40 protein-coding genes and 1 tRNA gene (2 of these 41 running past the window's edge) are annotated in these 57671 nt (G+C 72.5%); 11 read left to right on the forward strand and 30 right to left on the reverse strand.

Annotation, left to right across the window (positions count from 1 at the left end; translation table 11 throughout):
* The 4 genes from JJJ15_RS05805 to JJJ15_RS05820 all read left to right on the forward strand — a co-directional run.
* Positions 1-687, forward strand: partial view of a serpin family protein gene (locus JJJ15_RS05805; protein WP_200511752.1) — the 3' portion only. 636 nt of this gene lie to the left of the window's left edge; 687 of the gene's 1323 nt are visible here — the last part of the coding sequence; its start codon lies off the left edge, out of view; it ends in the stop codon at positions 685-687.
* Positions 688-925: 238 nt separating this feature from the next.
* Entirely contained in the window at positions 926-1480 is a 555-nt protein-coding gene (locus tag JJJ15_RS05810; RefSeq protein WP_200511753.1) for a GNAT family N-acetyltransferase, read from the forward strand.
* Between the two features lie 362 nt (positions 1481-1842).
* A complete protein-coding gene (locus JJJ15_RS05815; RefSeq protein WP_106109862.1) occupies positions 1843-2478 on the forward strand; it encodes a TetR/AcrR family transcriptional regulator in 636 nt (211 codons plus the stop codon).
* On the forward strand, positions 2475-3824 hold the full coding sequence (locus JJJ15_RS05820; protein ID WP_200511754.1) for an acyltransferase: 1350 nt from the start codon (positions 2475-2477) through the stop codon (positions 3822-3824). The genes JJJ15_RS05815 and JJJ15_RS05820 overlap by 4 nt, the downstream gene beginning before the upstream one ends.
* 132 nt (positions 3825-3956) lie before the next feature.
* Here the strand turns inward: JJJ15_RS05820 and JJJ15_RS05825 are convergent, their stop codons facing one another.
* The 11 genes from JJJ15_RS05825 to metG form a co-directional block, all read right to left on the reverse strand.
* On the reverse strand, positions 3957-4787 hold the full coding sequence (locus JJJ15_RS05825) for a hypothetical protein (protein ID WP_200511755.1): 831 nt from the start codon (positions 4785-4787) through the stop codon (positions 3957-3959).
* Entirely contained in the window at positions 4784-6106 is a 1323-nt protein-coding gene (locus tag JJJ15_RS05830) for a hypothetical protein (protein WP_200511756.1), read from the reverse strand. The genes JJJ15_RS05825 and JJJ15_RS05830 overlap by 4 nt, the downstream gene beginning before the upstream one ends.
* A gap of 41 nt (positions 6107-6147) precedes the next feature.
* Positions 6148-7110 (reverse strand): glycosyltransferase, encoded by a 963-nt coding sequence (locus JJJ15_RS05835; RefSeq protein ID WP_200511758.1) that lies wholly within the window; start codon positions 7108-7110, stop codon positions 6148-6150.
* Positions 7111-7115: 5 nt separating this feature from the next.
* The gene (locus JJJ15_RS05840; RefSeq protein WP_200511759.1) at positions 7116-7886 is read right to left on the reverse strand and encodes a polyprenol monophosphomannose synthase; all 771 of its coding nucleotides are present in this window, start codon (positions 7884-7886) and stop codon (positions 7116-7118) included.
* A 192-nt stretch (positions 7887-8078) separates the two neighbouring features.
* The gene (locus tag JJJ15_RS05845) at positions 8079-10223 is read right to left on the reverse strand and encodes an ABC-F family ATP-binding cassette domain-containing protein (RefSeq protein WP_200511760.1); all 2145 of its coding nucleotides are present in this window, start codon (positions 10221-10223) and stop codon (positions 8079-8081) included.
* Positions 10223-11332: a 4-(cytidine 5'-diphospho)-2-C-methyl-D-erythritol kinase gene (locus JJJ15_RS05850; RefSeq protein WP_200511761.1), complete on the reverse strand. Its 1110-nt coding sequence runs from the start codon at positions 11330-11332 to the stop codon at positions 10223-10225. The genes JJJ15_RS05845 and JJJ15_RS05850 overlap by 1 nt, the downstream gene beginning before the upstream one ends.
* Complete coding sequence (rsmA, locus tag JJJ15_RS05855) at positions 11329-12402, reverse strand: 16S rRNA (adenine(1518)-N(6)/adenine(1519)-N(6))-dimethyltransferase RsmA (protein ID WP_200511762.1); 1074 nt, start codon at positions 12400-12402, stop codon at positions 11329-11331. The genes JJJ15_RS05850 and rsmA overlap by 4 nt, the downstream gene beginning before the upstream one ends.
* 52 nt (positions 12403-12454) lie before the next feature.
* Positions 12455-13468 (reverse strand): G5 domain-containing protein, encoded by a 1014-nt coding sequence (locus JJJ15_RS05860; RefSeq protein WP_246742182.1) that lies wholly within the window; start codon positions 13466-13468, stop codon positions 12455-12457.
* A 397-nt stretch (positions 13469-13865) separates the two neighbouring features.
* Positions 13866-14648, reverse strand: coding sequence for a G5 domain-containing protein (locus JJJ15_RS05865; RefSeq protein ID WP_314719940.1), 783 nt, complete (start codon positions 14646-14648; stop codon positions 13866-13868).
* A gap of 508 nt (positions 14649-15156) precedes the next feature.
* On the reverse strand, positions 15157-16083 hold the full coding sequence (locus JJJ15_RS05870; RefSeq protein WP_200511764.1) for a TatD family hydrolase: 927 nt from the start codon (positions 16081-16083) through the stop codon (positions 15157-15159).
* Between the two features lie 250 nt (positions 16084-16333).
* On the reverse strand, positions 16334-18181 hold the full coding sequence (gene metG, locus JJJ15_RS05875; RefSeq protein WP_200511765.1) for a methionine--tRNA ligase: 1848 nt from the start codon (positions 18179-18181) through the stop codon (positions 16334-16336).
* Positions 18182-18553: 372 nt separating this feature from the next.
* Between metG and JJJ15_RS05880 the strand changes: the two genes are divergently transcribed.
* Entirely contained in the window at positions 18554-19177 is a 624-nt protein-coding gene (locus JJJ15_RS05880; RefSeq protein WP_129591533.1) for a hypothetical protein, read from the forward strand.
* Positions 19178-19374: 197 nt separating this feature from the next.
* Here the strand turns inward: JJJ15_RS05880 and JJJ15_RS05885 are convergent, their stop codons facing one another.
* On the reverse strand, positions 19375-19965 hold the full coding sequence (locus JJJ15_RS05885; protein WP_246742183.1) for an isochorismatase family protein: 591 nt from the start codon (positions 19963-19965) through the stop codon (positions 19375-19377).
* An 813-nt stretch (positions 19966-20778) separates the two neighbouring features.
* Between JJJ15_RS05885 and rsmI the strand changes: the two genes are divergently transcribed.
* Complete coding sequence (rsmI, locus tag JJJ15_RS05890; protein ID WP_106109876.1) at positions 20779-21783, forward strand: 16S rRNA (cytidine(1402)-2'-O)-methyltransferase; 1005 nt, start codon at positions 20779-20781, stop codon at positions 21781-21783.
* 2084 nt (positions 21784-23867) lie between these two features.
* Positions 23868-26183 (forward strand): phospholipid carrier-dependent glycosyltransferase, encoded by a 2316-nt coding sequence (locus JJJ15_RS05895; RefSeq protein WP_348641495.1) that lies wholly within the window; start codon positions 23868-23870, stop codon positions 26181-26183.
* A gap of 153 nt (positions 26184-26336) precedes the next feature.
* Here JJJ15_RS05895 and JJJ15_RS05900 read toward each other — a convergent pair.
* Positions 26337-26409 (reverse strand) — tRNA-Thr (locus tag JJJ15_RS05900).
* A gap of 467 nt (positions 26410-26876) precedes the next feature.
* On the opposite strand from JJJ15_RS05900, the gene JJJ15_RS05905 reads away from it, so the two are divergent.
* Entirely contained in the window at positions 26877-27923 is a 1047-nt protein-coding gene (locus JJJ15_RS05905) for an asparaginase (RefSeq protein ID WP_200511766.1), read from the forward strand.
* A 4-nt stretch (positions 27924-27927) separates the two neighbouring features.
* Here the strand turns inward: JJJ15_RS05905 and JJJ15_RS05910 are convergent, their stop codons facing one another.
* The 5 genes from JJJ15_RS05910 to JJJ15_RS05930 form a co-directional block, all read right to left on the reverse strand.
* Positions 27928-29571 carry an alpha/beta hydrolase gene (locus JJJ15_RS05910; RefSeq protein ID WP_246742184.1) on the reverse strand — a complete coding sequence of 548 codons (1644 nt, stop codon included), beginning with the start codon at positions 29569-29571 and terminating at the stop codon, positions 27928-27930.
* Between the two features lie 870 nt (positions 29572-30441).
* Positions 30442-31560 (reverse strand): DNA polymerase III subunit delta', encoded by a 1119-nt coding sequence (locus JJJ15_RS05915; protein WP_246742240.1) that lies wholly within the window; start codon positions 31558-31560, stop codon positions 30442-30444.
* 485 nt (positions 31561-32045) lie between these two features.
* Positions 32046-32900 (reverse strand): dTMP kinase, encoded by an 855-nt coding sequence (gene tmk / locus JJJ15_RS05920; RefSeq protein ID WP_200511768.1) that lies wholly within the window; start codon positions 32898-32900, stop codon positions 32046-32048.
* Positions 32897-33724: a hemagglutinin gene (locus tag JJJ15_RS05925; protein WP_246742185.1), complete on the reverse strand. Its 828-nt coding sequence runs from the start codon at positions 33722-33724 to the stop codon at positions 32897-32899. Before JJJ15_RS05925 ends, tmk begins: the two co-directional genes overlap by 4 nt.
* Before the next feature lie 758 nt (positions 33725-34482).
* The gene (locus JJJ15_RS05930) at positions 34483-35001 is read right to left on the reverse strand and encodes a SprT-like domain-containing protein (RefSeq protein ID WP_200511769.1); all 519 of its coding nucleotides are present in this window, start codon (positions 34999-35001) and stop codon (positions 34483-34485) included.
* Between the two features lie 842 nt (positions 35002-35843).
* On the opposite strand from JJJ15_RS05930, the gene JJJ15_RS05935 reads away from it, so the two are divergent.
* Positions 35844-36167: a heavy metal-binding domain-containing protein gene (locus JJJ15_RS05935; protein WP_106109881.1), complete on the forward strand. Its 324-nt coding sequence runs from the start codon at positions 35844-35846 to the stop codon at positions 36165-36167.
* A 536-nt stretch (positions 36168-36703) separates the two neighbouring features.
* Here the strand turns inward: JJJ15_RS05935 and JJJ15_RS05940 are convergent.
* From JJJ15_RS05940 to JJJ15_RS05960, 5 genes are all read right to left on the reverse strand, one after another.
* Entirely contained in the window at positions 36704-38224 is a 1521-nt protein-coding gene (locus tag JJJ15_RS05940) for an MFS transporter (RefSeq protein ID WP_348641496.1), read from the reverse strand.
* A 646-nt stretch (positions 38225-38870) separates the two neighbouring features.
* A complete protein-coding gene (locus JJJ15_RS05945; protein ID WP_200511770.1) occupies positions 38871-39680 on the reverse strand; it encodes a 2-C-methyl-D-erythritol 4-phosphate cytidylyltransferase in 810 nt (269 codons plus the stop codon).
* Positions 39681-40042: 362 nt separating this feature from the next.
* The gene (locus JJJ15_RS05950) at positions 40043-40537 is read right to left on the reverse strand and encodes a CarD family transcriptional regulator (protein ID WP_106109883.1); all 495 of its coding nucleotides are present in this window, start codon (positions 40535-40537) and stop codon (positions 40043-40045) included.
* Positions 40538-40642: 105 nt separating this feature from the next.
* Positions 40643-41359 carry a response regulator transcription factor gene (locus tag JJJ15_RS05955; RefSeq protein WP_200511772.1) on the reverse strand — a complete coding sequence of 239 codons (717 nt, stop codon included), beginning with the start codon at positions 41357-41359 and terminating at the stop codon, positions 40643-40645.
* On the reverse strand, positions 41356-42651 hold the full coding sequence (locus JJJ15_RS05960) for an ATP-binding protein (RefSeq protein ID WP_200511773.1): 1296 nt from the start codon (positions 42649-42651) through the stop codon (positions 41356-41358). Before JJJ15_RS05960 ends, JJJ15_RS05955 begins: the two co-directional genes overlap by 4 nt.
* A gap of 398 nt (positions 42652-43049) precedes the next feature.
* Here JJJ15_RS05960 and phoU point away from each other — a divergent pair, with 398 nt between their 5' ends.
* On the forward strand, positions 43050-43694 hold the full coding sequence (gene phoU / locus JJJ15_RS05965; protein WP_106109886.1) for a phosphate signaling complex protein PhoU: 645 nt from the start codon (positions 43050-43052) through the stop codon (positions 43692-43694).
* 178 nt (positions 43695-43872) lie between these two features.
* Here the strand turns inward: phoU and JJJ15_RS05970 are convergent, their stop codons facing one another.
* Positions 43873-44814, reverse strand: a complete 942-nt coding sequence (locus tag JJJ15_RS05970) for a glycosyltransferase family A protein (RefSeq protein ID WP_200511775.1) — start codon at positions 44812-44814, stop codon at positions 43873-43875.
* Between the two features lie 142 nt (positions 44815-44956).
* Positions 44957-45931, reverse strand: coding sequence for a class I SAM-dependent methyltransferase (locus JJJ15_RS05975; RefSeq protein ID WP_200511776.1), 975 nt, complete (start codon positions 45929-45931; stop codon positions 44957-44959).
* Positions 45932-46194: 263 nt separating this feature from the next.
* Between JJJ15_RS05975 and JJJ15_RS05980 the strand changes: the two genes are divergently transcribed.
* On the forward strand, positions 46195-47688 hold the full coding sequence (locus JJJ15_RS05980; protein ID WP_200511777.1) for a glutamine synthetase family protein: 1494 nt from the start codon (positions 46195-46197) through the stop codon (positions 47686-47688).
* A gap of 509 nt (positions 47689-48197) precedes the next feature.
* On the opposite strand, the gene JJJ15_RS05985 is transcribed toward JJJ15_RS05980, so the two are convergent.
* The 5 genes from JJJ15_RS05985 to JJJ15_RS06005 all read right to left on the reverse strand — a co-directional run.
* Positions 48198-49271, reverse strand: a complete 1074-nt coding sequence (locus JJJ15_RS05985) for an acyltransferase (protein ID WP_200511778.1) — start codon at positions 49269-49271, stop codon at positions 48198-48200.
* Positions 49264-50232, reverse strand: a complete 969-nt coding sequence (locus tag JJJ15_RS05990; RefSeq protein ID WP_106109890.1) for a glycosyltransferase family 2 protein — start codon at positions 50230-50232, stop codon at positions 49264-49266. The genes JJJ15_RS05985 and JJJ15_RS05990 overlap by 8 nt, the downstream gene beginning before the upstream one ends.
* 608 nt (positions 50233-50840) lie before the next feature.
* Complete coding sequence (locus JJJ15_RS05995; protein WP_200511779.1) at positions 50841-51473, reverse strand: LppP/LprE family lipoprotein; 633 nt, start codon at positions 51471-51473, stop codon at positions 50841-50843.
* A gap of 895 nt (positions 51474-52368) precedes the next feature.
* Positions 52369-56316: a transcription-repair coupling factor gene (mfd, locus tag JJJ15_RS06000; protein WP_200511780.1), complete on the reverse strand. Its 3948-nt coding sequence runs from the start codon at positions 56314-56316 to the stop codon at positions 52369-52371.
* A gap of 615 nt (positions 56317-56931) precedes the next feature.
* Positions 56932-57671 carry the 3' portion of a purine-nucleoside phosphorylase gene (locus JJJ15_RS06005; RefSeq protein WP_200511781.1) on the reverse strand. Its footprint extends 130 nt past the window's final position, so 740 of the gene's 870 nt are visible here — the last part of the coding sequence; the start codon falls outside the window, past its right edge; its stop codon occupies positions 56932-56934.

The raw sequence follows: 57671 nt of genomic DNA on the forward strand, positions 1-57671 counted from the left end.
GGCATCCAGGTCACCAGCGACACCGCCCTGGTCCTCCAGAACGCCCTGCTCTTCGCCGCCCAGTGGGACACGCCCTTCAAGGCCGAGGACACCAGGGAGGGCACCTTCACCCGGGCCGACGGCTCCACCACCCAGACCAAGTTCATGCACGGCACCCGCACCATCCCCTACGCCTACGGCCAGGGCTGGGCCGCCGTACGCCTGGGCTACCAGGGCGGGGAGCTCGACGGGCAGGGCCTGGCCATGGACGTCGTCCTGCCCAACCAGGGCACCAGCCCCGCCGACCTGCCCCCCGCCACCTGGGCCCAGGCCTCCGCCGCCCTGGACCAGGCCGCGGCAGGCCCGGACCAGAACGAGGTCAAGATCGTCCTGCCCAAGCTCGACCTGACCTCCGGGCCCGTCGAGCTCCTGGAGATGCTCAAGGCGCTGGGCCTGGACACCTCCAGCCTGGACGGGATCGCCCTCGGGCTGTCCATTAGCCAGGTGGTCCAGCAGGTGCGCCTCCTGGTGGACGAGGAGGGCACCGTCGCCGCCGCCCTGACGGAGGTGGGCCTCACGGCCGGGGCCGCCCCCGACCAGAGCAAGCCCATTGACTTCGTCGTGGACCACCCCTACGTGCTGCGCCTGCGCGACCTGGCCACCGGGACCACCCTGGTCCAGGCCGCCATTATGGGCCCCACCGCCTAGGGGCACCGGGGTAGCCCCTGTCTGGCCTCCGCGCTCACCAAGCTCTACAGCCACCACCTAAGGACCGGGGTAGGGGGTAGCCCGACCGGCGGGCGCACTCCCCTGCGTCGAGCCCCCACAGGGCCGGGTGCCGCGCACGTGGCCTGATCCCCGGGCGCCACGCCCGCGCCTCCGCCCCACCGCCCAGGGCGGGGATGTGGAACAGTAGGTGCGTTCGTCCCCATCCGAAAGGCACGTCATGAGCGTTGAGCTGGTCACCTCCTCCACCCCCGAGCTCGTCGAGGCAATGGAGCGCCTCATCCCGCAGCTCTCCCGCACCGCCCCGGCCCTGACCGCGCAGCAGTGCGCGGACCTGGTGGCCCAGCCCGGCGTCTTCCTCTTCGTCTTCAGGCCCGACGCCGACGCACCGACAGGGGCCGCCAGCCAGGCTGGCTCAGACGGGCAGGAGGCCGCTGGCCAGGCCAGCCCGGGCGCCCAGGGGGCCGGGGCCAGGGCCGGGGCCGGGACTGCTCCCGGGGCAGCCGCGCCGATCCTGGGCATGCTCACCCTGGCGACCTTCACCATCCCCACGGGCCTGCGCGCCTGGGTCGAGGACGTGGTCGTGGACGGCCAGGCCCGCGGCCGAGGCGCCGGGCAGGCCCTGGTGGAGGCCGCCGTCGCCCACGCCACGAGTATTGGCGCCCGTACCGTGGACCTCACCAGCCGTCCCAGCCGTGAGGCCGCCAACCGCCTCTACCGCCGGGCGGGCTTCGAACTGCGCGAGACGAACGTCTACCGCTACAAGCAGTCCTAACACCTCCTGCGGCGCGCGAACATGTGGGACGTACCTTAGTTATAGGGAACGTACCTTAGCCGCGGGGGACGTACCTTAGTTATAGGGGACGTACCTTAGTTGTGGGGGACGTACCCTAAAGATACGTCTCCTGCGACTGAGGTACGTCCGCGGACAAGACCACGCTCCTGGTCCAGCTGCCCGTACGTCCCCCGTGGTTAAGGTACGTCCGCGCCATTGCGCCACTCCTGGGCTGGGTCCCGTATCCGCGTCAGCGTACGTCCCCGGTGAACCACGCTGCGGGCAGCCGGGTGGGCAGACAGGCCGCGACGCCGGTGCCCCCGGTCGGCTGAAGGACGCCGTAGGACGGCACAATGGTTCCCATGGCGAGCAAGCGGACCAGGATGAGCGCGGGAGAGCGGCGCGAGCAGCTCATTGCCGTGGCACGGGGGCTCTTCGCGGAGAAGGGCTTTGACGCCACCAGCATCGAGGAGGTCGCCTCCCGGGCCAAGGTCTCCAAGCCGGTGGTCTACGAGCACTTCGGAGGCAAGGAAGGGCTCTACGCCGTCATTGTGGACCGTGAGCTGACCTGCATCTACGCCGCGATCACCGGCGCCCTGGAGTCCGACGCCTCCCCGTCGGTCATCCTGGAGCACGCCGCCCTGGCCCTGCTGACCTACATCGAGGACCACACCGAGGGCTTCCGCATCCTCTCCAGTGAGAACGACCGCTCCAGCGGCACCTACTCCACGCTGCTGGCGGACCTGGCGGTGCAGGTCTCGGGCATACTCGCCACCCACTTCAAGGCCCACCAGCTCGACCCCCGCACCGCGCCCCTGTACGCCCAGATGCTCGTGGGGATCGTGGCCCTGCCCTCCCAGTGGTGGCTGGAGAACCGCAGGCTGAGCAAGGAAGAGGTGGCCGCGCACATGGTGAACCTGGCCTGGAACGGCCTGCGCGGGATCCTGCCCAGACCGGTGCTGCGCACCCGCGGCACGGACCCGGGAGACCAGGGATGAGCCAGCCGCGGCACGCCGGCCCCGAGCGCGTCGGAGGACGGGTGCCGTGGATCGACGTCGCCCGGGGCGCCGCCATGCTCATGATCGTCATCGGCCACGCCTACCTGCCCTGGGACGGGCACCCCACGGCCTTCACCTTTATCTACGCCTTCCACGTCCCCGCCTTCTTCCTCCTGTCCGGGCTGGTCCACCGCACCCGAGGACGCTCCCTGACCGCGTGGCTGCGGGGCCGTGTACGCACCATCCTGGTGCCCTACCTCACCTGGGCGCTGGTGAGCGTGGTGCTGTTCGACGTCGTGGGGGGCCTGGCGGCCCAGATCCTGCACCGCCGGGGGCCGACCTCACTGTCACAGGACCTGTGGGGGATCGTGTGGGCCAACCCCTCCGAGCACCTCATGGACTGGAACAAGCCCCTGTGGTTCCTCCCGGCCATTACGGTGGCCTACCTGCTGGCCACCGGGGTGGAGCGCCTGGGGGTGGAGCTGGCCCGGGTGCCCCTGCCGGTGTGGATCCTGGCCTCAGTGGGCCTGTCCTGGTGGACGGTCGCCCGCACCACCCCGGCCCTGCCCTGGTCGCTGGAACGGGTCGTGGTGCTCATGCCCTTCTTCCTTATCGGGGCGTGGTTGCGCGGGCCTCTGCTGGGTGCCGCGGCCGGGCGCACCGGGGGATCCACGCGCACCAGGGAAGCCACACGCACCAGGGGATCCACCCGCACGGGGGCGTTGGCCCCGACGGGGGAGGCGCGCGTCGGCGACCCGGCGGAGGTCCTGGACCCGCCCGCCCCGACGGGGGAGGTAGGCGGGCGCCGCGCCGCACCGGCGTCCAGGCGCCCCCCGGGCCGCGGCCAGGCCGCCACCAGCCACAGGGCAGCCCTACCCGACGTCCCCAGGCGCCGGTCCCACCCGTCCACGCCCCCCTGGCTGGAGGCCGCCGCCGGGACCGCCTGCTGGGTGTCCACGGCCCTCATCGCCTTCAGCCAGTCCCCCGTTGACTACGTCACCAAGGCCTACGGGGAGAGCTACCCCCTCTTCCTCCTGGGCGCGCTCACGGGCAGCGGGGGCCTGGTGCTCCTGGCCCGGTCCCTGCCACGTCCCTGGGGGCGGTGGCTGGAGCGTGTGGGCCGCGACAGCCTCATTATCCTGTGCCTGCACAAGTTCGTGGTCATCGCCCTCCAGATGGTCCTGGGGCGCGTCGGCGCAGAGACCTGGCCGGTCCCCTCCAGCCTGTGGGCGCTCGGTGTCGCCCTGGTGACGGTCGGGGTGTGCCACGCGGTGGCGGTCCCGGTGAGGTGGCTCGCCCCCTGGTCGCTGGGGCTCCGCCGCCCAGCGGGGGGCGCGGTCCGCTGAGCGGGGGCACGCCGACGGCGTCACTCCCCCGGGCCGGCACCCCCGGCCCGCTGCCTGGTCGCCTACCCCGACGGCACCGTCACCGCGCTCCGGGCCGGCGCCCCCGGCCCGCTGTGGGGCACGCCGACGACGTCAGCGGCGCCTGACCTCGCGGAGCCGGTCGCGCAGGGGCTTGAGATAGGGCTTGAGGCGTCCGCGCAGGTCACGTCGCTCCTGGCGCAGGCGGATCTCCGCGGGGCTCATGGGCCGGGTGGTTATGCCGTACCTCCTGGCCACCTCCCAGGGCAGCAGGTCCGGGGAGAGGTGGTAGTCCCGGGCGAAGTAGGCCACGGAGAGCTCCCGGTCGTAGTGGCCGGCGAAGTGGCAGACCAGGGCGTCCTGGGCGGAGGCGGTGTACAGGTGGGTGCGGGAGTTGAGGCGCTGGGGGTCGGTGAGCCAGGTACGCCCCAGCAGGTCCCGGTCGTGGAGGACCTTGACGATCTGGTCCTGGTCGCCGTGGGTGAAGATACCCAGGCGCTTCTCGTCCCACCAGCGCTCGACGTCGTCAATGGGCTCGGTGAGCACCCCCTCCAGGAGGCTGGTGGCGGCCTGGCTGCGGCGCAGGAGGATGACGCCGGAGTTGAGGAAGCTGGAGAACCCCCGGGGCTCGCGGGCGCCCCGGGCGATGACAATGTCGGCGTCGCGCTCCGTGGCCTCCTCCAGCACCGCCTCCAGGATCCCCGGGCGGAAGTCGGTGAACCAGCAGTCGTCGTCGATCCACATCACCCACTCGTAGAGCGGCCCGAGGCGCTGGAGCACCCGTAGCTTAATGTCGAAGTGGCTGCGCAGGCCGCCGAGGTTGACCCCCAGGTCGAACCGGTAGTCGTACCCGTGCTCCTGGGCGTAGACCGCCTGGTTAACGTGGGAGCGGTAGCGGATCCGGTCAGCGCCCGAGACCAGGCACAGGCGGGGCAGGGCGCTCACTGCTCCCCCTCCGGCTCGGCGTCCGGCTCAGGCTCAGCCTCCGACTGGGTGGCAGCCAACTCAGGCCCCGCCCCCTGCCGGGCGGCCGCCAACTTACGCTCCCCCTCCGGCTCGGGCCCCGACCCCAGCTCGGCGTCCAGCTCAGGCTCAGCCTTCTGCAGGACGGCGATTAGCTCACGCTCCGACCTCTCCAAGGCGGCAATCACCTTACGCTCCATCTCCCGATCGGCAGCGGCCAGCTCACGCTCCGCCTCCTGCCGGGCGGCTGCCAGGTGGTGCTCGGAGCGCGCAAGGGCGGGGCACTCCAGGCCCAGCTCCGTGGCGAGCACGCGCAGGCGCAGGCGCCAGTCCAGGCGGCGCAGGGCCTCGACCTGGAGGGCGAGCGCCTCCCTGGGCGACCAGTCGGCCAGACGCAGCGCCAGCTGGGCCATACCCGCCTCAAGGTCGTCAACCGGCAGGTCCACGGTGGCCCCCTCCCACAGCAGTTCGTCGCTGCCCTCCTCACGGGGACGCCGCCCCGCCACCAGGGCACCGCCGGCCAGGGCGTCCAGCCACCGGGAGGTGACGTACTCGCGGGTGGGGTGGGTGTACTCGGCCGGTGAGACCAGGTTGGTGAAGGCCAGGACGACCTTGGCCCGGCGGTAGGAGTCCAGGACGTTGCGGTAGGAGGCCGCCGCGGTGGCGCCAAAGGGCGGGCGGGCGCCCATGACCAGCCCGTGGTCGGCGGCGCAGCGGGCCAGGGCGACGTCGTCGTCCCAGGCGGGGGCCTGGCGTCCCATGCGCTGGAGGTCCACCGGACGGCCCCCGTCCCAGGGGCCGTCCGCGGGGACACCCACAGGGTCGGCGCCCCGAGGGCCGGAGTCGTCCTTGACGACGCGGCGCCGCCACGCCGCGAGCGCGTCCGTGCCCAGCGGGAGCCAGGTCACCGGCAGCCCGCTGGCCTGCTGCCAGTGGGGGACCACGCCCTTCTCGGTGACCAGGAGGCGGTCGTAGAGCCGTCCGCGTGTCACCGCGACGGGGACCCGGTCCGTCCACCAGCAGTCAATGACCCACCCGGCCACGGTCCCGAAGCGGTGGCGCAGCCCGGGCACGCACAGGACGGCGTTGAGGTGCTCGGGGACGGCGGCGACCACCAGGAGCGTGCCGCGTCCCCGTATCCGGGGCAGCAGGAGGCGCAGCTTGGCGGCCTGGCCCAGCGGCGTGTCGGGGACGACCATGAGGTCGGCCTCCAGCAGGCGCGCGGCCAGGCGCACCATGGTGTTGACGGGGCCCCAGCCGTGGCCCTGCGGCTGGACGTACAGCATGGTGGTGCTGCTCATGGTTCCTCCTGGGCGGTCGGTGGTTCGGGGCGGGTGCGGCCTCACCGGTACCCTCCTGGCTGCCAGTCGATCTGGACGGTGGGGTCGGCGCGGACGTGGTCGTGGTACTTCAGGCTCAGGGGGGTGGAGACAAAGGCCATGAGGGCGCTCCAGGGCACGGGGTAGTCGGGGTTCGTGCCGTAGGGCTGGCTGGTCTCCTGCAGCTCCAGCAGGTCCTGGAAGTAGGACAGGCGCCGTTCGACCTCGGCAACCCACTCCACGGCCAGGGGGGTGCGGGCCTTGAAGGCGAAGCAGAACTGGGAGAGCTCCTGGCGGAAGTAGCGCCGCTGGTCCTGCCCGAGCGGCCCGAAGGCGGGCCCGGTGTGCTCGGGGGCCCTCTCCGCCGCCCCGCAGGCCCACAGGTCCGGGTCGGCGTTGAGCTGGTCGACCAGGACCGACAGGGGCCGCGTGTACTGCTTGATGTCGCAGTAGACCCCTCCGTGGTGCAGCATGAGGTAGGCGCGCAGGTAGTCCGAGCGGTGCATGTACGACAGCCGCTCGTAGGCCGGGTGGAGCGGGTGGTCGGCGACGACGTGCTCCTGGATGTTGGCGGGGGTGACCACCCTGATCTCCAGGTCGGGGTTGTCCGCGGCCAGGGCGTCCAGGCTCTCCCGGCGCCTGGGGGTGACGGGGTTGTCCCCGGTCCACAGGGCCCAGAGCACCTTGGGGGCCTGAGGCGCGGGCACGGCGTCGCGCGCCTGAGGCAGGGACCAGAAGAGGTGGTTGACCACGAAGGTCGAGGAGTTGGAGTCGGCGGCGTGACCGATCCCGGCGTCGTAGCGGTCCCGGTCCCACACGTAGGGGACCTCCTGGGCCCTACGGGCGATGCGGTCGTGGGCGCTGGCCAGGCGCCGGGCGGCCAGGCGCACCCGGGCCGTGTGGAGGCGGTGCTTGAGCTGCTGGGCGACGGCGCGCAGGCTCGTGCCCCCGCCGTCGTCCTGTGAGGGGGGCTTCGGGGCTGCCACGCCGCTCACCCCCGGCCACGACGCAGGCGGGATGCCGTGCGCCGGGCCGCGGCGGCGGCCTGGTGGGCGCGCCGGGCCAGCCCCCACCGCGTGACCAGGGCCAGCTCCTCGGTGAAGATGCCCCCGCTCAGCTTGGACTGACCGGCCTGGCGCTCCACGAAGGTGATGGGCATCTCGACGATCCGGCCTCCCATGTCCTCCACGACCTTGGTCATATTGACCTGGAAGCCGTATCCCAGGGCCCGCACCTGGCTCCGGTCCAGGCGTCGCAGGATGTCGGCGCGGTAGACCCGGAAGCCCGCGGTGGCGTCCCTGACACGTGTGCCCAGTACCACGTTGACGTAGAGGTTCCCGGCGCGGGACAGGGCCACACGCCGGGCACTCCAGCCCTGGGTGGCCCCGCCAGCCACCCAGCGTGAGCCGATGACCAGGTCCGGGGCGTCGGCCATCTCGGCGCGCTGGATGAGCAGGACCAGGTCCTCGGCGCGGTGGGAGCCGTCGGCGTCCATCTCCACCAGGAGCTCGTAGCCGGCCCCCAGGCCCCAGTCGAAGCCCGCCAGGTAGGCCGGCCCCAGGCCGTTCTTCTGCCTGCGGTGCAGGACGTGGACGTGGTCGTCGCGCGAGGCGCGCTCGTCAGCCAGGGCACCGGTCCCGTCCGGGGAGGAGTCGTCCACGACCAGGACGTGTGCGGCGGGCGCGTGCTGGCGCACCCGGTCCAGGGCGCCCGGCAGGGACTCGACCTCGTTGTAGGTCGGGATAACGACAAGGGTCTTCACGTGATTCTCCGGGGACGAGCCAGGCGGACAGGACGCGCGTCAGCGTCGCCAGGTGATTCTAGACGGTTCCGCCCGCCCGCCGCGCCGGGGGTGGCGACGCCCTACCGGCGGGGCGGGTCCTGCTGGCGGGGTGGTCACTGGGTAGACAGGAGGCGGGCGCGAGGCGGCGGCCACTGTGCGGGTGCGGGGCGTCTAGTCCTCCAGGGCCTGGGCGGCCTGGAGCCACTGCTCCTCCAGGGCGGCCTGCTCGGCCTGGGCGGCGCTCAGGTCACGCCCCAGACGGGCCAGCTCGCCCACGCGCGCGGGGTCGGCGGCAGCCTCCTCCAGACGGGCCTGAAGGCGCCCGACGGCGTCCCCGGCCTTCCCCACCCGACGCTCCAGGCGGGCCAGGGCCTTGGTGGCCTCCCGGTGCTGGGCGCCCGTGAGCCCGCCCGCACCGGCCCCGCCCAGGGCCCCGGCGCCCTCACCAGCCCGGGCCGCACCGTCGCGCCCATTGCGACCCGCACCGTCGTCGCGCCCGCCGCCCCCGCGGGACCTGCCCGGTCCGGGTCCCGGCGTCGCGCCTCCACCGCGGGCCGCGCCACGGGACACACCGCGGGCCACGCCACCGGACTCCTGGCGCCGCAGCGCCAGGTACTGCTCGACGCCGCCGGGAAGGTCGCGCAGGCACCCGTCGCCCAGGAGGGCCACCTGGTGGTCGGTGACCCGCTCCAGCAGGTAGCGGTCGTGGGAGACCACCACGAGGGTGCCGGGGAAGGAGTCCAGGACGTCCTCCACGGCGGCCAGGGTGTCGGTGTCCAGGTCGTTGGTGGGCTCGTCCAGCAGGAGCACGTTGGGCTCGGTCATGAGCAGCCGCAGCAGCTGGAGGCGGCGCCGCTCCCCACCGCTGACCTCCCCCACGCGGGTCCAGGCCCGCTGGCGGGTGAAGCCCAGGCGCTCGACGAGCTGGGCGGCGGTCAGCTCCTTGCCGTCCACGACCACCCGTTCACCGACCATGGCCACGGCCTCGACCACACGCTTGTCCGCCAGCGCGTCGAGCTCGTGGGTGGACTGGGACAGGGCGGCCACCTTGACGGTCCTGCCGCGCACCACGCGCCCCTCCGTGGGCTGCTGGACGCCCTCCAGCAGGCGCAGCAGGGTGGTCTTGCCCGCCCCGTTGACCCCGACGACGCCGACCCTCTCCCCCGGTGCCAGGCGCCAGGTGACGTGGCGCAGGACCTCGGTACCCGGCCCGGCCCCGCCGCCGGTCCCGCCGTCACCGGCCCAGCCGCGCCCCCGCAGCGGGGCCCCGCGGCCTGTCCGGCCGGTCCCGCCGTCACCGGCCCGGCTCCCGGCCCCGGTGCCCGGTACCCCTGCGCCACCCGGCCCGAAGCCGTCACGGGCCAGCGCGGAGCCGTCACCGGCCGGGTAGCGCACGGACACGTCCTCCAGGTCAATGACCTTCTTACCCAGGCGGGCGGTGGCCATGGCCGTGAGCTGGACTGTGTCCCGGGGCGGGGGCACATCGGCAATGAGGGCCTCGGCGGCCTCGGTGCGGAAGCGAGGCTTGGAGGTGCGTGCCGGGGCGCCCCGGCGCAGCCAGGCCAGCTCCTTGCGCAGCAGGTTCGCCCGTTTCCCGGCGGCCAGGGCGGCCTGCCGGGAGCGCTCGGCCCGGGCCAGGACGTAGGCGGCGTAACCGCCGTCGTAGGTCTCGACCCTCCCGGCCACCTGGGGGCGGTCGCCCCCGGGGTCCACGCCGGGGACGACCTCCCAGACGTTGGTGCACACCGCGTCCAGGAACCAGCGGTCGTGGGTGACCACGACCAGGGCGCCACGGGCGCGCCGGGACGCGAACCGGGCGCCGACGTAGCGGGCCAGCCAGGCCACGCCCTCGACGTCCAGGTGGTTGGTGGGCTCGTCGAGCACCACCACGTCGGCCGGGGCGGTCAGGACCGCAGCCAGGGCCACGCGGCGCCTCTGGCCCCCGGAGAGGGTGGCGGCCCGCGCGCCCAGGTCCAGGTCCGCCAGCAGCCCGGCGTGGACGTCGCGGACCGCTGGGTCGGAGGCCCAGGTGTGCTCAGGGACGTCCCCGTGGACCGCCTGGACCACGGTGGCCTCCGCGTCCAGGTCGTCGGCCTGGCTGAGCATGGCCAGGCGCACGCCCCCGGTGCGGGTGACACGCCCGCCGTCGGGGTGGCGGGCCCCGGCCAGGACCTGCAGGAGGGTGGACTTCCCGGCGCCGTTGGGCCCCAGGACCCCGACCCGGGTGCCGTCCTCGATGCCGAGGGTGACGCCGTTAAGCAGGATGCGCGAGCCGACGACCACGCGCAGGCCCTCCACACCCAGCAGGTACGCCATCAGCCCACCACCCTGGCCCCGGCCACGGGGGCGTCCACGCGCAGCACGCCGGAGCAGACCCCGGAGGCGGTCAGGGCCCGCGACACCCTCTGGGCGGTCGCCATGTCGGTCACCAGCGCCGCCACGGTGGGCCCGGAGCCGGAGACCATGGCCCTCAGGGCACCGGAGGCCTGGGCCACGTCAATGACGTCGGCGAGCTCGGGGCGCAGGTCCAGGGCGGCAGCCTCCAGGTCGTTGCGCATGACCTGGGCCAGGGCGTGGGCGTCCCCGGCCCGCAGGGCGGCGGTCAGGGCGGGGGGCACCGGGTCGGGGGCTGACGCCCTGGTCCTGGCATCGGGCTGCGGCGTCAGGCCCGACGCCGGGGGCACGTCCCGCGTGGACGCCGGCTCCGGACCCGCCGGAGCCGCAGGTACCTCCGGGGCCACAGGAGCCTCTGGAGCCACAGGAGCCTCCGGAGCCGCGCCGGGGCCGCGCAGCTCATCCAGGCGGCGGAAGACCAAGGGCGTGGGCAGGCCCCGGTCCTGGAGGGCCAGGACCCAGTGGTAGGTGCCGCGTGTCATGAGGGGGCTGAGCTCGTCGCCCCGGTCAGTGCCCAGGGCGCTGCCGCCCAGCAGCGGGAAGGGGACGTCGGCGCCCAGGTGGCGGGCCAGGCTCATGAGGTGGTCCGGGGCCAGGCCGGTACCCCACAGCTGGTTGCAGGCCAGGAGGGTGCCCGCGGCGTCGGCGCTGCCTCCCGCCATCCCGCCGGCGACCGGTACCCGCTTGCGCACCAGCAGGTCCACGCCCTCGGTGACCCCGGTGGCGGCGGCCAGGAGGCGGGCGGCGGCCACGGCGAGGTTGTCCTCACCGGTGGGCACGGCGGGGTCGGGCTCCTCCAGGGTCAGGGTGATGGCGCCGATGGCGTCCGCCGCCTGCCGGCGCGCGGTGACGGTCTCAATGAGGCGCACCGCCTGGAAGACGGTGGTCAGCGGGTGGTAGCCGTCGGTGCCGGGGGCGGACGCGGACAGGAAGAGGTTGACCTTGCCGGGGGCCTCGACACGCACGGAGGCGGCGCTGCCCGAGCGGCTGGGCAGGTCGGAGTCGCTGGGGACGGCACGCAGGTAGCTCATGGTCTCTCCTTGGGGGCGCGGGGCGAGGCGGCGGGGGCGGGCCGGGTCCCGGACCTGGGGGCGCAGGCGGTGTCCCCCGTCGTCGGGCCACCCGCCCGCCCGCCGGAGTGCTGGGCCCCGGCCTGGGACCCCAGGGCCTCGGCCAGGGCGGCGAAGGCGGCGACGTCGAGGGTCTCACCGCGCGCGCGCGGGTCGACACCTGCCTGCCGGGCGGCCTGCTCGGCCTGCTGCGGGGAGCCCGCCAGGGCGGCGAGGGCCTGGCGCAGGGTCTTGCGGCGCTGGGAGAAGGCGGCGTCGATGACGGCGAAGACCGCCTCCCTGGGGGCGCGGGTGGCCGGGGGGGCGTGGCGGGTGAGCTCGACCAGGGCGGAGTCCACGTGGGGGACCGGCCAGAACACCGTGCGGTCAATGGTCAGGGTGCGGCGGGCCGAGGCGTACCAGGCGACCTTGGCGCTGGGGATCCCGTAGGTGCGTGACCCCGGGGCGGCGGCCAGGCGGTCGGCGACCTCCGCCTGGACCATGACGGTGGCCGACTCCAGGCAGGGCAGGGCCTCGAGGAGCGTCAGGAGGACGGGGACGGCCACGTTGTAGGGCAGGTTCGCCACCAGGAGGGTGGGCAGGTCCGCCCCCTGCGGCAGGCCCAGCGACTTCGGGCCGGTCACGCCCAGCGCGTCGGCGTGCACGACGCTCAGGCTGCCCGCGGCCTCCGGCATACGGTCGGCGACGGTGGCGGGCAGGGCGCGGGCCAGGACGGGGTCGATCTCCACGGCCACCACACGCGCCCCGGCAGCCAGGAGGGCCAGTGTCAGGGAGCCCAGGCCGGGGCCCACCTCCAGGACGGTGTTCCCTGGCCGGACGCCCGCGTGCCGGACGATGCCGCGCAGGACCTCGGCGTCGTGCACGAAGTTCTGCCCCAGGGCCTTGGTGGGCCGTAAGCCCAGGGCAGCGGCCAGGCCGCGCAGCCAGGTGGAGCTGACCGGAGGCAGACGGCCCTCCTCCGCCGTCTCCTGGCGGGGGCAGGCGGATGTGAGGTGGCGACGCCGGGCGGCGCCGTCGGAGGGGTCGGGCATGCCCCCAGACTACCGGGGCCACGGCAGGGCGGTAGAGCGGGGGCCGGGCGGCTCAGTACCAGCCGGTGGCCTCCGAGTGGGCCCAGGCGCCGCAGGGGCTGCCGTAGCGGCCCGCAATGTAGCCCAGCCCCCAGGTGATCTGGGTAACAGGGTTGGTGGCCCAGTCGGAGCCCGCCGAGACCATCTTGCTCCCCGGCAGGGCCTGGGGGATGCCGTAGGCGCCCGAGGAGGGGTTCTCGGCCTGGTAGTTCCAGCCCGACTCGCGGTTCCACAGGCTGACCAGGCAGGAGAACTCCCCCTCGCCCCAGCCGTAGGAGCCCATCATGGACCGGGCGACCGCCTGGGCGTCCCCGGCGGTGGTGCCGCCGGAGGCGTACTGGGGGGTCGGGGCGGCGGTGCCCGAGGAGTCCGAGGAGGAGCTCGACGAGGAGGAGGGTGCCGCGGCGGGCGCCGGAGTGGGGTCGGCCGTGCCCACCAGGACGACCTCGTCCACGGGCTTGGTGACGACGACGGTGGAGACGGCCTCACGGGAGATCTCGGTGTTGTCTGCCCAGGTGACCCGGTAGGTGGTGCGGGTGACCCCGTCAACGCCCTGGGTCTCGACCTTGGTCTCCCCCTTGGGGAGGGTGTCGGTCTCCTTCTCCACCCGGCTGTGGGCCTGGGTCTCGTCCAGGGTCTGGGTGGTCACGGTCGTGGTCTGGCCGTCCACGGTGAGGCCCGTGTCCTCGGTGGGGGCGGCGGAGGGGGTGGCCGTGTCATCGCTGTCAGCAGCGGGGCTGGGGGTGCCGGTGGCGCCCACCGGAGGCAGGGAGGCGCCCACGGGCAGCGGTGCGGCGCCGTTGGCGCCCTCGCCCGGGCCGTTCTGCTGGATGGCCGCGTAGGCCCCGCCACTGACGCCAATGGACAGGACCGCGGCGACCGCGCCGGCACGCAGGAGCGTGGAGGGGGTCAGGGTGGCCAGGAGCCCGGAGGGGGCGAGGTGTGCGTGACGCTCACGCGCACCGGGCTCAAGACCCTCCTCGGCAGCGGTCGGTTGGGTGGCTGTTCCGTGCTGGTGGTGGTCCACTTGGGGACATCCTTCCGTCGGTGACTGCTCGCCACGGTAGCGGAGATCCACCGCCACGCGCCAGGAGATCGCTCACCCCTCAGCGAATTCCCAGGGTCCGCGTCGGCGGGTCCACCCAGGCTCGACGGCGTCATACCGGGCCGGTCCCAGATCCTGGGAGCGCAGCCAGGGGCCCATAGGCGTGCCGGGTATCACGTACGGCGTACGGCGTGGCGACGTGCGCGAGGTGTCGACGACCTCCGTGCCCGGCGTCACTGCGTCCACGCCTCCCTACCCACCGGGGGCCCGGGGCGCCAGGGCCCGCTGGCACCAGCCCGGTCCGGCGTCGACGCCGGAGCGGCGGTCAGGTGATCGGGCGGTCTTCGGACGCTCTGGCGGTGGCGGCCTGGTAGCCGGCTCAGTACCAGCCGGTGGCCTCCGAGTGGGCCCAGGCGCCGCAGGGGCTGCCGTAGCGGCCCGCAATGTAGCCCAGCCCCCAGGTGATCTGGGTAACGGGGTTGGTGGCCCAGTCAGAGGACACCGACGCCATCTTGTCCCCGGGCAGGGACTGGGGGATGCCGTAGGCGTCCGAGGAGGGGTTCTTGGCCTGGTAGTTCCAGCTCGACTCCCGGGTCCACAGGCTGTGCAGGCAGGAGTACTCCGCCTCGCCCCAGCCGTAGGAGCCCATGAGGACCTTGGCCACGGCCTGGGCGGACTCCGGGGTCTTGCCGTCACCGGCCTGGGCCAGGGCCACCTCGGTGGCGGTGCCGGTGCCCACCAGGACCACCTGGTCCACGGCCGGGGTGAGGACGACCCGGGAGACCGCCTCGCGGGAGATCTCGGTGTCGTCGGCCCAGGTGACCTGGTAGGTCACCCGGGCGACCCCGTCGACCCCGGCGGTCTGGACCTTGGTCTCCCCGGCCGGGAGCTCCTTGGTCTCCCGGGTGACGACCTGGTGGGGCTGGACCTCGTCCTGGGTCAGGGTCGTCACCGAGGTGGACTGGCCGCTAACGGTCATGGGGTCCTGGGTCGCCTTGGCCGAGGAGCCGGAGTCGGTGCCGCTGGTGCCGATGGCCGCGAGCGCGGCGCGGTTGGCCCCCAGGGGCTGGATCACGTCGCTCCCGGCCTGCACGGCGGCGTAGGCGGCGCCGGACACGGCCAGGGAGAGGACCGCGGCGGTCCCACCGGCGCGGTAGATCATGGGGGACAGAGAGGTCTTCGCCCGTCCCTCGGCGCGACGGCGGCCGTGGGTTGCGTTCTCAGCAGCCGCAACACTTCGGGAGGCGAGGGAACCGAGCTCGATCAGGGTGGTGCTTAGGGAACTTGTCTGTGCGTGCCTGCCCACTAGTCAAAACCTTCCACAGGAGACAGCGTCCGGTCCAGAGTACCTGTTAGACGCGAGTCCGACAACGCATAGGAGGTACAGCACGTGCGAAACGGCCCGGACCAGGGACAATGCCAAGGCCCCGTCACAGGGGTGACGCTGCCGGGGTACCGCTGCCCGGCAGGCAACGGACACGGGGCGGGCCAGCTCCCCGGACGCCCCCGGGCCGGGGGACGAGGGGCCCACCCGTGGGTACGCCGCGCCGCCGCGCGCACCTGTACGGACCGGGGAACGAGGGCCACCGGCGCACGGCCCACGGCGGTGCGGGCACCGGGGCGGGGTGGGCCGACGGTAGGCAGCCGGTGCACAGGCACCGGGGCCGATCTCACCAGGTGCCGTAGACCTGGGTGGTGGTGGCCTCCAGACGCTGGCAGGCCTGCTCCTCGTCCAGGCCGCGCTGGGCGGCCAGGAACCTGACCGTGGCGGGGATGAGGTAGGAGGCGTTGGGCCGGCCCCGCCACGGGACGGGCGGCAGGTAGGGGGCGTCGGTCTCCACCAGGAGCAGCTCGTCGGGCAGGAGGGCCAGGGCCTCGCGCAGCCCCCGGTTGGAGGGGTAGGTCAGCGGCCCGGCCACCGAGGCGTACCAGCCGTGCTCGGCGCAGGCGGCGGCCAGTGCCGACCCGCCGGAGAAGCAGTGGAAGACGGTACGTGCCGGGGCGCCGTCGGCCAGCAGGATCTCCACGCACTGGGTGTGGGCGTCCCGGTCGTGTATCTGCAGGGGCAGGTCGAGCTCCTTGGCCAGGGCGATGTGGGCCCGGAAGGCCTCCCGCTGGGCGACCGCCCCCCGCGAGCCGGTACGGAACAGGTCCATGCCGGTCTCCCCCACCGCCACCACGAGCTCCCGGTGGGAGCGGATCGCGGTCTCCAGCAGGCCCATGGCCTCGTCCAGGGGGATCTCGTGGTGCGGTCCCGGGACGTGCTCCAGCCCGTCCGGGCCTGTCTCGAGGATCCCGGCGTGGAGGACCGCCTCGTTGGGGTGGACCCCCAGGGCCGCCCGCACCGGCCGCAGGCTGCGGGCCATGTCCAGGGTCCCGGACCAGGTGGGGAGCTCGCAGGCGGAGGTGATGAGCCGGGCCACGCCCACGGACGCCGCCCGGGTCACCAGGGCGGCAGCGTCCAGGGGGGCGTCGCTGCCGGGCCCGGTGTCCCCCAGCCCCGCCACCGGCAGGTGGGTGTGGTTGTCGGTGACGCGCCCCGCCAGGGGCGCGACGGCGTCGAGCTCCACCCAGCTGCGTTCACGCCTTGCGCTCATCACTCCTCCTCGTGTCCGTGCCAGCGGGCCCGGTGGCGCCGCCCTGGTCCGCCGCGGCGGGCCCGGAGCCACTGTGTCACCTGGTCCTTGGTGTCGTCCAGGAGGGTACCGCTCCGGACCGTCCCCGCGCGGCGCCCCGCTCAGGCGACCGGCCACCGGCTGGCCCCGGCACCAGGCGACCGGTCCCGCCCACCGGCATGCCCGGCCCCGGACTGGCCCGGTCCCTGGCTGGCCCGGATCCCCGGCCCGCTCAGGCGCCGGTGACGTCGTCGGGCAGGAAGTCCGCGTAGCGGGCCAGCTCCGTCTCGACCACGGACTCGTCCAGCTTGGTGAAGACGGGGGTCGGGCGTCCCACCGGCGTGCCCACGACCACCGGGTGGCGGCCCCAGGACGGCGCGCCGGCGTAGTCGCCGGTAATGACCGGGTAGCCGCTGCGTCCCTCAAAGGCCGCGGGCAGGACCTGGGGGTCGAGCTCGGCCACCTCCTCGACGCGGGGCATGGGGGCCACCTCGCCGGCGCCGCCCATGACGCGGTCCACGTCGTTGGCGGCGTGGGGCAGGAAGGGGGAGAGCATAAGGTTGAGGTCGGCCACGGCCTGGGCCAGGGTGTGCAGCACCGTGGCCAGGCGCTCCTGGGTGGCCGGGTCCTGCCCCTTGAGCTTGAAGGGCTGGGTGTCGGCCACGTACTTGTTGGCCTCCCCCACCAGGCGCATGGCCTCGGCCAGGGCGGCCTTCTGGCGGTGCTGGGCGATGAGGCCGCCGACGGTGTCGAACCCGGTCTCGATGGCGTCCAGCAGGGCGCGGTCGGGGTCCTTCAGCTCCCCGGGGGCGGGGACGGCGCCAAAGCGCTTGTGGATCATGGAGGCGGTGCGGTTGACCAGGTTGCCCCACCCGGCCACCAGCTCGCCGTTGGTGCGCCGCACGAACTCGGCCCAGGTGAAGTCGGCGTCGGCGGTCTCGGGGCCGGCGGCGCTGATGAAGTAGCGCAGGGCGTCGGCCTGGTAGCGCTGGAGGAAGTCGCGCACGTAGATGACGATGCCGTGGGAGGAGGAGAACTTCCTGCCCTCCATGGTCAGGAACTCGCTGGAGACCACCTCGGTGGGCAGGTTCAGGCTGCCGAGCTCCCCGGGGGCGCCGCCCCGCTCGCCCCGGCCGTCGTAGCCCAGGAGCTCGGCGGGCCAGATCTGGGAGTGGAAGACGATATTGTCCTTGCCCATGAAGTAGTAGGACAGGGCGTCGGGGTCGTTCCACCAGGCGCGCCAGGCCTCGGGGTCCCCGCTGCGGCGGGCCCACTCGATGGAGGCCGACAGGTAGCCGATGACGGCGTCGAACCACACGTAGAGGCGCTTGGTGGGCTGGTCCTCCCAGCCGGGCACGGGGATGCCCCAGTCAATGTCCCGCGTCATGGCGCGCGGGCGGATGTCGGCCAGGAGGTTGACGGAGAAGCGGATGACGTTGGGGCGCCAGGTGCCCGAGGCCTGACGCTCCTCCAGCCAGGCCCCCAGGGCGTCGGCCAGGGCGGGCAGGTCCAGGAAGTAGTGGGTGGAGTCCACGAACTCCGGCTTCTCCCCGTTAATGCGGCTGCGGGGGTTGATCAGGTCGGTGGGGTCGAGCTGGTTGCCGCAGGCGTCGCACTGGTCCCCGCGCGCCCCGGGGGTGCCGCAGATGGGACAGGTGCCCTCAATGTAGCGGTCCGGCAGGGTGCGACCGGTGGACGGGGAGATGGCCGAGCGGGTGACCTGCTCGATCATGTAGCCGTTGTCCCGCACGGTACGGAACATCTCCTGCACGACGGCGTAGTGGTTGCCGGCGGTGGTGCGGGTGAACAGGTCGTAGGACAGGCCCAGGGCCACCAGGTCCTCGACAATGAGCCGGTTGTTGCGGTCGGCGAGCTCGCGGGCGCTCACGCCCTCGGCGTCGGCGGCCACCAGGATGGGGGTGCCGTGCTCGTCGGTGCCGGAGACCATGAGCACATCGTGGCCGGACATTCGCATGTACCGGGAGAAGACGTCGGAGGGGACGCCGAAGCCGGCGACGTGACCGATGTGGCGCGGGCCGTTGGCGTAGGGCCAGGCGACCGCGGACAGGATGTGGCTCATGGGGCAAGACTAGCGGCTTCGCGCGCCGACCCGCCCCCAGAAGGGAGCGGCGCCGGGCGGCGGCGGGCAGCGGGCCGCCAACGGCACCGTACGCGCGCAAGTCCCAGGCCCGCGCGGCGGGCGGCAGACGCCCGCCTGGTGCCGGTACCCAGGTCGGTGAGCACCGCAGGCCCGCGCGGCGGGCGGCAGACGCTCGGGGACCGCCCCGAGCTCCTGGACACGACCCGCGTCCCGCGTGGCGGCAGCGCCCGGCGGGCCGGCACGACGTGGCGGCGGGCCCGCTCGCCCCTGGAGCCAGCCCGTTGCCGGAAGGAGGCGCGCGGCGCCGTCCCTCCCGTAGGCTCACCTCGTACCCTCGCCCGCAGGAGAGCCATGTCCCACACCCCGTCAGCACCACCGGCCCTGAAGGAGAAGAGCCGCGTCGGACCGAGCGTTATGTCCGCCGTGGGCGGTCTGCTCACGGCCCTGGCCGTCGCCGCCCTCGTCATGGGCCTGGACTCCGCCTCCGCGCGCATCTCCCGCAGCCTGGACCGGGGCGCCGCCCTGACCCCTGCGGGCCCCACCAGCGTGGCCCTCAAGAAGGACCTCACCTACGGCCTCTACTCCGACGACGCCGACGCCACCTGCTCGGGCACCGGCCCCGGCGGCGACGCCATAAGCGTGCAGGCCCCACGCCGCAGGACCACCACCAGGGGCCTGACGCTGGTGGGCACCTTCCAGGCGGACGACGCCGGGACCTACACCGTCACCTGCACCAGCGGCCCGCAGGCCCGCCTCCAGCTGGCCAGGCACATTACCGTCGGCCAGGTCAGCAGCGCCGTCTGGGGCGTCCTGGCGAGTATCGTCCTGGGCCTGCCGGGCCTGGGCCTGCTGGGAAGCGGCGGCATCTGGATGATCATGTGCTCGACCCACAACAGGAAGGTGCACGAGCAGATGGCGCTCCGGCTCCAGTACCGCATCCAGCAGGGCGACGTCGGGTTGCACCGGCAGGACTAGTGCCTGGGGGACGCCCGCCCGATGACGTGCCCAGCGGGACGTATCGGCAGGGCCAGGACGGCGGCACGGGCAGGCCGTCCGGCCAGGCGGCCCCGCGCGGGCGAAGGCGGCCTCCAGGGTGACCAGTCCGGCGTCGGCCCCCTGAGGTGGGCCTGCGCAGGCGGAGGTGGCCTCCCTCCTGACCACCACCGGCGGGCTCAGGCCCGGGAGACGGCCAGCTCCACCCCGGCGGCGGCCAGGGCCGTGCGGGCGGCGGCCCCGAGCTCCGGGGAGACCGGCTCAGTGAGGTCGGTCAGGACGCGCGTGGCGTAGCCCAGACGCTGGGCGTCCAGGGCCGTGTCCTTGACGCAGTGGGACTCGGCGAGCCCGACGACGTCCACGGCGACGACCCCGCGGGCGCGCAGGGCCGCGTCGAGGGTCCCGCCGGACGCCGTCGTCCCCTCAAAACCGGAGTAGGCGGCGGCGTACTGCCCCTTCTTGACGGTGACGTCCGCGTCCACGCCGGCCAGGGCGGGGTGGAGCTCGGCCTCCGGGGTCCCGGCGACCCCGTGCGGAGGCCAGGTGTCCACGAAGTCCGGGGTCGAGGAGAAGTGGCCGCCCGGGTCAATGTGCCAGTCCTGGGTGGTCACGATGACGACGTACTCGGCGCGGTGGGCGGCGACGTAGCCCGCGATGCGCCCGGCGACGGCGTTGCCTCCTGCTACGGGCAGGGCGCCGCCCTCGCAGAAGGTGGGCTGGACGTCCACGATGATGAGGGCGCGGGGAATATGAGTCATGACACCTGTCATGACACCATGGTAGCGCTTTGCTCCTCACCCGTCGACCACCGAGCCCCTGCCGCCCACACCCCGTGGTGTGTTCATCGGGGGCCGGGGCGGTGTTGCACATTCATCCTGGGGGCCCGGTCGGGCCGTTGGCGTCATTCCAACGTTTTCCCGCCCCGGGAGGCGGAGGTGAGCAGGATGAATGTGCAACGCGGGCGCCATTGCACATTCATCCTGGTTCCCAGGCCCAGACCGCCAAGCAGATCCGCATGATCCCGCCGTTTACTGATCGCCGATTGTAAAAAGAATGTGCAACTCCCCTCTCCCGCCCCGGCACCTGAGAGGAATGCGGCGCCGATGGTGCGGGACTGGACCTCCATGCGCTCCCGCCCCGGCACCTGAGAGGAATGCGTCGGCTGGCAGCCACGTACCCCCCGTACGCCGCTCCCAACCTGGCACCTGAGGGAGATGCACGAGTCAGGTCCAGGCGGGGGGCGGTCCGAGTTCACGGCCCGCGCGTCGATCTCGCCGAAGCGCGAGTCAGGCCCGGGCAGGGGCGGCCCCCACCGACCTCGGTGCTGGCGGTGGCGCGGGTCAGATCCAGACAGGCGGGCGGTGTCGGACCCCTGCCCCGGCACCTAGGGGGGAATACCGGGACAGGCGGGGGAAGCAGGCGACCATCCCGCCCCTGCCCCAGCACCTAAGGGGAATACACCAGGTCAGGGCCGCGGGGATCAGGGCCTTCCACCCCTGCGCCGGCACTGGGGGGAATACGGAAGGAGCCCCGCCACCGCTCCGGTGGTCCTCCGCCCCGGCACCTAGGGGAATACTGGCGCTATGACTGACGTCGCAACGTCTCCCGGACCGGAGCCCCGAGGACCTGGGCAGGCACACGACCCCGCCCGCACGACGTCCTCCGGACCGGAGCCCCAGACCGGCCCCGAGGCACCCCGAGGCGGTCCCACGAGCGCGAGGACCAGCGAGGGCAGAGCCGACGGGTCACCCTGCCTCCCGCTCCCCGGGCAGATCCTCCTGGCCGCCACCCCGATCGGCAACACCGCAGACGCCTCCGCCCGCCTGCGCGCCGCCCTGGAGCACGCCGACGTCGTCGCCGCGGAGGACACCCGCCGCCTGCTCAACCTCGCCGCCCGCCTGGGGCTGTCGGTCGGCGGCCGGGTCGTGGCCTTCCACGAGCACAATGAGCGGGCGCGCACCCCCGAGCTCATTGAGGCAGCCCGCGCTGGCAGCAGCGTCCTGGTGGTCTCCGACGCCGGGATGCCCTCGGTCTCCGACCCCGGCTACCGGCTCGTGGTGGCGGCCGTGGCGGCGGGGGTGAGGGTGTCCGTGGCCCCGGGACCCTCGGCGGTGCTCACCGCGCTGGCCCTCTCCGGCCTGGCCACGGACCGCTTCTGCTTCGAGGGGTTCGTGCCGCGCAGGGCCGGGGAACGGCGTCGTGCCCTGGAGGCGCTGGCCGGGGAGCGGCGCACCATGGTCTTCTTTGAGTCCCCGCGGCGTACCCACGACACCCTGGCGGCCATGGCGCGGGCCTTTGGCGAGGACCGACCCGCCGCCCTGTGCCGGGAGCTGACCAAGACCCACGAGGAGGTGGTCCGCGGCAGCCTGGAGCACCTGGTTGAGGCCACGTCGGGGCAGGTGCTCGGTGAGGTCGTCCTGGTCGTGGCGGGGGCCCGGCCGGAGTCGGCCGACCCGCACCAGGCCGCGCTCGCGGCGCTGGCGCTCGCCCAGGAGGGCGTGCGGCTCAAGGAGGCGGCTGCCCGGGTGGCGGGGGAGAGCGGGCTGCGCCCCAACGAGGTCTACCGCGCCGCCCTGGCCCTGCGCTGACCTGGCGTCCCGGCGGGTGAGGGGTGCGCGCCAGGCCGGGTACGACGCCTGCCTGCCCGGCACTGCCGTCCCGGCGGGTGAGGGATGCGCCAGCGGCGAGATCCGCCGCGCCCCACGACGCCCCGACAGCCAAAGAGCACGGTACCCCGGCGATCAAAGAGGGCATGTTGGCGGCGATTTCCTTCCACGTCCCGTTGTGGCGTCCCGGCGGGTGAGGGACGCGCCAGCGGCAAGGTCCGCCGCGCCCCACGACGCCCCGACAGTCAAAGGGGGGCGCAGTCCGGTACCGCCCCCAACGGATACGGCTGTACACAATCCGCCCTGCGCCAGGTACTCCTGCACCGGATACTCCTGCACTCCAGCTAACGCCTGTCCTCATAGCCTGGAGGCGCCTTGGCTCGTATCTTCAGTTCCGTTTTACAACGCCACCGGTCCCCCACAGTCCGGAGGCGCCTGCCCCTCACATTCCGTTCACGCAGGTAGCCGCCTCCTGCACAGGACGCTCTCCCTGCGCGCCGACACTTCTCATTGCCCGCAATGCCTGGTCTGGGGAAACGACGCTCCCCTGCACGCCACGCCGACACTCCGCCCGCCGTGCGGGCTCCTGGCCCGGCCCCTACACGGACAGTGCCGACTCCGCCACCAGGCCCCTGGGGCGCTGGACTCCGGCCCGACCCCCACATGAGCGGCGCGGACCCTCAGGCCCCTCCAGACGGTGGACGCCCCGCCGACGGGTCCCAGGTCATCGCCGCCCTACACTCAGGCCCTTCCAGACGGTGGACGCCCACTCCGGCCCGACCCCTACACGGGCGGCGCACCCGGAAGGTTATTCAGGGGGCCAGCAGCGCAACAGCCGGTTCTGTCGCAATCTGAGGATCAGAACTGACCCCACCCCGTCCTAGACTTTGTGCGTTTAATGTCCACGCAGGTCAGAGGCTCGGACCTCGGTAGGGTTAAGAGTGCTCGCCGTTCTGATCCTCAGATTTGGACACGCGAGAGAACCGGACTACCAGATAGGCGACAAACAATCTAGAGCACCGCATAAAGTTCGCCACATGTGCGCCGAGAGCGGCGAGGGACCTGCCCTCACGATCAGTTACGACCTGCTAGCGCTAAAAGAGTTGTCTCGTGAGGCCAGGTCGGAGGCGGTTCTCCTGGCGGAAAGAGAGGGTGTGGCCTCGGCAAGCCCTGCCAAGACAAGGTCGTGGCGATCCTCCTAACGGAGAGGGACGGTGCGACGCCCAGGGGAACATTTTGTGCACAAGGTAACCGATTGCGCAGAAAGTGACCTAGATTCGTTACCTTCTGCGCAAAACGTCACTCTATACACAAAATGTCACCCTGTGCACAAAATGTTCCGCCCTGCACAACCCGCACGCTGCCCTCATTGGACATCCTCGTGCGCGCTGCCGCCCACACCTCTAGCTCCTGCCGACGGGACGTCAGGGCGCCCCCCGCCGGCCTGATATGAGCATGTGCACTACGGTTTCTGCCGACGGAGCGTCAGCAAACTGGGTCGCGCGTCCACCAGGTGGCGCACCCCCTGGTCCCTGCCGACGGCGGCAGCATACCGGCCTCGTCCTCACCGGCACGGCAGGAGAGGCTTGTCCAGGACCAGGAGCTCGAGGTCGGACGCCTCGTCCTCACCGGCACGACAGGAGACGTCCTGTCAACTAAGGCGCGAACAGAACCGCGGGCACCCTCGGTCGTGCCGAGACCCGGGATTTTGACCTGCGTAAACATTCTGGGGAGGGCGGACCCTGACTCTCAGATTGCGTCAAGACCGGGCACCAGACTCGACAGGGCCGTGAATACCCCTCCCGTTCCCACGGAGGGGACGGGCTGACGGAATCCTTGGCACGCGCACGGCGTGCACCCCTCCCGTTCCCAGGAGGGTACGGACTCTTTAGCGGTTGCTCGAGCCGCTTCGACTTACCCTTCCCGTTCCCACGGAGGGGATGAGGCAGGGTTGCGCGCGGGCTTCATCATCCACGCCCTGACCCGTTCCCACGGAGGGGACGAGGCAGGGCGCCTCGTGCCCGGCCGCGGCCCACCTGCTGGCGCGGCATCCTAGACTCACCGTCGTGACTACCTCCCGTGAACCCGACTCCCGGCCCGGCGGCGACACCGCCCCTCCCCCACGCCAGGTGGCCGGGCGCCCGGAGGAGGCGGACGACGCCAGGCCCTCGGCCTCCAGCCCCGCCCAGGCCTCCCCGGACCGGGCGGACCAGGCCGCCCCGGCCCCAGACGCCCCGGTCCCGGCCGCCCCAGGCGCTTCTGCCCAGCCCCACCCTGACCAGGCCCCCTCCGACCGCCCTGACCAGTCGGACGAGACGCCCACGGACGCCTCCCCAAACCAGGCGGACCAGGCCGCCTCGGCCCCGGACACCTCGGCCCCGGACACCCCAGACGCCTCGTCCCAGCCGAACCTCACCCCGGACGCCCCGGACGCCCTGGACACCCCGACCGCCCCGGACACCCCCACCTGGGCGGCTCTGGCCCCCGCCCCTCCGCCACCCACCCAGGCGGAGGCCACGGCGTCGAGCGTCCTCACCGCGCAGGCCACAGCCCTCCTCGACCCCCAGCAGGCCAGCGCCCAGGACGACCAGAAGGCCCAGGCACCCCGCAGCGAGGACCTCCTGCGCCGCCTCCTGGGCCTGGACCCGCTGGGCTGGACCCTGCCGGTGGCCGTGCGCGTCAGCGGGTGGGTGGCGACGGCGCTCGTCACCCTGGTGGCAGCCGTCACACGCCTGGTCGGCCTGGGGCACCCCTCCACCCTCGTGTTCGACGAGATCTACTACGCCAAGGACGCCTGGTCGCTGTCCCACGTGGGCTACGAGACCTCCTGGCGCGAGGGGGCGGACGCGGCCTTCGCCCGGGGCGACACGTCGCTCATGACCACGAACCCGAGCTACGTGGTCCACCCCCAGCTCGGCAAGTGGCTCATCTCCCTGGGCATGGACATCACCGGCCCGGGCCACGCCGCGGGATGGCGGCTCATGCCCGCCGTCGCGGGGATCGCCACCGTCTTCCTGCTGGCCCGGCTCACTATGCGCCTGACCCGCTCCCCGCTCCTGGCCGGCCTGGCGGGCCTGCTCCTGGCGATCGACGGCGTCGGCATCACCGAGTCCCGTATCGCCCTCCTGGACGTCTTCATCGGCTTCTTCGCCACCCTGTCCCTGTACTGCCTGGTGCGGGACCGCCAGTCCTCCCGCGCCCAGCTGGCCCGGGACCTCGCAGGAACGCCCGCAGGCACCACGCCCACACGCCTCCACCTGAGGCCCTGGCTCCTGGCCACGGGCGTGGCACTGGGCCTGACCTGCTCCATCAAGTGGTCGGGCCTCTACCTGACCATGGTGGTGGGAATTATCGCGGTGGCCTGGGACGTCCTGGCCATGTACCGGACCAAGGTGCCCTACTGGTTCGCCTGGGGGATCCTGGTGCGCGGCGGCGGCGACTTCCTGCGGACCGTGCCCGTGGCCCTGGCGGTGTACGTGGCCGGGTGGTGGTCATGGTTCACCCACCCGCGCGCCTACAAGCACGGCTGGGCGGCAGCCATCCGCGCGACGGGTGAGCGCGTGCCCCGAGACTGGCTGCCGGACCCCCTCAACGACCTGCTGGAGTACCACTACCAGGCCTACGAGTTCCACACCCACCTGCACGACCCCCACCCCTACATGTCCAAGCCGTCCGCCTGGCTCCTCCAGCTGCGGCCCACGTCCTTCCACTGGCTCGACAAGAAGGCGGACCTGCCGGGCGCCACCTGCAGCTCGGGCGACTGCGTCCAGGCCATTACCTCCCTGGGGAACGTGGCGGTGTGGTGGTCGGCCTTCATCGCCCTGGTGACCCTGCTGGTGGTCCTGGCGGGGATACGCCGCGACTGGCGCGCCTGGGTGCCGCTGGCCGGCTACCTGGGCCTGTACGTGCCCTGGTTCCTGTACTGGGAGCGCACCATCTTCCAGTTCTACACGGTGGCCTTCGAGCCCATGGTGGTCCTGACCCTGACCCTCATGCTCGGACAGGTCGCGGGACTACTCACCCCGACGCCGGGAGGCGCGGCCGAGTGCGCTGAGACCGCCGCGCTGCGGGCGGGCAGGATCGGCCCGGGCATCGGCGCCCCCCGCGGGCCCCTGGCGCTCTTCCTGGGCTTCGGCCTGACCTCCCCTCGACGCAGGTGGAGGCGGTTCCTGGAGCAGTTGACGACCTCCAGGCGGGCACGGGTGCTGACGTACGTGACCGGGGTGCCCTCGTGGCGTCTGCGCCGTGAGGGCGTGGTCCTGACCGCGGTGGTGGTGGTCCTGGCCGTCGCCTGCGCGCTGGCCTGGTGGCCCATCTGGACGGCGCACACCGTCGACAGGAGCTTCTGGTACTGGCACATGTGGCTGCCCTCCTGGATCTGAGGGCCGCCGGTCGCGTCCTCAAGGTAGCCTTGGGCTGCCGCAGCCGCCAGACTGAGCCGCCCGGGGCTGCCGTACCTGCCACCGGCCCCGCAGGCCAGCGGCGTAGTATCAATGAGAAAGGGCCCCGGCATGACGCCGGGGCCCGGGACCGGGAGCCGCCTGTGGGAATCGAACCCACGACCTATTCATTACGAGTGAATCGCTCTGCCGACTGAGCTAAGGCGGCCTGCCGCCCAGTGGCGGCGCAGGAGACTGTACCGGCCGGTGAGCCGACCACGCAATCCGCAGGCGCCCGACGCCGTCGTGGGCCTGGACACAACCGGGGTCGACGCCGTCGGCCCCACGTACCCGTAGGAGACCCATGGACCGTGCTACCACGCCCCGACCCGGCCGCCCCCGAGGTGGCCGACGTAGCCCCCACCAGCCCGGCCTCCGCTCCCACTGGCGCCCCAGGCACCAGCGCCCTGAACCCCGGGGCGGTGCCCCAGCCCACCAGCCCGGCCCCCAAGGCGCCCAATCCCACCGGCACCCCGGGCACCAGGGCGGCGCCCAAGCCTACCGGCACCCCGGGCACCAACCCGGCCCCCGCGGCGGCTCCCCGGCCCACCGGCGCCCCGGCCCCCAAGGCACCCAAGCCCAAGCCCACCAACACGCCGGACGACGTCGTGCTCGTCAGGACCAGGAGGCCTAGAGGTGCGCGTCCACGTCATCTACACCGGGGGCACCATTGGCATGGTGGACTCCCCCCGCGGCCTGGTCCCGGGGGCCGACCTGGAGGGCTGGCTCACCCGCCTGCTGGACCGGCCCCGGAGGCCCGGACCCGGTCAGGACGGCCCGGGCCCGGACGACGTCACGCTCACCAGCCTGGACCCGCTCATTGACTCCTCCAACGCCACCCCGGCCTCCTGGCAGCAGGTCATTGACACCGTCCGCGCCCTCGCAGCCCCCGACACCGGCTCTACGGCCCCCGGCACCGGCCCTGCGGCCTTCGTGGTCCTCCACGGCACCGACACGCTGGCCTACACCGCCGCCGCCGCGTCCTACGCCCTGACCGACCTGCCCCACCCGGTGGTCCTCACCGGCAGCCAGCTGCCGCTGGGGGTCCTCGGCTCGGACGCGGCCGGTAACGTCACCGGCGCCCTGGTGGCCGCCACGAGCGGACGGGTGAGCGGGGTGAGCCTGTTCTTCGGGCACCGGCTCCTGGCCGGCAACCGCGCCACCAAGACGAGCTCGTGGGCCTACGACGGCTTCGACTCACCCGCCACCCCGCCCCTGGCGCGCGTCGGCGCACCCTGGCGGTGGTACCCGGCGCCCCCGGCCGGTACGGGCTGGCCGGCCCCCCGCCCCTATGCCCGCCAGGACGTGGTGGTCCTGGACCTGGTCCCGGGCATCACCGCCCGACGCCTGGAGGCGCTGCTCACGCCCCTGCCCGACGCCGTCGTACTACGGGCCTTCGGGGTGGGCAACGCCCCTGGCGCCGAACCGGGTCTGACCGGGGTCGTCAAGGAGGCCGTGGAGGCCGGCACCGCAGTGGTCGTGGCCTCCCAGTGCCATGAGGCGCGCGTGCGCCTGGGCCGCTACGAGACCGGCGAGGCGCTCACCCGTGCCGGGGCGGTCGGGGCCGGGGACATGACCCTGGAGGCGGTTTACACCAAGATCGTGTTCCTGCTCTCCCAGGGCCTGCGCGGGGGGAGGCTGTCCGACGCCGTGGGGCGCGACATCGCCGGGGAGGTCACCTAAGGCCTCACTTGCTGCCGGAGCACCTCAGGCCCTCCTCGGGCAGCTGGCCGGTCAGGAGGTAGGTGTCCACGGCGTCGGTCACGCAGGCCCCGCCGCGGCCGTAGGCGGTGTGCCCATTGCCCTCCCAGGTCAGGAGCCGGCCGGAGTCGAGCTGCCTGGCCAGGGCCTCGGACCAGGCGTACGGCGTGGCCGGGTCCCCGGTGGTACCCACCACCAGGATCGGGGCGGCGCCGCTGGCACGGATCTCGGTGCGCTCGCGGGTGGAGGTGTGCCCCCAGATCTTGCAGTACAGGTCGGAGTAGGCCAGCTCCTCGCCGAAGGTCGGGGAGGCCTCCCTCAGCTCGGTCGCCTCCTGGTCCCACACGGCGGCGTCGCCCTCCACGGGGTAGTCCAGGCAGTTAATGGCGTTAATGACCTCGTCCCCGTTGCCGGAGTAGGTACCGTCCTTGCTGCGGGAGGCGAACAGGTCGCTAATGTACAGCAGGACGGAGCCGTCGTCCTGCTTCATGGCCTGGGTCAGTCCCTGGGAGAGCACGTTCCACGCCTCGGACTGGTAAAGGACGTCCAGGACGGCCGACCAGGCCAGGGAATAGGTCAGGGGTCGGGAGGGGTCGGCGGTCCTCAGGGGGCGGTTGCGGGTGGACTCCAGGAAGGCCTGGATCTGCTTGACACCGGAGTCCACGTCACCGGTCAGCGGGCAGTCCTTGCCGCCCAGGCAGTCGGCGACGTAGGCGCGCAGGGCCGCCTCAAACCCCTGGGCCTGGCCCTGGGTCAGGGCGGCGGCGCTCAGGGTGGGGTCGACGGCGCCGTCGAGCACCATGCGCCCGACGTTGCCGGGGAAGAGCTCGGCGTAGGTGGCCCCCAGGTAGGTGCCGTAGGAGTAGCCCAGGTAGGTCAGGGCGGAGCTGCCGGACAGGGCGCGCAGGATGTCGAGGTCCTTGGCGGCGGAGACGGTGTCAATGTGGTCCAGGAGCCCGGTGGTGGTGGTGTTCGTGGTGCAGGCCTGGGCCATGGCGGTCGCGGCGGACTCCACGCTGGCGCGGTAGGCGGCAGCGTCGGCGGAGGGCTTGGTGGCGTAGGGTCCCTGGCCGGAGCGCTGCTCGTCCAGCTGGGCGTTGGTCAGGCAGTCCACGGCGGTGGAGGAGCCCACGCCGCGGGGGTCGAAGCCGATGACGTCGTAGGAGTCCAGCAGGTCGGAGGAGAAATGGCTGTTAATACCGCCCACGAAGTTGACGCCGCTGCCACCGGGGCCCCCGGGGTCGGTGAAGAGCGTACCCATGGCCTTCTTACTGGCCGGGCGCTTCTTGAGGGCGATCTGGATGGTGGGCCCGTCGGGGGCCGAGTAGTCCAGGGGGACGGTGACGGTGGTGCACAGGAAGGTCGCGTCCTTGTCGTTGACCGCCGCGATCCCGGCATCCTTGGAGCAGGGGTACCAGCGGACGTCCTGCTCGTAGAAGCGTGACAGCTCGGGTGCAACCGGGGTGGGCGTGACGGCGGTGGCCACGCTGACAGGAGCAGAGTCCACCTTCTTGTCCTGATCGGAGCAGGCGGTCAGGGTGGTAGCCGCCAGCAGCACGGCGGCAGCGGCGGCGACGGGGCGCATTCGGCGCGGGGTCGCGCCCGGGGCGTGGGGCAGGTGGGTCTTCATCCCGACAGCCTACGGGGCGCCCGGGGTCGCGGTCCTCCTCCCGCGGACGGAGAGTCAGCGAGGACGGCCCCAACCACCTCCGGGGCCTCGCTGGCCTCCTGCCGCAGACGGAGAGTCAGGCCCGACGCCGCCCCCTGCGCGTCCCCGTCAGGCGCCCCTGGTCGTGTCGGTGCGGGCCAGGTCCCCAGCCCACGGCCACCCCAACAGACCGTGCAGCATAGAGGTCACCACCACCCCAGAAGGACTACTCACCAGAACCTGGAACCCCACCTACGAGGCCAGGATACTGACACAGTACGGCCTGCTCAGCCACATGAAGCCCTTCCACCGCCGCGCACCCGGCACACCAGATAGGGAGGAGGAAGAATCCTGGCGTGAGTGGTGACTACGGGATTGACTGGTCTTCCCTGCGTACCAGGGGCGGGGTGGGTGCGGATCCTGGGCTGATCAGGGCCCTGCTGCGCCCGCCGCGCCACATGGACCGCTCCAGCCTTCGCAGGACCTTGCCCCATGCCGGGGACGGGCCAAGGACCCCGACACCACCAGCGCGGTAGTCGGCGGCCGGGCAGTTACAGCACCGGATCCGGGAAATCCGGACCCGAGCCCCACCCGCTGCCGCCCGCCGCCGGGCAGTACAGCACCGGATCCGGGAAATCCGGAGAGCTATTCACGACTGCGGCCATGCCGAGGGTGGTTTGTCGCAATCTGAGGATCAGAACCGACCCCACCCCGCTCCCGCCTTTGTGCACTTAATGTCCACGCAGGTCAGAGGCCTGAGTCTTGACGGAGCCACGGGTGCCCCTCGTTCTGATCCTCAGATTGCGACACAGGCGGAGATCTGGGCGCACAAACGACGGGAAAATTCGCGCACTACGCCTGGGGACGCAGGGCCACCATCAGGGCCTCAACGGCCAGCAGTGGGGAGACGGTGGAACGCAGCCTGGCCCGGCACTCCTCAATCGCGGCGATCCGGGCCAGGGACTGCTCAGGCCCGGTCGTGGCAGCCACCTGGTCGAGCTCGTCCTCCAGATCCACATTGACCCGCTCGACGTCGCTGCCCATCTGGGTGGCCAGCACGTCACGGTAGAAGGAGAGCAGGTCGATCATGGCCCGGTCCAGGACGTCGGTACGAGCCCGCTTGGCCCGGCGCTTCTGGTCCTCCTCCAGCGCCCGGACCTGGGCGCGCAGGGACGGGGGGACCCTGGCGTCGCCCTCCAGGCCCAGGGCGCGCAGGAGCGCGGCCCTCTCCCGGGCGTCACGCTCGACGGTAGCGTCCTTGGCCTCGGACTCGGCGGCGTCCACCAGGTCGGCGGCAGCCAGGACGGCGTCGCCTACGCTGCGCAGGGACACCGGCGACATGAGCAGGCGACGGCGCCGCTCCCAGGCCCCGGGGTCGGTGGCCAGGTGCCGGGCGAGACCAATGTGGGACTGGCTGGCCCGGGCGGCCCGGGCCGCGAGCGCCGGGTCGGCCCCGTCACGTCTGACCAGGAGCTCGGCGACGGCGTCGGGGTGCGGGACGCGCAGGGTCACCAGGCGGCAGCGGGAGCGGATGGTGGGCAGGACGTCGTCGGCGCTGGGGGTGCACAGGAGCCAGACCGTCTGGGGCGGGGGCTCCTCAATGGACTTCAGCAGCACGTTGGTGGTGCGCTCGGCCATGCGGTCGGCGTCCTCCACCAGGATGACCCGCCAGTGTCCGGTCCAGGGGCGGCGCTGGGCCTCGCCAATGAGGCCCTTGACCTCCTCCATGGTGATCAGGAGCTTCTCGGTGGCCAGGCGCACCACGTCGGGGTGGGTGCCGCTCATGACGTCCCGGCAGGGCTTGCACCGCCCGCAGCCGGGGGTGGGGCCGGTGCACTGCAGGGCGGCGGCGAAGGCGCGGGCGGCGACCGAGCGGCCCGAGCCGGGCGGCCCGGTGACCAGCCAGGCGTGGGTCATGGCCGAGGCCTCCGGACGCGGATTGCGGGGCCGGGCAGGGGCTGGCCGGGGAATGCCGTCCCCCGACTGGCTGGCGCCCTCTGACTGCCCGGTACGCTCCAGCTGCCCGGTACGTTCCGACTGGCCGGCGCCCTCCGTCAACGGGGTATTCCGTTGGGGACGGACTGGCTGCGGCTGGGCGCGGCCGTCCTCCGTCAGCGGGGCGGCTTCTGCTGGCCCCGCGTCGGCCCCCGAGGCCGTGGCCAGCCCGGCGTCAGCCCCCGAGGCCGTGGCCGGCCCGGCGCCCTGCACTACAGCTGACCCCGCGTCAGCGCCCTGCACCGTGGCTGCTGACCCGGTCCCCGGGGCTGTAGCAGGCGCGACCAGCCCGGTGCCCTGCACTGCGGCCGGCCCCGCGTCGGCCCCCGAGGCCGTGGCTGACCCCATATCCGAGGCGGTGAGGCGACCTTCGCGCTCCTCAGCGGCTACCCGGGCCGCCCGGGCCGCCTCAGTAAACCGTGCTACCACGGCCTCCTGGCCGACGACGTCGTCCCAGACGCTCACCGCCCCACCTCCTGCGCCCGCTGGGCCAGCTGCTCCGTACTCCCCCGAGCTGGCTGCTCCGTACTCCCTCGAGCTGGCTGCTCCGTACCCTGCTGGGCCAGCCGCCCAGCGCTCCCCCGACGGGCCAACCGCCCCTGGGCGAGTCGTTCTCGCAGCAGCGGGAGCACCGCCGCGCTGACCTGGCGTCCTACCGCCTCAATCTCCTGGGCGGCGTCGACCACCACGAAGCGATCCGGCTCGGCGGCGGCCAGGTCCAGGAACTCCTGGCGCAGGGTGGCGCGGAAGGAGTCAGGCTCCTGCTCGATCCGGTCGCCCAGGCCCCGCTCCCTGGCGCGCTGGGCGGTCAGGGCGGGGTCGGCGTCGAGCAGGACGGTCAGGTCCGGCAGGAGGGAGCCGGTGGCCCACAGGGAGAGGTCGCGGACCTCCTGGGGTCCCAGGGCGCGGGCGGCCCCCTGGTAGGCCACGGAGGAGTCCAGGTAGCGGTCGGTGAGCACGACGGCGCCGCGCTCCAGGGCCGGGAGGATACAGGTCGCCACGTGGTGGGCACGGTCGGCCGCGTACAGCAGGGCCTCGGCGCGGGGGGAGACGTACCCGCCGTGGAGGAGGAGCCTGCGGATGGAGGCGCCGAGCTCAGTGCCTCCCGGCTCCCGGGTCAGGACGTACTCGACCCCGGCCTCCTTCAGGGCAGCCTCCAGGAGGCCGATCTGGGTGGTCTTGCCCACGCCGTCGCCCCCTTCCACGGAGATGAGCAGGCCGGTCCCGGGGCGGGCGGGCAGGTCCGCGACCTGGGTGGGCGACCCCGCCTGGGGGCCGGTCCCAGGGCGGGCGGGCAGGTCTGGCGAGGTGGTCATGAGCCTGCCTCCGGGGTCGAGGGCGTGGGGTCGCCGAAGAAGGTGCGGAAGTAGCCGTAGAAGTTCCAGTTGCCCCAGGAGGTGCAGGAGTCCCCGCCCGAGGCCGCCGCCTGGTTGGACTGGTAGGGCGTGTAGTCGTACAGGCCCGCGGTGGACTGGGTGGCGGCGGTCAGGTCCGCGGCCCCGCAGTCGGGGTCGGCGGAGTAGGCCACCTGCGTGGTCACCCCCTGGACCACCCCGTACTCCCAGGGGTTGAGGCGGTAGAGCTGGAACTGGGAGGCGGCGGCGTAGATCTGGTGGAAGAAGCCCCCCCACTGGGCGTTGCAGGTGGCCCCGTCCGGGCAGGCGTAGCCCGCGGCCGCCTCGTAGGCCCGGGCGGTCAGGGTGCGCCCGGAGGCGGTGAGCAGCCCCTGCTCCTTCTGGATGAGGACCAGGAGGACCTGGGGGTTGATACCGCAGGCGGTGGACACCTTGGAGACGATCGCCGCCGCTGTCTCGCCCTTGGCCCCGCGGTAGGCCTCACAGGTGCTCGTGGCCTCCTTGTCCTCGGTGTCGAAGGTGGACGCCGCCAGGCAGGGGGTGCCGTCAATGCCGGGGACGCAGCCGTCGTTGACGGTGGAGATGAACCTGGCGACCTCGGCGGAGGTCATGGCCTGGCTGTTGTAGAAGACCTCGTCGTCAATGAGGTGGTTGGGATCGTAGCCGGTCATGTCCAGGGAGACGGGGGCGGGGGAGCTCCTGCTGGTGGACCCCGGGGAGGAGGCGGGAGGGGACATGAGGTTGGCGACAATGAGCCCGGCCATGAGGGTGGCGGCAAAGGTCACCAGGGCAATGGTCACCGGGCTGGCCGTGCGACGACGGCGCCACCAGGGACCCGTCAGGGGGACCCACGCCAGGATCCGGGAGGCGGTGCCCGGGGTGCTGGCGGATCCAGGCGTGCCGGACCTAGGGGCACTGGCGACGTCGGGGGTACCGGACCCGGGGGTGCCAGCGGATCCAGGGGTGACAGGGGTGCCGGACCCGGGGGTAGCGGCAGACCCAGAGGCAGCAGGGGTGCTGGCGGATCCGGCCTCCTGCCCGTTCCCCGGCCCCGTGGGTGACGCCCCTTCGCGGGCCGACGCCGAGCGCGCCGTCGGTCCCGACGGTGACTGCGACCGACCCGGCCCCGACTGACGGCCGGAGGGCGCAGCACGACGAGGGCGAGGGGGGCGGCGCGGAGAAGGCAAGGACATCACCGCCATGCTGCCACACTCATGCCCGGCTCCCGGGCAGCCCTGCGGTCAGGACAGAGCGACACGTCTTGCACTGGGGTCCGGGTCACAGACGACAGCAGTCGCCCGGACCTAGACCCCAACCTGCATGAACCACCTACCGCGATCATTACCTGCGCTTGATCAAGCCGCAGGTCGAGCATCGTAACTGGTTTGTTGTGTATGGTTGAAGTGTGTATGTGCCACAATCTGGACAAAGATGACCTTTTGCCATGTTTAACCACCTCCTTTATGTGGCTTGTCGTATCTACCACTAATAGAATCGTAGCCCCGCCGGAGCCAGGTCACCAACATCGGCATCAATACCTCGGTCAGCCCTCAGCTGCACGCAGACGCGCGAGGACGTGGACGTACCGCTCCCCTATGTCCTGGTGGGCCACCGGGTGGCCGTCACGGCTCCAGGCCATGAGGTGCCTCAGGTCAAAGCGGCGCGAGCAGCGCGAGCAGGAGAGCGGGACGGTCGGGCGGCGTATCCGGCTGACCTCGTGGCCCGCCGGGCACACCCCTACCCACCGTCCCGGGACGCGGGGTGCGTCAGCGGCCACGAGCCGCGCGCCGCTGCCCCCGAGCCGCCGGGCCTCGGCACGCCAGACGGCGTCGTGCCCGTGGCGGGTGCCGACCCGGGCGTGGGCAATCTCATGGACAACGGTCTCGCGGACCTCGGCCTGGGAGTAGAGGGCCATGAGGTGGCGCGAGAGGGTGATACGGCGGCGGCCGTGGTCGCAGCTCCCGGCGCGACGACGGGCCCGGTCCCAGGCCAGGTCCCAGTCCCCGACCCCGTGCTCGTCCATGAGGGAGCGCGCCAGGGCCAGGACGTCGGGCAGATCCATGGTGGCAGGGTAGCGGCTGGCCCGCGCCCTTGTGCGGGTAGACGCCCTCGTGCGGGCGAGCCTCCCCTAGCGTGGGCGAGCGTTCCGACGTCGGGGCTCGCCGGCGACCTGTCAGCTGCAAGCGTCCCCTCGCGTGGGCGAGCCTCCCAGCACGACGAGACCGGGTCCGATCCCGGGAGCGTCCGGGAGCAGCTGGCCTGCTGGTGGCCCACGGCACCTAAGTCCGGCCTGCCCCGAGGGCGTCCCCTGGTGCGGGCGAGCTTCCCCTCGCATAGGTGAACGCACGTACCCCGCCGCCGACACCGGCTTGGGAATGCGAGCTTCCCCTCGCGTAGGTGAACACGCCGGTACCTGACCTCATCCGGGTCCTGGTAGGCGTGGCGTCCCCTCTCGTAGGTGAACGCCCTCTGACCCAGATGAACGCCCTTTCATACGGTTGAACGCGCTATAACCCAGATGAACGCTACTCTAGGTAGCGTTCACCTATATAAAAGCGCGTTCACCTGCACAAAGTGGCGTTCACCCGCACAAGAAGGCGTTCACAGATGAAACCACCCCACCAGCAGGACGAAGACCAGCACGCTCACCTACGCAAACAGGCGTTCACCCGCACAAGGTGGCGTTCACCCACACGAGGGCACGCCCTGTGCCCCTACCATCCCACGGTAGTCGCGCAGGGCACGCCCACCCACACGAGGGCGCGTTCACCTTGAGCTGGCCCGGCCCCGGCGCTTGCGACGGAACTGGCCACGACGTCGGGAGACTGCAAGGATGGATGAGGCGGTGTCCCGGTCCACCGGGAGCACCCGACCGTCTTACCAGGAACCATGAAGGAGCCGCCCATGCTCGTTACCACCACCCCCACCGTCGAGGGCTACCCCGTCACCCAGTACCTGCGCGTGGTCTGCGGGGAGACCATTGCCGGTGTCAACGCCTTCAAGGACATTGCCGCGGGCTTCCGCAACCTGGTCGGCGGGCGCGCGGAGTCCTACGAGCGTGAACTCATGCAGGCCCGGGAGACCGCCCTGGCTGAGATGGTCCAGCGCGCCCAGGAGCTCGGGGCCGAGGGCGTGGTCGGCGTGGACATTGACTACGAGACCCTGGGGGCCGACAACGGCATGCTCATGGTCACCGCCTCGGGCACGGCGGTACGTTTTAGTCGCTGAGCGGGGCCGTGCGCGGTTCTGCGCAGAAGGCAGCCGACTGCGCGTAGGACGGGTCCGGGCTGCTTTCTGCGCAGAACGTCATCTACGCACACAATGCTCCCCTGCGCCCAAGGGCCAGACGACGGCCAGGACGCGGGTGGCGGGAGCGCCCCTGGCCCTCTTCATGCGAGGGCCAAACCATGAGCCGTCCCTGCCGCGGTCGGCAAGCCCTCCCCTTGCGTGCGGGGCCAACGCCCTCCTTCGGCCGCACCCCCGAGAGCGAGGGCGCCCTCCCCTTGCGTGCGAGGGCCAACGGCACACCGTCGCCGACGGCATGACCGCCATCGGGCCCCTGCGCACCAGGCCCGAGCCCGGGCGACCCCGGCTGGCCACCCAGTCACCCGGGCCCCACACGCGCAAGGAACTAAACAGGCCGACGCCGAGGCCTTCCGGCGAGCGTGCCCGCGCACCGGGCCCCACGCGCACGAGGCCCAGACAGACCACCCACCTGACCGTCAGACCGGGAGCCAGCCCGCCTTGCACCGTCAGACCGGGAGTCAGTCCAGGTCGGTAATGTGCCCCTTGGGGTCGGAGACCCGCAGCATGAGCACCATCCCCAGGACGAGCACCAGCACGATCCCCAGGATCCCCCAGTACCCGGCCTGGTCCTTGCCGACCACGAACGCCCCGCCCCAGATGGCCACGCCGTACATGGCCGGGGCCAGGAAGGATGCCGCGCGCCCGGTGGTGGCGTAGAGGCCGAAGATCTCCCCCTCACGCCCCTTGGGAATGAGCCGGGCCAGGAACGTGCGCGACGCCGACTGGGCGGGCCCCACGCACGAGGACAGCAGGAGCCCCAGCGCCCAGAAGGTGACCGGGCCGCCGTCGTGCAGCGCGAAGATCAGCAGGCTCATGACCACCAGCACGGCCAGGCTACCCATAATGACGCGCCGCGGCCCCAGCAGGTCGTCCAGGTACCCGGAGACAATGGTGACGACGCCGGCTACCACGTTGGCGACAATGGCGAAGACGAGGACGTCGTCCTGGGTGAAGCCGAAGGTGCTCTTGGCGATAATGCCACCGTAGGTAAAGACCCCGGCCAGCCCGTCACGGTAGATGGCGGCGGCCAGGAGGAACCACAGGACCTCGGGGTGGGAGCGGTAGAGGCCCACGAGGGTGCGCCACAGGCGCCGGTAGGAGGACAAGACGGACTCGCGCCGGGCGGGGCTGGCCACGCCGCCTGAGGCGGACTCCCAGTCGGCCGGCTCGCTCTCCATAGCGGCCTGGTCGCGCGCCGAACCCCGGGTGGCGGAGTGGGCCAGGCGGGCCCGACGGCGTCGGGCGGAGCGCCCGGACTGGCTGAGCAGGAGGGGGAGCGCGGACAGCCCGAGCCAGGCGGCGGCCACGAGCATGGACACACGTATGTTCAGGCCGTTGGCGTCGCTGACCCCGAACCAGTTGCCCTCCTTAATGAGCCCGTAGTAGAGGAGGAGCATGAGGACGATCCCGCCCAGGTAGCCCATGCCCCAGCCCAGCCCGGAGACCGCGCCGACGCGGTCCTTGGTGGTCAGCTGGTTGAGCAGCCCGTTGTAGTTGACGCCCGCCAGCTCGAAGAAGATATTGCCCACCCCCAGCAGGGTGATGCCTGCCCACAGGTAGCGGTGCTCGGGGATAATGAGGTAGAGGGAGGCCGAGACGGCCACCACGACGGCGGTGTAGACGCCGAGCCAGAAGACGGTACGTCCCTGGCGGTCGGCGCGCTGGCCGGTGACGGGGGCCAGCAGGGCGATACAGGCCCCGGCGACAGTCAGCCCCAGGGACAGGGCGGAGGTGTTCTCCGTGGACTTCCCGAAGCCGGGGTTGGTGGTCAGGTAGACGGTGAAGACGAAGGTGGTGATGACGGCGTTGAAGGCCGCCGACCCCCAGTCCCACAGCCCCCAGGCCAGGACCGGCCAGGTCAGCAGGCGTGAGTGGTGGGGCACCATGGTGCCGGGGCCGGGGGTGGTCTCAGGACTGTCCGACGGCGGTGCCCAGTTCTCGTCCTGGGCTGACCGCGGGGGTGGGGATGATGGGGTCATGCACGCAGCCTACGGCTCCTGGCGGCGCTCGTCGTACCAGGCGACGGCGACGCGCGGGGCAGGAACTTGTACGCCAGGGCGGCTGCTCGGCGAGACGTCCGAAGCCGCCAGGTCGGCGGGCAGGAACTTGTACGCCAGGGCGGCTGGCCCTGCGCGTGTGCCCGCCTGGGAGCCTGGGTGACGGCTGACCCCGACGTCGACGGTCAGCCCCGCGCACGTGCCAGCCCGCGCGCCACAGGCGAGCCCGAGCCGATGTTCACCTCGCCAGCCCTGCACGTGTACCCGCTGGCGCGTGCCTGCGCCCCGGTACACACCGGGCCGCGGCAGCCAGCTGGCCCCGCCCGCGCGTACCCGTCGGCGGCCAGCCCGCGGCTAACCCGCGGCCGACCCGTGCCCGCTGGCGGCTGGCCCCGCGGTCACCCCCGCGGTATCCGCGTCATCCTCTAGGACCTACGGACACCTCTGCAGGACGTCGTGCGTTCTGCAAGAACCAGAGCGGTCCTTAAAAAGGACCCTGCTACACGTCCAACCCTCTGAACACCCCGCCCGTTCTCACGACCAATAAGTACCGTTCTCACGACGAACAAGTACCGTTCTCGCGAGCAATAAGTACCGTTCTCGCGGACGGGGGACGACGGGGGACGGCCTAGGCCCGGCTCGTGCCCAGGAGGGTGCGGGCCAGGGCCAGGTCCCGGGGCGTGGTCACCTTAAAGGCCAGGGGGTCCCCGGCCACGACGGTGACAGGCCGTCCGAGGGCCTCCACCAGGGAGGCGTCGTCGCTGGCGGCGCGGTCCTCGTCCTGGGCCCGGCGGGACCCGACGTGGTGGGCGGCCACCAGGACGGCGGTCTCAAAGCCCTGAGGGGTCTGGACGGCGCGCAGCCGGGAGCGGTCCGGGGTGCCGACGACGAGCTCCGGGGAACCGGCCGGGGCCAGCTCCACCTCCTTGACGGTGTCGGCCACGGGCAGGGCTGGGATCACGGCGCAGGCACCGCCGCGCACGGCCCCCACCACGCGCACCACCACCTCCGGGGGGGTCAGGGCCCGGGCGGCGTCGTGCACGAGGACCACGTCGGCGTCGGGCACGGCGCGCAGAGCGGCCTCCAGCCCCCGGGCCACACTGGCCTGGCGGGAGACGGGCGAGCCGGCCACGACCTCAATGGTGCAGGCGGGCTCGCTCACGCCGTCGGGCAGGCTGTCCGAGGGTGCCGGGGCGAGGCCGTCAGCCTCACCCTGGAGGGCACCGTGCAGGCCGCTGACCTGGGCGGCAAAACGCGCCAGGGAGTCAATAGGGGCGGTAACCACAATGTGGTTGACGACGCCGGAGTCGACCAGCCCCTGGGCGGCACGGCGCAGGAGCGACTGCCCCCCCACCTCGACCAGGGCCTTGGGGCCGTCCGCCCCCAGGCGGGTCCCCGAACCGGCTGCTGTCAGGACCGCCACCGCGTGTGTGCTCATGGGGAGATCCTACCGGTCACCGGGGCCGGGGCGAACCAGCGCCTCTGGTGGGTTGCCACGCACCCGCCCCGGGACAGGGCAACCGCCCCGGAGGGCACCGCCCCTCGGGGCAGGTGGGGTCGGCGGCGTCGGGCCGTGGCGCTCCCGGGTCCGGTCACCCCTCGGCGTCCCTCAGCACCCCACCGCCGCGGCACCGGGGGAACTGCGCCTGCGGCGTCCTGGAGGCCCCGCCAGGCCACCCGCCGCGGCACCGGGGGAACTGTCAGACGCACCCGTACGCGCGGGAGGAGCGCTGGCTGGCGGCCCGGTGGCAGGCCAGCTGGCGAAGACGCACCCGTAGGTGCGGGAGGAGCGCGGACGGCTCAGGCGGCGACGCCGGAGGCCAGGACCTCGTCCAGCTTGGCCTCGGCGGCGTCCTCCTCGGTCTTCTCCGCCAGCGCCAGCTCGGAGACCAGGATCTGGCGGGCCTTGGAGAGCATGCGCTTCTCCCCCGCGGACAGGCCGCGGTCGGTGTCACGCCGGGAGAGGTCGCGGACGACCTCGGCGACCTTGTTGACGTCACCGGAGGCGATCTTCTCCTGGTTGGCCTTGAAGCGGCGGGACCAGTTGGAGGGTTCCTCGGTCAGGGGGGAGCGCAGGACGTCGAAGACCTTCTCCAGGCCCGCCTGGTCCACGACGTCGCGCACGCCTATGAGCTCGACGCTGTCAGCGGGGACGAGGATGGTGAGGTCGCCCTGGGCGACCTCCAACTGCAGGTAGGTCTTCTCCTCGCCACGGACCTTGCGCTGGCGGATGTCAATGATCCGGGCCGCGCCGTGGTGGGGGTAGACGACAGTCTCTCCGACTTTAAAGGTCATGTGTGACGTCACTCCAGACTCATAGTGATACTCCACTTTATCAGGAGAACACGTGAACTTCCTGGGGAGGTTGCTCACATAAGGCCGCCACGCCGACGAGGGTCCCTACTGACCGGCCTCCAGCTTGTAACCCACCCCCCGCACGGTGGTGAGCATCCGGGGCCGGGAGGGCTCGACCTCGATCTTGGCCCGGATCCGCTTGACGTGCACGTCGAGGGTCTTGGTGTCCCCCACGTAGTCCGCCCCCCAGATCCGCTCAATGATCCGCCCCCGGGTCAGGACGTGGTCGGGGTGGCGCAGGAAGAGCTCCAGGAGCTCGAACTCCCGCAGGGGCATGGTCACGCCCTGCCCGTCCACGGTCACCTCGTGGCGCTCCACGTCCATGCGCACCCGCCCCACGGTCAGGATCTTCTCCCGGGGCTCGGCGGGCGCGGCGGCCTCCCGGCTGCGTCGCAGGACCGCGTGGACCCGGGCAATGAGCTCACGGTAGGAGTAGGGCTTGGTCACGTAGTCGTCCGCGCCGGTCTCCAGGCCCAGGATCTTGTCGGTCTCGGAGTCCCTGGCGGTGAGCATAATGACCGGTACCCGCGAGACGGTGCGGATACGACGGCACACCTCGGTGCCGGGCACCGCCGGCAGCATGAGGTCCAGCAGGACCAGGTCGATCGCCCCGCCCCCGCCGGGGGCCGCGGCGGCCTGGAAGGCACGCAGGGCGGTCCTGCCGTCACCGGCCTCCACCACCTCGTAGCCGTCACGCCGGAGCCTGAAGGCCAGGGGGGCGCGGTAGTTCTCCTCGTCCTCCACGAGCAGGATGCGGGTCATGGGACGGTCCTCTCTCCACGGGGCTGGGAACGGAGCGTCCCCACGGTGTCGGTGGGGTCGGTCGGGGGGTTAATGGCGGCCAGCGCCGTGAAGGCACCCCCGGCGGCACGGATCTCCTCCGCGCTGGGGACCTCCTCGTCGTCCTCGGGCGCCGGGAGGAACCGCGGCAGGACGAGGGTGAAGGTGCTGCCCCGGCCGGGGGCGGACCACAGCTCCACGGTCCCTCCGTGGTCGGCGGCCACGTGCTTGACAATGCTCAGTCCCAGGCCGGTGCCCCCGGTGGCGCGCGAGCGGGCCTTGTCCACCCGGTAGAACCGCTCGAAGACCCGCTCCTGGTCCGCCTTGGCGATACCGATGCCCTGGTCCACGACGGCGATCCGCACCAGGTCCGGGTGCGCCCCGTCCACGCTGACCCCCACGCTGACGCGGGTGCGCTCCTCGGAGTAGCGGACGGCGTTGTCCAGCAGGTTGCGCACGGCGGTGGTGACCAGGGCGGCGTCGCCCCACAGGCTCAGGCCCCTGACGCCCCCGGAGACCAGGGTGATGCCGCGGGAGCGGGCCTCCACGCGCACCCGGTCCAGGGCTTCGGCCACGACGGCGTCCACGTCCACCTCCTGGGGGCTGACCAGCGCGTCACCGTCCTGGAGGCGGGAGAGCTCGATAATCTCCTGCACGAGGGTGCCCAGGCGGGAGGCCTCCTTGCGCATGCGCCCGGCGAAGTCGCGCACCAGGGCGGGGTCCTCGGCCCCCTCCTCCAGAGTCTCGGCCAGCAGGGCCATGGCGCCGACGGGGGTCTTGAGCTCGTGGGACACGTTGGCCACGAAGTCCCGGCGCATGTCCTCCAGGCGCTGGGCGGCGGTACGGTCCTCAATGAGGATGAGGACCCGGCCGCGCCCGATGGCCGCCACCCGCACCCGGAGGTGGAAGTGCCCGGCCCCGCTCACCCGGCCCCGGGCCACGACAATGGTGTCGTCCTGGATCCTGCCGGTGGCCCGCACGCGCGCCACCATGGCGGCGACCTGCGGCTCACGCAGGGTGTCGTCACGCACGATATTGAGGGTGTAGGCCGCCGCGGAGGCGCGCAGGACCTCGTCGTCGTCGTCGAGGACCACGATCGTGGACGGCAGGGCCGCCAGGACCGGTAGGACGCCGTCACCCCCGCCCAGCAGGGAGTCGTCCGAGCCGGTGGCCTGCGGGTCCACGGAGGCGGAGGCGCTAATGGCGAGCCCCACGGCCACGCCGACCGTGGCACCCAGGAGGGCGACGACGACAAGCAGCCAGGTGTGGTCCACGCACCTAGGTTAGACGACGGCGGTGGCCGGCTCCGGGGTGGGGCGGCGGTGGCCGGCTCTAGAGGGCGGCGGCTGGCTCCGGGGGCGGCGGTGGCCAGCTTCGGGGCTGGCGGCTCCGGGGTGGCCAGCTCCGCGATGGGGCTGGCGGGGACAGCTTCGGGGTGAGGCAGTTGCCTGGGGGCGGGCTACCGGGGTCAGGGACGGGACGCCGGGGCCAGGACACCGGGGCCGGACGCCAGGGCCAGCACCAGGACACCGGGGCGGGGCGGCATCGGGGCCAGCGCACCGGCAGTGGGGCACGGCGCTTGGCACCTGGCGTGGTGACAGTCCACACTGTGAGTGCCCCGTGCCCCCGGCGAGCCCGGGGGCCGCCGCCTCGCAAGGACAGGAGCCGTCTCGTGCGTGACATCTTCAACCAGGAGCTCAGGCAGCTGGGCTCCGACCTTGAGTCCATGGCCCGTCAGGTGGCCACCGCCATTGAGCGTGCCTCCGAGTCCCTGCGCAACGGCGATATTATCGTCGCCGAGCAGGTGATTGACGCCGACGAGCGCATTAACGACCTTCAACGTGATATTGACGACCTGTGCGTCATGCTCCTGGCCCGTCAGCAGCCGGTGGCCGGCGACCTGCGCGCGGTCATCTCCGCCCTGCGCATGGCCCAGACCCTGGAGCGCCAGGGCGACCTGGCCCGCCACGTGGCCTCGATCGCACGCGGCCGCTACCCCGAGCCGCCGGTGCCCGAGCCGGTCATGGGCCTGATCCTGCAGATGGCCGACGCCGCCGTGCGAGCCGGCCAGAACACCTCCCGTCTGGTGGCCACCCGCGACCTGGAGCTCGCCGCCCTCATTGAGGCCCAGGACGCCGAGCTCGACGCCCTCCACCGCCGCTCCTTCACCATGATCCTGGACCCGGCCAACGACCTCACCCGCCAGCAGGTGGTCGACGCCGTCCTCATGGGCCGTTTCCTGGAGCGGTTCGGGGACCACTCCACGTCGGTGGCACGCCGGGTCTCCTACCTGGTCCTAGGCAGCCTGAGCTACTGAGCCTCCCATCCTAGACGTACCTTAGACACCGGGGACGTACTTTAAGTGCAGAGGACAGCACCCTAGGGTACGTCGGCGGTGTCTAGGGTACGTCGGCGTCATCTAAGGTACGTACCCGATACCTAAGGCACGTCGACGGCAGGGCGTGCCAGTGGCGGAGGCCCGGTGACCGCCGGGCTCATTCCTCCGACAGGCCCTCGCCGGTGCGGCGCCGCGGGGTCCGGTGCAGGACCTGGTACCTGAGGTAGCCGTCGGCCAGGCCCGCGTCCCGGGCCAGGCGCATGCGCCACTCCCGCCAGGCGAGCCGGTCGCGCCTGGCCAGGGGCCTGACCACGGCCAGGCAGGTCTTGAGGAGCACCAGGACCGGCGGGCCCTGCACAATGGAGGCCCGCCCCCACCGGCCGCTGCGGGTCAGGAGCAGGGCGGTGGAGCGTGCCCGGCGTCGGAAGAGGGCGTAGCTGCGGTCCCCCGCTGGCTGGATCCGGTAGGCCAGCATGGTGCTGGGCAGCACCGGCGGCAGGTGCCCCGCGTCGGTGCAGCGTATCCCGAGGTCGTTGTCCTCCGCCCCCGGCTCCGCGGAGGGGTCAAAGCCCCCGACCTTGAGGAACAGGTCCCGGCGGATCCCGAAGCAGCCTCCCGGCAGGACCGGCCAGTCCTGGTCCTGCCGCTCCTCCTGGGGGGAGCAGTAGTCGTGCTCCTCGAGCTGGTCGGTGACGGCGTCGTAGCCCTGCCTGAAGACCTTCTCCTCCACGCCGATAAAGGCGGTGACGTACACCGGGACCTCCTCCAGGGCCCGCTGGCCGTGGGCCACGAAGTGGGGGGCCACCAGGTCGTCACCGTCGCAGAAGAGCAGCTTGGCCCCCCGGCAGAGCGCCACGCCGCGGTTACGGGCGTAGGCGGCACCCGGCCTGTCGGCGGCGTCCACCACCCGCAGGTCCAGGCGGTCCGCCCAGGAGCGGGCCACGGCCACGGTGTCGTCGGTGGAGCCGTTGTCCACCACCACGACCTCAAAGGGCTCGGCATCCTGCTGGCGCCAGAGGGCCTCCAGCTGGAGACCGAGGGTCCGCCCGGCGTCGTGGCAGGGGATAATGACCGACGTCGTCACCTGGGTCCCGGACACGTCTCCACCCTCTCGTCGCAGCAGCACGCGGGCACACACTACCGCAGGCAGGGGGTGGCGGCAGCCAGGCGCGGGCCGGGCACGAGATCGTCGCCTCCCTGGCCCGGCGCAGTGGCAGCGCGACAGGCGCGGGCCGGGCATCTCAGCGCGCATAGGCGCGGGTGCGCGACGGTGGCGGCAGCCAGGCGTGGGCCGGGTACGACCGCCCGCAGGCCGGGCCCACCAGCGGGGCCGCCGCCGTGGACCCGGGCAGGGCCTCTCCCACGGTGAAGCAGGTGATCGCACCTGTCACCAACGCATCAGCGAAGGGGACCGCCTCAGGGTCCAGGACGTGCACGGAGTAGGCAGCAAAAGGACCCAGGAGGAGCTCACGGAGCATACGTCCGTACTGAACGTCCAGCCACTCGCTGCTGGTGACAAAGACTCCGAAGTCCCCCGGACGCGCCAGCCGGGCGGTGGCGAGGAAGAAGTGGATGTGCAGCCCGGCCAGGGCGCTGGGGTGCAGCCCCTGGGCCCTGGCGGTCTCGGTCAGCCACGCCTTCCACCGCGGTGCGATGCCGTGGTGGCGGACGAACGGGGGGTTGCCGATGAAGAGCGTGGGGCCATCGACCGCGTCGAGCCTGAGCTCGCGGTAGTCGCCCAGTACCACCTCGACACGCTCGGACAGGCCCATGACGTGGGTGCCGGCCCGAGTCATGAGCGTGGCCAACGGGTCAACGTCGCAGGCGACGACGTCCGCCCCGGGGAACACCGTCGCCGCCGCAAGCGTGAACCTCCCCGAGCCGCAGCCGGGATCCACGACGCGCACCGGCCTGCCGTGGTCAGCCGCCCACGCCGTCATCGCCTCAATAATCGACGCCGGCGTGTAGGTCTGCCCGAGCGCCCGCCTGCCCTCGGGGGGCACCGCCTCACGGTAGGCGTCACCGAGCGGGTCGCCACCAGCCAGTATCAGGTCCCGGGTCGCGGCCACCACGTCCTCGGTCGGGCACGTGCCCGCCGCGGCCAGGTCCTGCTCCTCGGCGCTGAGGCCGTCAGCGTCCTCGGCCCCGTCCAGGAGCCCCAGGCAGAGCGCGGCAAGGTCCGCACGCCGGGAGCCGGTAGCGTCAGGTCGGGTCACCGGGCCTCCCTCAAGCCGCACAGGCGACGTAGCAGTTCGCGGTACGGGCCCGGATCCCAACCCGGACAGGTCCGCCGCGCCCTGGTCCCGAACTATACAGCCCGTGCCAGGGCCCTCCGCCCGGCCTGGACCTGGCAGGGCGTTACTGACAGAATCAGGGGCCGTGCCGCCGCAGGCTCGGCCGTGGCCGACGGCGGCCTGCCCGCCTGGCCACCGGCGCCAGGCACAGCCCCCTGATCTCAGCCCAATGAGGAGTTCCCACCTTGCTCGTCACCGACTCCCTCGCCCTCAGCCCCAACCCGCTGGTCCAGGCCCTGGGCAAGCCCGCTGACGAGTTCACCCGCGCGGACATCATCCGCTTCGTCACCGAGCAGAGCATCCCCATGCTCAACCTGCGCTACGTGGGCGGAGACGGGCGGCTCAAGGAGCTGAACTTCGCCATCCAGTCCGCCGCCCACCTGGACCGGATCCTGACCATGGGCGAGCGGGTGGACGGCTCCTCCCTGTTCGACGTCGTGGACGCCACCAGCTCGGACCTGTACGTGGTCCCCCGGCTACGCACCGCCTACCTCAACCCCTTCACCGCCCTGCCCACCCTGGACATCCTGTGCGGCTTCTACGACGTCGAGGGCAACCCCCTGGCCAGCGCCCCCCAGCAGATCCTGCGCAAGGCCCAGGAGGCCCTGGAGGCCGAGACCGGGTGCCGCCTGGAGGCCCTGGGCGAGCTGGAGTACTACCTGTTCTCCCCGGCCGACGACCTCTTCCCCGTGGAGGAGCAGCGCGGCTACCACGAGGCCGCCCCGTTCTCCAAGTGGTCACAGGTGCGCACCGAGGCCCTGCACCACCTGGTGTCCATGGGCTGCTCGGTCAAGTACGCCCACGCCGAGGTCGGCAACTTCGTCACCGACGGCCGCCAGGTGATCCAGCAGGAGATCGAGTTCCTGCCCACCGACGTCACCTGGGCAGCCGACCAGATGGTCCTGGCCAAGTGGGTAGTGCGTGAGGTAGCCCACTCCCACGGTATCGAGGTGTCCTTCTCCCCCAAGATCGCCGTCGGCCAGGCCGGATCCGGCACGCACTTCCACACCCGCCTCATGAGGGACGGCGTCAACCAGTTCTCCCAGGGGGCGGGACTGACCGACACCGCCCGCCGGGTCATCGGCGGCTACCTCTCCCACGCCGCCTCCCTGACCGCCTTCGGCAACACCGTGCCCGTCTCCTTCCTGCGGCTGGTCCCCCACCAGGAGGCGCCGACGTCGATCTGCTGGGGGGACCGCAACCGCTCGGTCCTGGTGCGGGTGCCGCTGGGCTGGCAGAACCTCGACGACCGCATGTTCCGTGACGCCAACCCCGTCGAGGGGCCCGTGGGCGGGCTGCCGGGCGACTCCCAGACCGTGGAGCTGCGTTCGCCGGACGGCAGCGCCGCCGTCCACCTGCTGCTGGCGGGGATGACCGTGGCCGCGCGCATCGGCCTGAGCGACCCGACCATGCTGGAGTACGCCAACGAGCGCTACGTCAGCGGGGACGCCTCCGCGCTGACCGGCCTGGACCAGCTGCCCACCTCCTGCGCCCAGGCCGCCGGGCGGCTGCTCGCCCAGCGTGGGGACTACGAGGCTCTGGGGGTGTTCCCGCCCAGCCTCATTGACTCCTGGGCCGCCCGGCTTCTCGCCCTGGGGGACGAGGACCTGCGTGAGGAGATCGCCGACACCCGCGTCCAGGTCGAGGACCTGGTGGCCCGCTACCTCCACGTCGGCTGAACCGGTCGGGGCGACGGCGGCCGGGGCGGGGGCGATCGGGGCGACGGCGGTCGTGCGGGCCCGGGCGTACCCGTGCGGGCCCGGGTGTACCCGCCAGGGGCCGCGGTCTGTGGGTCTGGCACAAGCTGCGCAAGCCGCCGGGCGTACCCGCCAGGGGCCGCGGGCCCACGGTTTCCGGGCAGGTTCGGCGGTGACGCGGACGTACCTGGCGCCCAGGGGCCGCGGGCCCGCCGCAGGAACCCCGGACGTACCTGGTGCCCGGGGCCGCGGGCCCGCCGCACCCAGCCCCGTGACCACCTCCCGTTCCCACGACGGGGACAGCATGCGGCCACTCTCACCCGGGCGCCGTCGAGGTCGCTCCTGTTCCCACGACGGGGACAGCACGGGTGCCCAGAAGCATGTCACCCCGTTCTCGCGAGCAATAAGTACCGTTCTCGGCACAAACAAGTACCGTTCTCACGACGAATAAGTACCGTTCTCGCGAAAGAGGGCGGCGGGGCGGTGGGCGGCTAACGCGACCAGCGGGAACGGATCCACCGCTGCGCCGGGCGCTCGACGGCGTAGTGCAGGGCCTCGGCAGCCAGGAGGCATGCCGCGAGCAGCCCCAGGGCCAGCGCCACGCGGCCGACCCCGCCCGACGGTGCGGGCAGGTGGGGGACGACGTTGACGAGCAGGAGCTCGTGCACCAGGTAGAAGCAGAAGGAGACAATCCCCAGGTGCTCCATGAGACTGGTACCGAGAACCCCCTTGCGCCCGTAGACGTCGGCCAGGGCGGCGGCCACGATCAGGAGGGCGAAGGCCGGGGTCATGAGGACACCGGCGAGGACCTGGGAGTGCACCGTCTTCAGCACAACACCGTAGGACCCCACGACGGCGAGCACGCCGACCCACACCGGGGGTGCCCACCGGGCCCGGCCCCTGCGGACCAGCTCGGCCATGAGGATGCCGACGGCGAACTCCCCCGAGCGCACCAGCGGGAGGGTGTAGGCCCATATGTCCGCCTCGTAGCTGACCCCGGAGATCGCCAGGCCGGACAGCGCCGCCACCGCCCACCATGTCAGGAGGAGCGCAGCGGCCCCGCCGTCCGAGCGGCGTCGCACCGCGGTGATCACCCAGGGCGCGAGCAGGTAGAAGAAGGCCTCACAGGACAGCGACCAGCTCACGGCGTTGAGGGCGAAGGCGATCCGGTCGGAGGGGAACCACGACTGCACCAGGGCGATGCTCGCCAGGTCCCCCAGGAGCGGCCTGCCCACCGTCACCAGGGGCACCACGAGCGCGACCAGGGACATGACCAGGTGGGAGGGGTACACGCGCGCGACACGGTTGACCCAGAACCGGCGCGGCTCCACGCGGTCCCCGCGGGAGGACCAGGTGAGCACGAACCCGGACAGGACGAAGAAGAAGGCGACCCCGACGTAACCGACCCGTGAGGTCTGGCCCCCGAGCGCCCACGGCCCCAGCCGGGGCAGGTGGTAGGCGAACACCAGGAGCGCCGCGAAGGCCCGCATCCCGGTGAGCCGGGGGAGGTTCCCGGCGGGCGGGGTGAGGTGGCGCCCCGCCCGCCGGGCCACGGCCTCAGGCATCCGCCGCCCTCTGGGCGCGGGCGACGACCCCGTCGGGGTCCCAGGTCCGCCACGTCAACGGGTGCAGCCTGACCATGGGGCCGGTCGCCTCGAAGCGGATCCGCTCATCGGGGCGCCCGTGGGAGATATTCTCCCAGACCTCCTGGATCTCCTCGTCCCCCAGCCGGCTGCCGCTGGCCCAGTGGGGCGAGAACCAGGACAGGTCCTCGCCGGTGCGGCTGGCCGCGGCGTTCCCCTGCCTGACCTTGCGGGCGATCTGCACGGGGCTGCGGTACTGGGCGTGGGCGATGTGAAGGCCCTTGGCGTTGGCCCCCACCCGGCTCGCCCCGTGGTTGCCGGTGATGATCTCGAGCAGGGGGTGGGCGCGCACGGCCACCTTCCCGGGGAACGCGGGGTGGGTGTCCATAATGAACTCGGCGGCCGCGAGGTCGTCGGGGGCGGGGGTGGTGGGGACCATGTGGCAGAACTCGGCGTGGACGATCCCGGTCCCGGCGTCGAGCGTGCCCAGGTACTCGGCTATGCTCATTCCCTCGGCGAACCAGAACTCGTCGGCGTCGAAGGGGACGACCCAGTCCGCCCCACCGCGCCACGCCTGGTGCGCCAGCCAGGTCATCTTCTCGGACTGGTAGTAGGTGGGCTCGTGGTCGGTCACCACGGCGACGCGCCTGGTGGTGCGCGCCAGCGACCTCAGCAGCTCCCGGGTGCCGTCCACGGAGCAGTTGTCAGCCACCAGGATGCGTGAGACGCCCTGGTCCAGGAGGTGACGCACCGTCAGCCCGACGACGTCCACCTCGTCGCGCACGATCGACACGCCCCACACCTCACCGCTGTGGCGACGGCGGCGTCGAATGTGCGGGGAATCCATATGGCGTATGACCTGGACCTGCTTCTTCCAGCGGGAGGGGTGGCGGTACTGCCGGGCGAACCAGGAGAGCTGCCCCAGCTCTGCGCGAAGGTCCATTCGTCTGCCTCATTTCCTTGCATTAGGGAGCCTGGTCAGGCTACCAAGCAGGGCCTGGTGTCGAGATGGGCCCAGGTGTGACACCTGTCTACCTCCATACTCGCTGCTGTCTCTCCCCCCTCCCCCGACGGCGGCGTGGTGGGCGGCCCCCGGACCAGCCCCGGCACGGGTGCGGTCCCTCCCCCGACGGCGGCGGTGGGGTAGGGCGGTGGGCCGGGCTGTGGGGCTGGCTGCTTGTGGGCCCACGTGCCCTCAGGTGAACGCGCTCTTGGTTGGGTGAACGCGCTCTGGGCCGGGTGAGCGTGCTCTTTGTGCAGGTGAACGTGCTCCGGGTCGGGTGAGCGTGCCCAGAGGCTGGTGAACGCGCTCTTGGTTGGGTCAACGCCGTTCTAGCTGGCGTTTACCAGGACGGAAGCGCGTCCATACACGTGAGACGGCGTCTACCTGCCCCAGAGCGCGTTCACCTCAACCCAGTCCGACGCGCGGGCACCCCCCGGATGCCCTGGGGCCGTGTGGGAGCGGGCCCGCACCTGGGCCCGGAACCCCTGCACACAGGGCAGCCCTACTGCCACCGGGGAATAGCGGGCAGGCGCCCCCACGCGCCGCCGTCAGTCGTTCATGGGCGGCCACTCGCCGGAGTGCACCACCGAGGAGGAGGCCTCGTCCCACGTGAAGATTGAGACTGAGCGTCCCGAGGCCATCGCGTTGGCCTCGTTCTCGCGCGGCCACGTGTAGGTGACCTGAATTACCCCGTCACCAAGGCGCACCACCTTCGGGTAGAACCCGATCATCCGGTCGCTGGTGACGCCAATGTACTCACCGTTGTGGAAGAGCATAATCTGGCAGGGTGAGGAGACCGTGCCCATCTCGATCGACAGGACGATCCAGGACAGGGCGGCGCAGGGGTCGTAGGTGGAGGTGTCCGTGTACGTGGTGTCCCAGGCCCAGCCTCTGAAGGTCCGTACCCGGGACACCCAGGTGCTCAGGGCCTCGGCCCCTGACTTGTCAGAGCACGTCGACGTCGGGCTCGGCTTCGGGCTCAGCGGGACCCCAGTGACCTGCGTCGTCGCCTCCTCGCTGGGACCTGGCAGGGCCTGGGCGCTGGTGGACTGGGCCGTGGGTCCGTCCGCCTCGGTCGGCTCGGAGCGGGGCGAGTCCTGGCACCCGGTCAGCAGGACCGGCAGGGTCAGGAGGGCGCAGGCGGCGAGGACTGGTGTTCGGCGTGAAGCGGGATGCGGCATTGAGCGTCCTTAACTAGGTGTGCTTCTCTGGGTGGTTGTGGGCGGTTGGGTTGAGGAGGGCTCGGCGGGATGTGGGTTGGCGTGCCTGCGTCGCCTTCCCAAAGACCTTCGTGACCCACGCTAACGCACTGCTGGCCCCTGGGGGACGACGCCGCCTGGCCGCCTGCGTCGTCGACGGGGGCTGACTGCTGTTGTGGGGCCACACGCCCTCAGGTGAATGCACTCTTGTGTGGGTGAACGTGCTCTGGGCCGGGTGAGCGTGCCCCGAGGCTGGTGAACGTGCTCTTGGTTGGGTGAACGCCGTTCTGACTAGCGTTCACCTGGACAAAAGCGCGTTCATACCCGTGAGATGGCGTCTACCTGCCCCAGAGCGCGTTCACCTCAACCCAGCTCGACGCTCCCGCACGCCCCCTGGGTTGCCCTGGGGCCGTGTGGGAGCGGGCCCGCACCTGGGCCCTGGCGGTGGCAGGCCCCCCTGGGTGCCCTGGAGCTGTCCGCCGGAGCCTCCAGGCCAGTCCGGCGCGCGGGTGCACCCGCAAGAGCAGACGGAGCCCGGCGCCTCCCGGGGCGAGCCGCCGCGAGCGCCTGACCGGAGGTGGCGGCGGCCCAGGCCCCGGCGTCCCCCGGGACGAGCCCGCCCCCACCACCGCCACCACACGGATAGCACGCCCAGGGACGAGCACACCGAGAAGGCCACCCGGTACCCGGCGCACCCGCCCCGACCCGCACCCACCAACCAGCCCAGACAGGACCACTGCAGGCACCCCCGTTCTCGCGACGAACAAGTACCGTTCTCACGACAAACAAGTACCGTTCTCACGAGCAATAAGTACCGTTCTCGCGAGCAGGGAGACGGGCAGGGCGGGGCCAGCTCGGCGGCATCGGTACCCGGGCCTCACCGACGGCGTCGGTACCTGGTGGCCTCGGCCTCATAGTCCTTGTCGCCGACCACTACGGCCCGCAGGAGCACCTCCGCCCAGCGCAGCAGCTCCTCGCCCTCGACCGCGCCCCCGCCCATGCGGGCGCTGCCCGGGGCGGGGACCACGATGGTGCGGGTGGCGGGCTTGAGGACGGTCCCCGGGTACAGGCGCGTCAGCCGCATGCGCCCGGACTCAGGCGGGTCCACCGGCGCGAAGCGCACCGACCTGCCCTGGGCCACGATCTCGCGCACCCCCAGGGAGGCGGCCAGGGCGCGCAGCCGGGCCAGGTCCGCCAGGCGTGCGGTGGCCGGCGGCACCGGCCCGTAGCGGTCGGCCAGCTCCTCCAGGACGTCGCGCACATCCGTCTCGCTGCGGGCGGCGGCGAACTTGGTGTAGGCCTCCAGGCGCAGGCGCTCGTGAGGGATGTAGTCCTCGGGGACGGTGGCGTCCACCGGCAGCTCCACGCGCAGGTCCTCGTCGACCCCCGCCTCGGCGTCGGCGTCGGCACCGACCTTGAGGGCCTTCTTGTAGGCGGCCACGGCCTCGGTGACCATGCGCACGTACAGGTCGAACCCCACTCCGGCGATGTGCCCGGACTGCTCCCCTCCCAGCAGGTTGCCGGCCCCCCGGATCTCCAGGTCCTTCATGGCCACCTGCATGCCCGCCCCCAGGTCGGTGTTGGTGGCGATCGTGCGCAGGCGCTCCAGGGCGGTCTCGGTCAGGGGCCGCTCACCCGGATAGAGGAAGTAGGCGTAGGCGCGCTCCCGGCCCCGCCCCACGCGCCCGCGCAGCTGGTGGAGCTGGCTCAGGCCCATACGGTCGGCACGGTCCACAATGAGGGTGTTGGCGTTGGACACGTCCAGGCCGGTCTCGACGATGGTGGTGCACACCAGCACGTCGATCTCCTTGTGCCAGAAGTCGTCAATGACCCGCTCCAGGCGGGCCTCGCCCATCTGCCCGTGGGCGGTGGCCACCCGGGCCTCGGGCACCATCTCGGCCAGGCGGGAGGCGACGGCGTCAATGTCCTCCACCCGGTTGTGGACGTAGAAGACCTGGCCGTCCCTCAGCAGCTCACGACGGACGGCGGCTGAGACCTGCCTGGCCTCGTAGGCGCCCACGTAGGTCAGGATGGGGTGGCGGTCCTCGGGCGGGGTGGCCAGGGTGGACATCTCCCGCAGGCCGGTGACCGCCATCTCCAGGGTGCGCGGGATGGGGGTGGCGGACATGGACAGCACGTCCACGTCGGTGCGCAGCGCCTTGAGGGTCTCCTTGTGCTCCACCCCGAAGCGCTGCTCCTCGTCAATGACCACCAGCCCCAGGTCCTTGAAGCGCACCCGCCCGGTGATGAGGCGGTGGGTGCCCACCACCACGTCGATGCTGCCGTCGGCCAGCCCGGCCAGGACCTGGGCGGACTCGGCGTCGGACTGGAAGCGGGAGAGCTGGGCCACGCGCACGGGGAAGCCCGCGTAGCGCTCGGTAAAGGTCTCGGCGTGCTGGCTCACCAGGAGGGTGGTGGGCGCCAGGACGGCCACCTGCTTGCCGTCGGCCACGGCCTTGAACGCGGCACGCACGGCGATCTCGGTCTTGCCGTAGCCGACGTCGCCGCACACCAGGCGGTCCATAGGCTGGGGCCTCTCCATGTCAGCCTTGACCTCGTCAATGGTGGCCAGCTGGTCGGGGGTCTCAGTGTAGGGGAAGGCCTCCTCCAGCTCCGCCTGCCAGGGGGTGTCGGGGCCGAATGCGTGCCCGGTGGTGGCGGACCGGGCGGCGTAGAGGCGCACCAGCTCGCCGGCGATCTCGCGCACGGCCTTGCGGGCCCTGGACTTGGTGCGCGCCCAGTCGGCGCCGCCCATCTTGCTCAGGGCCGGGGCGTCCCCACCGACGTACTTGGTCACCTGGTCCAGGGCGTCGGTGGGCACCAGGAGGCGGTCGCCGGGCTGGCCGCGGCGGGAGGGGGCGTACTCAATGACCAGGTACTCCCGGGTGGCGGCGGAGCGGGGGCCGCCCACGGCGCGCCGGCTGAGCTCGACGAAGCGGCCGATGCCGTGCTGGGCGTGGACCACCAGGTCGCCGGCGTGCAGCGACAGGGGGTCCACGCTCCTGCGGGAGCGGCGGGCGGGAAGGGTCTTGGCCCCGCGCGGGCCAGCCGGGGACCGCCCGGTGAGGTCGGACTCGGCGACCAGGGCCAGGCGCAGGCCGGGGGCCAGGAAGCCGTGCCCGGTAGCGGCCTGGGTGACGCGCACGACGCCGTCGCCCCGGGCGGGTCCAGCAGCAGGCGGGGCGGCCAGGTCGGTGGGCTCGGGGGTGACGGGGTCGGCGCCGGATCCACCCGAGGCGGAGTCACCCCCTGGGGCGGGGCGGTAGCCCAGGTCGGCGGGCTCGTCGAGGTGGGTGACCATGCGGGCGGGGACGTCGGCGTCGACCAGGAGCTGGGCCATGCGCCGGCCGGGGCCGGGCCCGTCGGTGGCCACGACGACCGCCCAGCCGTCACGGGCCATGGCCCCCAGGTCGGACACGGCCTCCTGGAGCTGGCCCCGGTAGGTGCGGGGCTCTCTCAGGGGCAGCGTGACGGTCCGCTCGGAGGGGGGCAGGGAGGTCAGCGACCACCAGCCGAGGTTGCGCGACAGGGCCAGGGCGCGGGCCTCGCCCAGGGGCGCGAAGGCGGCGGCGGACAGGTCCACCGGGACGGTGCCCCCGGACGCGGCCGAGGTCCAGGCGGCGGCCAGGAACTCGCTGGTGGTGGCCACCAGGTCCTCGGCACGACGGCGCACCCTCTCGGGCTCCAGGACCACGGTCAGGCGGTCGCCCACGAGGTCCAGCAGGGGCACCATGCGCTCAGCGAGCACCGGGGCCAGGGACTCCATGCCCTCCACCGGGACGCCGTCGGCGATCTTGGCCAGCATGTCGGCGGCGCCGGGGATGGCGGCGGCGGCCCGGGCGGCCCGGGAGCGGACGGCGTCGGTGAGCAGGATCTCGCGGCAGGCGGTGGCGGTGACGGAGGTGAGCTCGGTGATCGTGCGCTGGTCGGACACGGAGAAGGAGGACACCGACTCGATCTCGTCGCCGAAGAGGTCCACGCGCACCGGACGCGGCTCGGTAGGCGGGAAAAGGTCCAGAATGCCGCCGCGTACCGCGAACTCGCCGCGCCTCTCCACCATGTCCACGCGCGTGTAGGCGGCCGCGCCCAGGCGGGCGGCCACCTGGTCCAGATCCAGGCGCTGACCGCGGACCAGGTGGAGGGGCTCGAGCTCACCGAGCCCGGCGATGACGGGGGCCAGCAGGGCGCGCACCGGCACCACCAGGACTCGCACGGGGCCCGCGCAGCGCTCGTCGTGCGGGTGGGCCAGGCGGCGCAGGACGGCCAGGCGGGCGGCCACCGTGTCGGCGCGCGGGGAGAGGCGCTCGTGGGGCAGGGTCTCCCAGGCGGGGAAGACGGCGACCTCGGCGTCAGGCAGGTAGCAGGTCAGGGCGGCGGCGGTCTCCTCGGCCTGGCGCCCGGTGGCGGTGACCACCAGCAGGGGGGTGCCCGTGGTGGTGGGGGTACGCCGCTCCCCCGGGGTCGTGGCCTGGGAAGGGGCGGAGGACGTGAGGGTGGGTGCGGCCGCCTGGGCCGCGGCGGGTGCGGCCGCCGGGGTCGTGAGGGGGGCCGCGGTAGATGCGGCGGGGGCGGGGGCTGTGGGCGCGGGAGCAGGGGCGGGCGCCGAGGCTGTGGAGGCGGGTGCGGCGGGCGCGGGCGGGATGGTGGCACCGGTGGCGCGGGCGACGCCGTCGGCTCCCAGCGTCAGGGCCGCCAGGACGGCGGGACGCGCACCTGGGGCGACGACGACGGTGCGGTCGGTGCGGGTCCGGCTGCTGGCCGCGGCGACGAGGTCGGCAGTCGTCGGGTCGGTGAGCAGCGGGGGCAGGAGGGCGGTCAGGCGCACGGCGAGCAGTCTAGAGGGAGGGGCCCGGCTCCAGGATCCCGGACCGGGCGGGGCCGACGGTGGTCCAGGAGGTCGGGAACGAGGAGGCCCAGAATCCCGGATCCGGCGGAGGCCGACGTCGGGACGGTTTTAGGCCGGGCTCGGTACGGCCCACAGGCTCTCGGTACGACCCATGGACTCACCAGATTGCACGGCTTCTTGCGAACTGCACGAGCTCTTGCGCGATCCCTTGAGGCCCGCGGAATCATGCGGATTTCCCGGGGTCGCCCAGAGAGCCGGTACAGAAACTCGTGAGATCTGCAAGAACTAGTGCGACCTGCGGACCGCACCACGTGGGCGATCCGTGGATGGCCGGATGATCCGTAGGCGTTGGTGGCGTCCGCCTCATGGGTGCCCGCCCCGCACCAGGAGGCACGAGGCAGGCGACCACCGGAAGGTCACTTACGAGGAGCTCATGAGCGGCTGGCGCACACAGGCCCGGCGCTATCGCCGCCCGTTCTCATGAGCAATAAGTACCGTTCTCGCGACGAACAAGTACCGTTCTCACGACGAACAAGTACCGTTCTCACGGCGAATAAGTACCGTTCTCACGACGAATAAGTACCGTTCTCGCGGTTAGCGCAGGGCGGTCAGGACCGTCTCGATCGCGGCGCGGACAACCCGCGGCGCGCTCCACTGCCCACCCCGTCGGGAGCCCCGCACCTGGGCCAGCGCCCGGGCCGGCTCCTGGGCCCTGGTTGCCCGCCGTCCTGCGGACCGGGCGTCACGTCGTCCCGTCTCCGCGGGTCCGGCCAGGGAGTCGATGCAGGCCAGGCCCACGACCCTCACACCCCGTGAGGCCAGCGCCATCGCCTCGGCCACGCTGTCCATGACGACGGCGTCCGCGCCCAGGGCCGCCAGGATCGAGGCCTCCGTGCGCGTAGGACGCACCGGGCCCGGGACGAGGGCGAGCACCCCGCGGCCCAGGACGCCGTCGAGCGCCGCGACCCGCTCGGTGAGCTCCTCGTCCCAGGCGGCCTCCACGGGCTCGGGAGCAGGGAAGAGCGGGGCGCCCAGGAGGCTCATGTGGTCCGAGACGACCAGGACGTCGCCCACCGCCGCCTGCCCGAGGGAGGCCGCCCGGGCGACCAGCACGGCGGCACGCAGCCCCGACCCGGCGGCAGTACGAGCCATTGCGGTCACGCGCCGGGCGGGGCGCCCCTCGTAGAGGCTGGTCCGGCCCCGCGCCACCAGGACGCCCAGGCCCCAGCGGTCGTAGGACAGCAGGGCGTCCTCCTGCCCGGGCGAGACGGGCGCGGAGACCCCGGGCAGGAAGGACAGGCGCACGCTGGCGTCGGGGGCGCCCCAGGCGGCGT

Source organism: Actinomyces sp. HMT897, assembly GCF_016626125.1.
Lineage (GTDB): Bacteria > Actinomycetota > Actinomycetes > Actinomycetales > Actinomycetaceae > Actinomyces.

Excerpts from the sequence above, each read along its gene's own strand:
- JJJ15_RS05810 (WP_200511753.1), top strand. The coding sequence starts at position 926 with ATGAGCGTTGAGCTGGTCACCTCCTCCACCCCCGAGCTCGTCGAGGCA.
- JJJ15_RS05815 (WP_106109862.1), top strand. The coding sequence starts at position 1,843 with ATGGCGAGCAAGCGGACCAGGATGAGCGCGGGAGAGCGGCGCGAGCAG.
- JJJ15_RS05820 (WP_200511754.1), top strand. The coding sequence starts at position 2,475 with ATGAGCCAGCCGCGGCACGCCGGCCCCGAGCGCGTCGGAGGACGGGTG.
- JJJ15_RS05830 (WP_200511756.1), bottom strand. The coding sequence starts at position 6,106 with ATGAGCAGCACCACCATGCTGTACGTCCAGCCGCAGGGCCACGGCTGG.
- JJJ15_RS05845 (WP_200511760.1), bottom strand. The coding sequence starts at position 10,223 with ATGGCGTACCTGCTGGGTGTGGAGGGCCTGCGCGTGGTCGTCGGCTCG.
- JJJ15_RS05850 (WP_200511761.1), bottom strand. The coding sequence starts at position 11,332 with ATGAGCTACCTGCGTGCCGTCCCCAGCGACTCCGACCTGCCCAGCCGC.
- rsmA (WP_200511762.1), bottom strand. The coding sequence starts at position 12,402 with ATGCCCGACCCCTCCGACGGCGCCGCCCGGCGTCGCCACCTCACATCC.
- JJJ15_RS05865 (WP_314719940.1), bottom strand. The coding sequence starts at position 14,648 with ATGATCTACCGCGCCGGTGGGACCGCCGCGGTCCTCTCCCTGGCCGTG.
- JJJ15_RS05870 (WP_200511764.1), bottom strand. The coding sequence starts at position 16,083 with ATGAGCGCAAGGCGTGAACGCAGCTGGGTGGAGCTCGACGCCGTCGCG.
- metG (WP_200511765.1), bottom strand. The coding sequence starts at position 18,181 with ATGAGCCACATCCTGTCCGCGGTCGCCTGGCCCTACGCCAACGGCCCG.
- JJJ15_RS05880 (WP_129591533.1), top strand. The coding sequence starts at position 18,554 with ATGTCCCACACCCCGTCAGCACCACCGGCCCTGAAGGAGAAGAGCCGC.
- JJJ15_RS05885 (WP_246742183.1), bottom strand. The coding sequence starts at position 19,965 with ATGACAGGTGTCATGACTCATATTCCCCGCGCCCTCATCATCGTGGAC.
- rsmI (WP_106109876.1), top strand. The coding sequence starts at position 20,779 with ATGACTGACGTCGCAACGTCTCCCGGACCGGAGCCCCGAGGACCTGGG.
- JJJ15_RS05910 (WP_246742184.1), bottom strand. The coding sequence starts at position 29,571 with ATGAAGACCCACCTGCCCCACGCCCCGGGCGCGACCCCGCGCCGAATG.
- tmk (WP_200511768.1), bottom strand. The coding sequence starts at position 32,900 with ATGACCACCTCGCCAGACCTGCCCGCCCGCCCTGGGACCGGCCCCCAG.
- JJJ15_RS05930 (WP_200511769.1), bottom strand. The coding sequence starts at position 35,001 with ATGGATCTGCCCGACGTCCTGGCCCTGGCGCGCTCCCTCATGGACGAG.
- JJJ15_RS05935 (WP_106109881.1), top strand. The coding sequence starts at position 35,844 with ATGCTCGTTACCACCACCCCCACCGTCGAGGGCTACCCCGTCACCCAG.
- JJJ15_RS05940 (WP_348641496.1), bottom strand. The coding sequence starts at position 38,224 with ATGACCCCATCATCCCCACCCCCGCGGTCAGCCCAGGACGAGAACTGG.
- JJJ15_RS05945 (WP_200511770.1), bottom strand. The coding sequence starts at position 39,680 with ATGAGCACACACGCGGTGGCGGTCCTGACAGCAGCCGGTTCGGGGACC.
- JJJ15_RS05950 (WP_106109883.1), bottom strand. The coding sequence starts at position 40,537 with ATGACCTTTAAAGTCGGAGAGACTGTCGTCTACCCCCACCACGGCGCG.
- JJJ15_RS05955 (WP_200511772.1), bottom strand. The coding sequence starts at position 41,359 with ATGACCCGCATCCTGCTCGTGGAGGACGAGGAGAACTACCGCGCCCCC.
- JJJ15_RS05985 (WP_200511778.1), bottom strand. The coding sequence starts at position 49,271 with ATGCCTGAGGCCGTGGCCCGGCGGGCGGGGCGCCACCTCACCCCGCCC.
- JJJ15_RS05990 (WP_106109890.1), bottom strand. The coding sequence starts at position 50,232 with ATGGACCTTCGCGCAGAGCTGGGGCAGCTCTCCTGGTTCGCCCGGCAG.
- JJJ15_RS05995 (WP_200511779.1), bottom strand. The coding sequence starts at position 51,473 with ATGCCGCATCCCGCTTCACGCCGAACACCAGTCCTCGCCGCCTGCGCC.